Annotated in this window: 41 protein-coding genes, 7 tRNA genes and 1 other annotated feature; of the genes, 35 read left to right on the top strand and 13 right to left on the bottom strand. The window is 48.9% G+C overall.

Going from position 1 to position 49,188, the window contains the following annotated elements; all coding sequences use genetic code 11:
* Positions 1-429: 429 nt before the first annotated feature.
* The 3 genes from QP860_RS08390 to rplL all read left to right on the top strand — a co-directional run bounded on the left by QP860_RS08390 (position 430) and on the right by rplL (position 2,298).
* Positions 430-1,122, top strand: coding sequence for a DUF554 domain-containing protein (locus tag QP860_RS08390; protein WP_284912552.1), 693 nt, complete (start codon positions 430-432; stop codon positions 1,120-1,122).
* Positions 1,123-1,189: 67 nt separating this feature from the next.
* Positions 1,190-1,325, top strand: a sequence feature (ribosomal protein L10 leader region).
* A gap of 38 nt (positions 1,326-1,363) precedes the next feature.
* Positions 1,364-1,873, top strand: a complete 510-nt coding sequence (rplJ, locus tag QP860_RS08385) for a 50S ribosomal protein L10 (RefSeq protein ID WP_284912550.1) — start codon at positions 1,364-1,366, stop codon at positions 1,871-1,873.
* Between the two features lie 53 nt (positions 1,874-1,926).
* Complete coding sequence (gene rplL, locus QP860_RS08380; protein ID WP_284910324.1) at positions 1,927-2,298, top strand: 50S ribosomal protein L7/L12; 372 nt, start codon at positions 1,927-1,929, stop codon at positions 2,296-2,298.
* A 417-nt stretch (positions 2,299-2,715) separates the two neighbouring features.
* Here the strand turns inward: rplL and trpA are convergent, their stop codons facing one another.
* The 7 genes from trpA to QP860_RS08345 all read right to left on the bottom strand — a co-directional run bounded on the left by trpA (position 2,716) and on the right by QP860_RS08345 (position 9,793).
* The gene (gene trpA / locus QP860_RS08375) at positions 2,716-3,504 is read right to left on the bottom strand and encodes a tryptophan synthase subunit alpha (protein WP_284912549.1); all 789 of its coding nucleotides are present in this window, start codon (positions 3,502-3,504) and stop codon (positions 2,716-2,718) included.
* The gene (gene trpB / locus QP860_RS08370) at positions 3,494-4,684 is read right to left on the bottom strand and encodes a tryptophan synthase subunit beta (RefSeq protein ID WP_070620184.1); all 1,191 of its coding nucleotides are present in this window, start codon (positions 4,682-4,684) and stop codon (positions 3,494-3,496) included. Before trpB ends, trpA begins: the two co-directional genes overlap by 11 nt.
* Before the next feature lie 30 nt (positions 4,685-4,714).
* Positions 4,715-5,341, bottom strand: coding sequence for a phosphoribosylanthranilate isomerase (locus tag QP860_RS08365; protein WP_070620181.1), 627 nt, complete (start codon positions 5,339-5,341; stop codon positions 4,715-4,717).
* Positions 5,334-6,131: an indole-3-glycerol phosphate synthase TrpC gene (gene trpC, locus QP860_RS08360; protein ID WP_070620178.1), complete on the bottom strand. Its 798-nt coding sequence runs from the start codon at positions 6,129-6,131 to the stop codon at positions 5,334-5,336. The genes QP860_RS08365 and trpC overlap by 8 nt, the downstream gene beginning before the upstream one ends.
* A 10-nt stretch (positions 6,132-6,141) precedes the next feature.
* Positions 6,142-7,170: an anthranilate phosphoribosyltransferase gene (gene trpD / locus QP860_RS08355; protein WP_070620175.1), complete on the bottom strand. Its 1,029-nt coding sequence runs from the start codon at positions 7,168-7,170 to the stop codon at positions 6,142-6,144.
* Positions 7,171-7,755: 585 nt separating this feature from the next.
* Positions 7,756-8,193 (bottom strand): universal stress protein, encoded by a 438-nt coding sequence (locus QP860_RS08350; RefSeq protein WP_070620172.1) that lies wholly within the window; start codon positions 8,191-8,193, stop codon positions 7,756-7,758.
* Entirely contained in the window at positions 8,186-9,793 is a 1,608-nt protein-coding gene (locus QP860_RS08345) for an Nramp family divalent metal transporter (RefSeq protein ID WP_502869813.1), read from the bottom strand. Before QP860_RS08345 ends, QP860_RS08350 begins: the two co-directional genes overlap by 8 nt.
* A gap of 220 nt (positions 9,794-10,013) precedes the next feature.
* Between QP860_RS08345 and adhP the strand changes: the two genes are divergently transcribed.
* The 4 genes from adhP (at position 10,014) to QP860_RS08325 (ending at position 13,257) form a co-directional block, all read left to right on the top strand.
* On the top strand, positions 10,014-11,024 hold the full coding sequence (gene adhP / locus QP860_RS08340; protein WP_070620166.1) for an alcohol dehydrogenase AdhP: 1,011 nt from the start codon (positions 10,014-10,016) through the stop codon (positions 11,022-11,024).
* 219 nt (positions 11,025-11,243) lie between these two features.
* Complete coding sequence (locus QP860_RS08335; protein WP_070620163.1) at positions 11,244-11,678, top strand: hypothetical protein; 435 nt, start codon at positions 11,244-11,246, stop codon at positions 11,676-11,678.
* Positions 11,679-11,871: 193 nt separating this feature from the next.
* Positions 11,872-12,474, top strand: coding sequence for a class I SAM-dependent methyltransferase (locus QP860_RS08330; protein WP_070620161.1), 603 nt, complete (start codon positions 11,872-11,874; stop codon positions 12,472-12,474).
* 12 nt (positions 12,475-12,486) lie between these two features.
* Positions 12,487-13,257, top strand: a complete 771-nt coding sequence (locus QP860_RS08325; RefSeq protein WP_284912547.1) for a nitroreductase family protein — start codon at positions 12,487-12,489, stop codon at positions 13,255-13,257.
* Positions 13,258-13,345: 88 nt separating this feature from the next.
* Here the strand turns inward: QP860_RS08325 and mnmH are convergent, their stop codons facing one another.
* The gene (gene mnmH, locus QP860_RS08320; RefSeq protein ID WP_070620148.1) at positions 13,346-14,398 is read right to left on the bottom strand and encodes a tRNA 2-selenouridine(34) synthase MnmH; all 1,053 of its coding nucleotides are present in this window, start codon (positions 14,396-14,398) and stop codon (positions 13,346-13,348) included.
* A 312-nt stretch (positions 14,399-14,710) separates the two neighbouring features.
* Between mnmH and rpoB the strand changes: the two genes are divergently transcribed.
* Together rpoB and rpoC are read left to right on the top strand one after the other, a co-directional pair.
* Positions 14,711-18,298 (top strand): DNA-directed RNA polymerase subunit beta, encoded by a 3,588-nt coding sequence (gene rpoB, locus QP860_RS08315; protein WP_284912546.1) that lies wholly within the window; start codon positions 14,711-14,713, stop codon positions 18,296-18,298.
* A 475-nt stretch (positions 18,299-18,773) separates the two neighbouring features.
* On the top strand, positions 18,774-22,442 hold the full coding sequence (gene rpoC, locus QP860_RS08310) for a DNA-directed RNA polymerase subunit beta' (RefSeq protein ID WP_284912544.1): 3,669 nt from the start codon (positions 18,774-18,776) through the stop codon (positions 22,440-22,442).
* Positions 22,443-22,511: 69 nt separating this feature from the next.
* Here rpoC and QP860_RS08305 read toward each other — a convergent pair whose 3' ends face one another.
* Positions 22,512-23,192, bottom strand: a complete 681-nt coding sequence (locus tag QP860_RS08305) for a prepilin peptidase (protein ID WP_070620139.1) — start codon at positions 23,190-23,192, stop codon at positions 22,512-22,514.
* A gap of 121 nt (positions 23,193-23,313) precedes the next feature.
* Here QP860_RS08305 and QP860_RS08300 point away from each other — a divergent pair, with 121 nt between their 5' ends.
* From QP860_RS08300 to QP860_RS08260, 9 genes are all read left to right on the top strand, one after another.
* Entirely contained in the window at positions 23,314-23,967 is a 654-nt protein-coding gene (locus tag QP860_RS08300) for an ABC transporter ATP-binding protein (protein ID WP_168162728.1), read from the top strand.
* Positions 23,964-24,734 carry an ABC transporter permease gene (locus tag QP860_RS08295; RefSeq protein ID WP_070620134.1) on the top strand — a complete coding sequence of 257 codons (771 nt, stop codon included), beginning with the start codon at positions 23,964-23,966 and terminating at the stop codon, positions 24,732-24,734. Before QP860_RS08300 ends, QP860_RS08295 begins: the two co-directional genes overlap by 4 nt.
* A gap of 170 nt (positions 24,735-24,904) precedes the next feature.
* Positions 24,905-24,977, top strand: a tRNA-Val gene (locus tag QP860_RS08290).
* A gap of 7 nt (positions 24,978-24,984) precedes the next feature.
* Positions 24,985-25,057: transfer RNA gene (locus tag QP860_RS08285), tRNA-Lys, on the top strand.
* Between the two features lie 25 nt (positions 25,058-25,082).
* Positions 25,083-25,155 (top strand) — tRNA-Thr (locus tag QP860_RS08280).
* Between the two features lie 10 nt (positions 25,156-25,165).
* Positions 25,166-25,237, top strand: a tRNA-Gly gene (locus tag QP860_RS08275).
* 32 nt (positions 25,238-25,269) lie between these two features.
* Positions 25,270-25,355, top strand: a tRNA-Leu gene (locus QP860_RS08270).
* Positions 25,356-25,369: 14 nt separating this feature from the next.
* Positions 25,370-25,443: transfer RNA gene (locus QP860_RS08265), tRNA-Arg, on the top strand.
* A gap of 3 nt (positions 25,444-25,446) precedes the next feature.
* Positions 25,447-25,520, top strand: a tRNA-Pro gene (locus QP860_RS08260).
* Between the two features lie 366 nt (positions 25,521-25,886).
* Here QP860_RS08260 and QP860_RS08255 read toward each other — a convergent pair.
* Positions 25,887-27,092 (bottom strand): NupC/NupG family nucleoside CNT transporter, encoded by a 1,206-nt coding sequence (locus QP860_RS08255; protein WP_070620131.1) that lies wholly within the window; start codon positions 27,090-27,092, stop codon positions 25,887-25,889.
* 12 nt (positions 27,093-27,104) lie between these two features.
* On the bottom strand, positions 27,105-28,043 hold the full coding sequence (locus tag QP860_RS08250; protein WP_284912543.1) for a carbohydrate kinase family protein: 939 nt from the start codon (positions 28,041-28,043) through the stop codon (positions 27,105-27,107).
* Positions 28,044-28,293: 250 nt separating this feature from the next.
* On the opposite strand from QP860_RS08250, the gene QP860_RS08245 reads away from it, so the two are divergent.
* The 15 genes from QP860_RS08245 to QP860_RS08175 all read left to right on the top strand — a co-directional run bounded on the left by QP860_RS08245 (position 28,294) and on the right by QP860_RS08175 (position 44,401).
* Positions 28,294-28,755: a CtsR family transcriptional regulator gene (locus QP860_RS08245; protein WP_067974128.1), complete on the top strand. Its 462-nt coding sequence runs from the start codon at positions 28,294-28,296 to the stop codon at positions 28,753-28,755.
* A 26-nt stretch (positions 28,756-28,781) separates the two neighbouring features.
* Positions 28,782-31,295 (top strand): ATP-dependent Clp protease ATP-binding subunit, encoded by a 2,514-nt coding sequence (locus tag QP860_RS08240; protein ID WP_284912542.1) that lies wholly within the window; start codon positions 28,782-28,784, stop codon positions 31,293-31,295.
* 511 nt (positions 31,296-31,806) lie between these two features.
* Positions 31,807-32,070 (top strand): hypothetical protein, encoded by a 264-nt coding sequence (locus tag QP860_RS08235; RefSeq protein WP_070620122.1) that lies wholly within the window; start codon positions 31,807-31,809, stop codon positions 32,068-32,070.
* Positions 32,071-32,396: 326 nt separating this feature from the next.
* The gene (locus tag QP860_RS08230) at positions 32,397-33,386 is read left to right on the top strand and encodes a lactate/malate family dehydrogenase (RefSeq protein ID WP_070620119.1); all 990 of its coding nucleotides are present in this window, start codon (positions 32,397-32,399) and stop codon (positions 33,384-33,386) included.
* A gap of 96 nt (positions 33,387-33,482) precedes the next feature.
* Positions 33,483-34,700, top strand: a complete 1,218-nt coding sequence (locus QP860_RS08225) for a CapA family protein (RefSeq protein WP_070817383.1) — start codon at positions 33,483-33,485, stop codon at positions 34,698-34,700.
* Positions 34,701-35,128: 428 nt separating this feature from the next.
* Positions 35,129-35,629: a tRNA adenosine(34) deaminase TadA gene (gene tadA / locus QP860_RS08220; protein ID WP_256374741.1), complete on the top strand. Its 501-nt coding sequence runs from the start codon at positions 35,129-35,131 to the stop codon at positions 35,627-35,629.
* Between the two features lie 89 nt (positions 35,630-35,718).
* Positions 35,719-36,045, top strand: coding sequence for a hypothetical protein (locus tag QP860_RS08215; RefSeq protein WP_067974142.1), 327 nt, complete (start codon positions 35,719-35,721; stop codon positions 36,043-36,045).
* Positions 36,032-37,996 (top strand): V-type ATP synthase subunit I, encoded by a 1,965-nt coding sequence (locus QP860_RS08210; protein WP_070620111.1) that lies wholly within the window; start codon positions 36,032-36,034, stop codon positions 37,994-37,996. Before QP860_RS08215 ends, QP860_RS08210 begins: the two co-directional genes overlap by 14 nt.
* 28 nt (positions 37,997-38,024) lie before the next feature.
* Complete coding sequence (locus QP860_RS08205; RefSeq protein ID WP_070620109.1) at positions 38,025-38,507, top strand: V-type ATP synthase subunit K; 483 nt, start codon at positions 38,025-38,027, stop codon at positions 38,505-38,507.
* A gap of 123 nt (positions 38,508-38,630) precedes the next feature.
* Positions 38,631-39,212, top strand: coding sequence for a V-type ATP synthase subunit E (locus QP860_RS08200; RefSeq protein WP_070620106.1), 582 nt, complete (start codon positions 38,631-38,633; stop codon positions 39,210-39,212).
* Positions 39,213-39,227: 15 nt separating this feature from the next.
* Positions 39,228-40,229 carry a V-type ATPase subunit gene (locus QP860_RS08195; RefSeq protein ID WP_284910346.1) on the top strand — a complete coding sequence of 334 codons (1,002 nt, stop codon included), beginning with the start codon at positions 39,228-39,230 and terminating at the stop codon, positions 40,227-40,229.
* Positions 40,219-40,530 (top strand): V-type ATP synthase subunit F, encoded by a 312-nt coding sequence (locus tag QP860_RS08190; protein ID WP_070620100.1) that lies wholly within the window; start codon positions 40,219-40,221, stop codon positions 40,528-40,530. Before QP860_RS08195 ends, QP860_RS08190 begins: the two co-directional genes overlap by 11 nt.
* Before the next feature lie 44 nt (positions 40,531-40,574).
* A complete protein-coding gene (locus tag QP860_RS08185; RefSeq protein ID WP_070620097.1) occupies positions 40,575-42,353 on the top strand; it encodes a V-type ATP synthase subunit A in 1,779 nt (592 codons plus the stop codon).
* Positions 42,353-43,750 carry a V-type ATP synthase subunit B gene (locus tag QP860_RS08180; RefSeq protein WP_070620094.1) on the top strand — a complete coding sequence of 466 codons (1,398 nt, stop codon included), beginning with the start codon at positions 42,353-42,355 and terminating at the stop codon, positions 43,748-43,750. Before QP860_RS08185 ends, QP860_RS08180 begins: the two co-directional genes overlap by 1 nt.
* Before the next feature lie 6 nt (positions 43,751-43,756).
* Positions 43,757-44,401, top strand: a complete 645-nt coding sequence (locus QP860_RS08175; RefSeq protein ID WP_070620091.1) for a V-type ATP synthase subunit D — start codon at positions 43,757-43,759, stop codon at positions 44,399-44,401.
* Positions 44,402-44,824: 423 nt separating this feature from the next.
* Here QP860_RS08175 and QP860_RS08170 read toward each other — a convergent pair whose 3' ends face one another.
* A complete protein-coding gene (locus tag QP860_RS08170) occupies positions 44,825-45,637 on the bottom strand; it encodes a hypothetical protein (RefSeq protein WP_070620088.1) in 813 nt (270 codons plus the stop codon).
* 75 nt (positions 45,638-45,712) lie between these two features.
* Entirely contained in the window at positions 45,713-46,918 is a 1,206-nt protein-coding gene (locus tag QP860_RS08165) for a CAP domain-containing protein (RefSeq protein ID WP_284912541.1), read from the bottom strand.
* A 358-nt stretch (positions 46,919-47,276) separates the two neighbouring features.
* Between QP860_RS08165 and QP860_RS08160 the strand changes: the two genes are divergently transcribed.
* Together QP860_RS08160 and QP860_RS08155 are read left to right on the top strand one after the other, a co-directional pair.
* Positions 47,277-47,909, top strand: coding sequence for a sigma factor (locus QP860_RS08160; protein ID WP_141744617.1), 633 nt, complete (start codon positions 47,277-47,279; stop codon positions 47,907-47,909).
* Positions 47,910-47,914: 5 nt separating this feature from the next.
* The gene (locus QP860_RS08155; protein ID WP_070620079.1) at positions 47,915-49,006 is read left to right on the top strand and encodes an anti-sigma factor domain-containing protein; all 1,092 of its coding nucleotides are present in this window, start codon (positions 47,915-47,917) and stop codon (positions 49,004-49,006) included.
* Positions 49,007-49,188: the final 182 nt, after the last annotated feature.

Genomic DNA, 49,188 nt, shown 5'->3' with positions numbered 1-49,188 from the left:
GAAGTGACTTCAGCAAATGGGAACGATCGGCTAAAGCCGCTCTTATCCCTTTTGCCTCCAGTCATTCCTTTCTGAACGCCTCTGCTCACACCCTGCCTAGTCGAGTTCACAAGAGCAGACTTGAAGTGATTTCAGCTCATCAAAACGTCTGACTGGCGTCAGCCTTTTTTGATGAGCCTCCAATCATTCAAGTCTACCCGCTCTTGTTCACACCCTGTAGTCGGGTTCGGTCGCACAGAAGTGGCTCCTCTTCACAAAGATCCGCCGAAGACTTGCCGTCTTCTCTGGCTCTTTGCTCCAGAGGTCCACTTCTACCCGCGCTCCCTCACACCCTGATTAAAGTTAAGAATATAATGAGAATAATGGCTTCGGGTTTACCTTCGTCTGGAAACAGCGTAAAATAGATCTATTGAATACTTGGAGGTTATTATGTATAAAGGTGTAATTGTTGAGGCCCTGGTGCTGGTCGTTTTTGCCGTGGTTGGGCACTTTATTGGTGAGTGCCTGCCGGAGCGAGTGCGGAAGGCTTGCATGCAGATGATCGGGGTTGTCGTGCTCTATCTGGGAATTTCCGGGGCCAGTGATTCTAAGAATTTAATTGTACTATTAATGAGTCTCTTATTAGGGACCATTATCGGTGAGTTCATTAATATTGAAGGAGCCCTAGACCGGGGGAGTAAGGCGATCCAAAACAAGGTGGCTAGTGGGGAAGAGGCTTCGCTCTTTGCGGAGGGCTTCGTGACGGCCAGCTTGGTCATCTGTGTGGGGGCGATGACCGTGCTTGGAGCCCTCCAATCTGGTCTGAACGGCGACCACAGCCTGCTCTATACCAAGTCGGTAATTGTTGCGGTGAGTTCGCTTATCTTCGGCTCAACTTACGGGATTGGGGCTGCTTTTGCGGCGCTCTCTGTCTTGGTCTACGAAGGTGGCCTGGTGACCCTAGCTGCCTGGATTGCGCCTTACCTGACGCCAGCTGTGGTGGCAGAGATGTCCGGGGCTGGTTCCATTATCCTGGTTGGCCTGGGTTTGAATATGCTGGAAATTACCGACATCCGGGTAACCAATCAGATCCCAGCAATTTTTATGCCTATCCTCCTGCTGCCTCTTTATAATCTCTTCTAAATTTAGCTGAAAAATCTCAAAATAATCCTTGCTTTTTTAATTTAGGCATGCTATCATGCAATAGTTGAAAATAATTCAATACTTACCGAAGACAGTTAGTGGCCCGAGCCTTAATTTCTAACCGAGGGAGATCGAGATTCACCGCATCAGGTGTTAGATAGTTCTCTATGTCTTCAGTGACATGGAGTTTTTTTATTGCCTGGCAATAGAAACTCTGATTAATCTTATGGAGGTGAAATAATTGAGCGAACAAGCAATTGCTAAGAAACAAGAAGAAGTTAACGTATTGGTTGACCGTATTAAGAATGCAAAATCAATCATCGTTGTTGACTACTTAGGTTTAACTGTTCAAGAAGCAACTGAATTGCGTAGCCAATTACGTGCAGAAAATGTATCATTCAAAGTTATCAAAAATACGATGATGCGTCGTGCCTTAGACACTTTAGGTGTTGAATACCACGAAGAAGTCTTCCAAGGCCCTACTGCCGTAGCATTTGGTGAAGACGACGCAGTTGCACCTGCACGTATCTTGAAGAACTTCTCTAAAGAAGCAGAAGCTTTAGAATTAAAAGGCGGCGTCATCGAAGGCAAAACCTTAACTAAAGAAGAAATCAGCAAGATTGCTTCCCTACCAGGTCGCGAAGGCTTACTTTCAATGCTCTTATCTGTATTGCAAGCACCTGTCCGCAACGTGGCATATGCAGTCAAAGCTGTACAAGACCAAAAAGCAGAAGAAGAAGGCGCAGCTTAATTATTTGGCTGCCTAGATCCAAACAAATTATTTAAAAAATGGAGGAATAAAAAATGGCTTTAAACATTGAACAAATCATTGCTGATTTAAAAGAATCATCAATCTTAGAATTAGCAGACTTAGTATCTGCTATTGAAGAAGAATTCGGCGTTTCTGCTGCTGCTCCTGTAGCTGCTGCAGGTGCTGGTGCTGACGCAGGCGCTGCTGAAGAAAAAACTGACTTCGACGTTGAATTAACAGACGCAGGCGCTGCTAAGATCAAAGTTATCAAAGCAGTTCGTGAAGCAACTGGTCTTGGCTTGAAAGAAGCTAAAGAATTAGTTGACGGCGCTCCAGCTGTTGTTAAAGAAGCTCTTCCTAAAGAAGAAGCAGAAGCCCTTAAAGCAGCTATCGAAGAAGCTGGCGGTTCAGCAGAACTTAAATAATCTACTTCGGATCATGAAGGAGGCTGGGACAAAAGTTCCAGCCTCTTTTTTAATTACGAACATTTTTCAAAAACGGCCTCCAGTGATTCAGGCCTGATCAACTTTTGTCACACTCTCTTTCTTAAAGGATGCGAGCAAGATGTCTAATACACAAATAGAAGCTTCGAGTGTGTGTTGGCAAAGGGGAGCCCACACTTGAGCCCGCCGAGTGTGTGTTGGCAAAGGGGAGCCCACACTTGAGCCCGCCGAGTGTGTGTTGGCAAAAGTTAGCCCACAATTGAAGCCTCCAAGTGTGTATAGCTAGCACTTCATAAATCTTGTACGACAAGTCAAAAGCAAAAAACACTGCTCCTGCTGCTTAGGAACCTTCTAGAGGGTCAGCGGCAGCTTCTGGCAGTGTTTTTGTGTTATTTTGATTTAGCCTTGAATGGCTTGGACGATTTCTTTGGCATAGGCTTCGACGACTGGGGCGCTGTCTGTGCCGTGCTTGGCGATGAGTTTGACAATGGCAGAGCCGATGATGGCGCCGTCTGATGCCTGAGACATTTCCCGAGCCTGGTCAGGACTGGCAATGCCGAAGCCAACTGCCACCGGGATATTTGTAGCCTGGCGGATACTCTGAACAATGCTTGGGATATCGGTTTGGATGTTTTGGCGGACACCAGTTACTCCTAGGCTAGAGACGAGGTAGAGGAAGCCTTCTGCTTCGCCAGCGATGGTTTGGATCCGTTCCTTACTGGAAGGGGCAACCATGGAGATCAGGGTGATGCCGTGCTGATCACAGGCAGCCTGGAAAAGCCCTTTTTCTTCATAGGGGGCGTCGGGGATGATGACGCCATCGATGCCCGCGTCAGCTGCTTTTTCCATGAAGCGGTCGGTGCCGTAAGCGAAGATGGGGTTGGCATAGGTCATGAAGACCAAGGGGGTGTCATGCTTTTGGCGGATGCGGCGGACGAGGTCGAAAATTTGGTCGAGTTTGACTTCCTTAGACAGGGCGCGTTCGTCTGCGGCTTGGATGGTCTCGCCTTCAGCGATGGGGTCGGAGAAAGGGATCCCTAATTCTACGATTTTAGCGCCAGCAGCGATGAGGCTGTCAACTACGGCTTCGGTAGTGGCCAGATCAGGGTCGCCACAGGTGATGAAGGGGATGAAAGCCTTGGTTTCAAAGGCGGCTTGGATGCGTTGGGTACTTGGCTTAGTCGTCATAGATTTCTACTCCTTTATAGCGGGCGATGGCGGCCACGTCTTTGTCACCGCGGCCGGATAGGGTGATCATTACACTCTGGTCTTTGTTGAGTGTGGGGATAACTTTGAGGGCGTAGGCGATCGCATGAGCGCTCTCGATGGCAGGGATAATCCCTTCGAGCCGGGAGAGGTATTCGAAGGCAGCAACTGCTTCGTCATCAGTAGCAGGGACATAGTTCACCCGCCCGGTATCGTGGAAGTGGGCATGTTCAGGGCCAATGCCTGGGTAGTCGAGGCCGGCAGAAATGGAATAGACGGGGGCAATTTGCCCGTCTTCATCCTGGCAGAAGTAGGACTTCATGCCATGGAAGATACCTTCCTTGCCGGTGGCGATCGTCGCTGCAGTTCGTTCGGTGTGGATGCCTTTACCAGCTGCTTCAACGCCGTAGAGTTGGACCTCTTCGTCATTAAGAAATTCATAGAAGGAACCGATGGCATTGGACCCACCGCCGACACAGGCGAAGACCATGTCGGGTAACTTACCGGTTTGGTCGAGGAATTGTTGGCGGGCTTCCCGGCTGATCACGCGTTGGAACTCGCGGACGATGGTTGGGAAGGGGTGGGGGCCCATAGTCGACCCAATACAATAGTGGGAATTTTCGAAGTTGGCGCTCCAGTCCTTGAGCGCCTCGTTAACGGCATCCTTCAGGGTCTGGGTCCCGCTTTCAACGGCAATGACCTTACTGCCCAGAAGTTCCATCCGGTATACGTTGAGGGCCTGGCGCTCGGTATCTTCTTTACCCATATAGACCACGCATTCCATGTCAAGCAGGGCAGCGGCTGTTGCGGTGGCCACCCCGTGCTGGCCGGCCCCTGTTTCAGCGATTAAGCGGGTCTTCCCCATGGCTTTAGCGAGCAGGGCTTGACCGAGGGCGTTGTTGATCTTGTGGGCGCCGGTATGGTTGAGGTCTTCGCGTTTCAAGTAAACCTTGGCCCCGCCTAGGTCTTTAGTCAAGCGGTCGGCATAGTAGAGGAGGGAAGGGCGGCCGGCATATTCTTTGAGCAGGCGCTGGTAGTTGTCGAGGAAGTCCTGGTCGTGGATGAAGTGGTCGAAGGCTTCTTCAAGCTCTAGGCAGGCGTTCATGAGGGTTTCTGGGACAAAATAGCCCCCGTGTTTACCAAAATAACTCTCTTTTGTCATCGTATAATTCCTTTCATTCATGGCTGAGTCTTATGAGATAGAGCGGACAATCTGACAAATCGCTTTGGCCTTGTCGTAGTCCTTGTGACCGTCTGCACCTTCAATGCCTGAGGAGATATCGACGACCTCAGGCTGGGTCGTTCGGATGGCTTCTGCTAGATTGCTAGCATTGAGCCCACCCGCGAGGAAGAAGGCTTTGGCCCGGTGCTTGTCTGGGCGGGCACTGATCAGGTCCCAGTTAAAGGCCTGGCCGCTGCCGCCACGGACATGCTTGTTATAGGCATCATAGAGGTAGGCATCGCAAGCTAGGTCGACTTGGAAGGAATCCTTATTCTTAATGGCCAGAGCTTTGATAATGGGCGCCTGGCATAGCTGGCGCAGCTTGTCAATATAGGCCCGGTCTTCGTCGCCGTGGAGCTGGATAACTTGGACAATGCCGGCGTCGACATAAGCTTGGATGGTCTCTTGGTCTTCATTGACGAAGACGCCGACACAGGGAATATCTGGGTCCAGGGCTTGGCGGAGCTCTTGGGCGGTCGCTTGGTCAATCCGACGCTTGCTTTCGGCTAGGATGAAGCCAACATAGTCCGGCTTGAGCTCATTGCAGATGGCGACATCGTCTAAAGTTTTGAGGCCGCAGAATTTGAGTTTAGTCATGGAAATCACCTCGCAGTTGGGAGAGGACCTGGCCCTTGTTGTCAGCCCGCATCAAGGTTTCGCCAATAAGTAGGGCGTTCACCTTGCCGGCTTCTAGGTGGGCAACTTGGTCACGCTGGGAAACGCCGCTCTCAGCAACAAAAACAATATCTTCAGGGACGTGCTGGCGGAGGCGCTGGGTATTGTCCAGGTCTACGGTGAAGGTTTTTAAGTCGCGGTTATTGACCCCGATGATCCGTGCCCCGATGGCCTTGGCCCGCTCGATTTCTTCTAGGTCGTGGCATTCGACCAGGGCGTCTAGGTTTAAGTCATGGGCCATTTTTTGGAAGTGGGCCAGGTCCTCGTCATTCAGGATAGAGACGATTAGGAGGATGGCATTGGCGCCTAGTAATTTAGCCTCATAGATTTGGTAGGCCGTGAAGATAAAGTCCTTGCGTAAGAGGGGCAAGCTAGTGGCTTGGCGGACAGCTTGGAAATCTTGGTCGGATCCTTGGAAGAAGTCGGGTTCGGTTAAGATGGAGATGGCTGAGGCCCCAGCCGCTTGGTAGGTCTGGGCAATGTCAGCAGGCTGGTAGTCTGCCTGGATCAGGCCTTTTGAAGGGCTAGCCTTCTTGCATTCACAGATAAAGTGAAAGCGGGCCTTTTGGCTGAGGCTATTATAGAAGGGAAAGGGCGCTTCTTGGCTGAGGTCGATAGCTTGGCAGGCGGCTTCTAATTCAGCTAGGGGCTTTTGGGCCATTCGCTCCTGGTAGCGGATTTTGCGCTTTTGGACAATGTCATCGAGTATCATAGGAACCTCCTTAAACGGTTTGGCTGGCTTGGATAACTTCTTCTAATTTCTTAGCAGCAGCTCCAGATTGGATGAGCAGGCGGGCTTCTTCAATACCGTCCCCTAGGCTATAGCCGTCTTTAACGAGGGCGATGGCCAGTCCGGCATTGAGAAGGACGGTATCGGACTTGGCATCTTGGCGCGTGCCTTGGAGGATTTCGCGGGTAATTTGCGCATTCTCGGCGGGTTCGCCACCGACCAAGTCTTCTAGCCGACAATAGTCAAAACCGTAGTCCTTGGGGTCGAAGACGAAGTAGTTGATCTCGCCATCGCGCAGGGTGGCGACGTGACTGGTGGTGGTGAGGGTGATTTCATCCAAGCCGTCGTCACCGGAGAAGACCATGGCCCGTTTAAGGCCGAGTTTCTTCAGGACTTGGATCAAGGGTTCGATCAGAGCGGAGTCGTAGACGCCCAGCATTTGATAGTTGCAGTTGGCCGGATTAGCCAGTGGGCCGAGGATGTTGAAGACGGTGCGGATCCCCATTTGCCGGCGAGGACCTGCCACATAGCGCATGGCAGGGTGGTATTTCTGGCTAAAGAGGAAGGTCATGCCTGTCTTTTCTAGGACCTCCTCAGCTTCGTCAGCGGAAAGGTCCAGCTGGATGCCTAATTGTTCCATACAGTCGGCGCTCCCTGACTTACTGGAGGCGCTGCGGTTGCCGTGCTTGGTCACAGAAATGCCTGCTGCGGCAATGACGAAGGATGAGGTGGTTGAGATATTGAAGGTATTGGCGCCGTCCCCCCCAGTGCCCACAATGTCTAGGGAATCTGTCGGGTGTTCGACTTGGGTTGCGAAAGCCCGCATGACATCAGCGAAGGCAGAAATTTCATCGATCGATTCGCCCTTGAGCCGGAGCGCGGTCAGTAAAGTTGCGATTTCCACATCACTTACCTCACCACCCATGATGGCTTTCATGATATCTTCGGATAATTGATAATCGAGGTTATTGCCGGCGACGACTTCTTTAATGGCTGTTTTCACTTTTGTTGCTGTTGTCATGGTTGTTTCCTCCTATTTTTAAAAAGTATAAATAAATTAAATCAGACTAAATAAAAAGACTCCTGTCCCTTACAAGGGACAAGAGTCTGAAGAATCAGTTTCCTGCGGTACCACCCAAATTGGTATTTGCCTACGCAAAAATACCCACTTTGCTCACGTACTAACATACGTGCTTGGAGCTAACGGTTCAAGCTTCCGTAACTTACTAATAGCCGAGGCGTTGTAAGTTCCTTTAATGAGTCCATTCCTTCTTTTAATGCCGCGTTCTCAATCAATAACGACTCCCTGTCCGTTAAAAAGAAGTACTACTCTCATAGAATTTTAATCTTTATTAGGATTTGTTAATATAATAACGGGTCATTTGACCAAAGTCAAGGGGAAAAGTGAAAAAATCACCCTTGATCGGAAAAGAAGAGAGTGTGACAAAAGTCGTTCAGGCCTGAACCACTGGAGCGAACTATGTCCAATCGTTTGCAAACGATTGGACATAGTTCGTGAAGTGGATGTCAGGGCTGACTTTTGGAACAGGTTTTTGAAAACGTTCGTCGGTTAAAAAGAGATGGACTAGGCTATTCCAGGCCCGGCCTAGCGGTAGACCAGGACAGGGATAGGGGCGTGCTTGACCAAATAAGTCGCATGGCTGCCAAAGTAATCGCTGAGTTGGGCATCGCCATGGCTGCCGATGATGAGCAGGTCGGCTTGGCTGGTTGGGAGGAGGTCTTTGATAATAACCTTAGCGGGGTCGCCGCCCTCAGCAACTAAGCACTGGATCTCTGGGAGGCCTGCTGCTTCTGCCTGGGCCCGGTAGCCAGCAACCTGGTCCAAAAAGGCTTGACGTTTGCCCTGGAGTTCCTTGGGGTCGAGGGCTTCATAAACATTGAGTTGACCGGCTTCGAAGACTGAAGCGATACTGAGGGGACAGCCTTTGTCCCGGGCCAGGTTGATAGCATAGTGGAAGGCTTTTTGGGCTTCCTTGGACCCGTCCACTGCGACGAGGATACGGTCAAAGGTCATCTTATTCATGGTTGGTCATCCTTTCATGACTAGCAGGCAATAAACTTTGGTGTTTGGCTTGGAGGCGTTTTTCTCCTTGGTGGATGCCGATGATAGTCCAGGCAAGCAAGGCGAGAACAAGGACAATGACGAGGTAAGCGACTTGGTGGGACCAGGAGATGGCTGTGGCGCTGGCTTGGTCACCTAAGAAGGCTTCGAATTGTTGGGGCAGGCCGATTAAGTTGAGATAGGTCAAGCTCACAACGGACAGCCAGCCTAGCCCGCTGATAATTAGGGAGTTTTTAAAGCGTCCCTTCATCTCCAGCTTATTGTTAGTCATCATGAGCAAGGGGACGATGGAGAAGGGGAGGGCGAAGGCTAAAAAGACTTGGGAATTATTCATGAGATTATTCAAGGCAGTGTGCTCTTCAACCGTGGACTGGCCCTGGGTCACCCAGACACAGATAATGACCGGAATCACAGAGAGCAAGCGGGTGGTTAAACGACGGGCCCAGATTGGCATCCGCATATGGATAAAGCCTTCCATGATAACTTGGCCAGTGAGAGTCCCAGTGATGGTTGAATTCTGTCCAGAGGCTAAGAGGGCCAGGGCAAAGAGGGTAGAGAGGAGGCCCGTCCGCGCAACAGCCGCCAGGGGTCCCGTTGCCATAGCGTCCGGTTGGGAGAGGGCCTGGTAAAGGCCGAAGAAGGAGGGGTCAGTGACCGTGCCAGTCTTAAAGACTGCAACCCCCATGATGAGGAGTAAGGCATTAACAAAGAAAGCCAGGGTTAATTGGATATTGGAGTCCCAAGTAGTGAAACGGATCGCCGATTGGATGGCTTGGGGCTTTTGGTGGTCAATCTGCCGGGTTTGGGAGACAGCAGAGTGGAGGTAGAGGTTATGGGGCATCACGGTAGCCCCGATGATTCCAAGGGCGCCGGTTAAGGGCGTCTGGCCGCCAATTTCAGGTTCTCTGGCGAAACTTTTACCAGTTGGGATGAAGCCTTCCAAGAGCGCCGCCCAGTCAGGTTTAGAGAGGGCGACTTGGTAGACGAAGATAAATAAGATCACAAAGATTAAGCAGACGACCAAGGCTTCGATCTTACGGAAGCCGACCTTGCTGAGGAGTAAGAGCAGGAGGACGTCGAAGACTGTGATCAGGACAGCTAGGAACATGGGGATATGGAAGAGGAGGTAGAGGGCAATGGCTGCCCCGATGACTTCTGCCACATCGGTTGCCATAATCGCAAGTTCCGTGATGATCCAGAGAATGAAGCCTAAAGGGCGGGAGGTTCGGGCGCGGATGGCTTGGGCCAGGTCCATTTGGGTGACGATGCCGAGCTTGGCTGCCATGTACTGGAGGAGCATGGCGATCAGGCTGGACATGAGGATAACTGACATGAGCAAGTAGCCGAAGTTTTGCCCACCGGTAATGGAAGTGGACCAGTTGCCCGGATCCATATAACCCACAGCGACTAAGGCACCGGGGCCGGAATAGGCGAGTAGGGTGCGCCAGAAGCCCTTGCCTTGGGGGACGCTGATACTGCCGTTGATCTCTTCTAGGGAAGGGCCATTGGCATGCTCGAATAAATGATGGTTGGGACTTTCTTTTGACAAAGCGAACACCACTTTCTATACTAAATGATTTTGCATTCATATATATCATACGCTTATCTTTAAGCGATGCAAGAAGTTATTTTTAGGTATGCCGAATTAAATGCGAAAAAATTAGGGACTATGCAAATGTGGTCATCGGAATAAAGTTTCATTCATCAATTGAATAGAGAGTGTTCACTCATTCACAAGATTTGCTTATAATTGTCTTAAGCAATTAAAGGAGGAAGAAAGTATGAAAGCAATTGTTGCAACCGAAGACCATAAAGCTAAAGTTGTTGATAAAGAGCTCAGACCTCTAGAATATGGGGAAGCCCTGCTCGATATGGAGTGTTGCGGGGTTTGCCATACCGACTTACATGTGAAGAATGCTGATTTCGGCGATGTTTCGGGTGTCGTCCTAGGCCATGAAGGAATTGGCGTCGTGAAGGAAGTTGGCCCAGGAGTCACTTCCTTAAAGGTAGGCGACCGAGCGAGTGTGGCTTGGTTCTTCGAAGGCTGCGGGCACTGTGAATACTGCATCTCCGGTCGAGAAACCCTTTGCCGCCAGGTGAAGAATGCTGGCTATACGGCTGATGGGGGCATGGCCCAAGAATGTATCGTCACAGCTGACTATGCGGTTAAAGTACCAGAAGGCTTAGGTTCAGCGGAGGCCTCTTCGATTACCTGTGCTGGGGTGACAACCTATAAGGCCCTCAAAGAATCCCAAGTTCGTGCGGGGCAATGGCTGGTCCTCTTTGGTTTGGGCGGTCTCGGCAACCTAGCCCTCCAATACGCCAAGAATGTCTTCAATATGAAGGTCGCGGCGGTTGACATTAACCCAGGCCAATTAGATTTTGCCAAGCAATTTGGAGCTGATATCTGCTTGAACCCAGAGACAGATGACGTGGCTAAGATCGTCCAAGAAAAAACCGGTGGCGCTCACGGCGCAGTGGTGACAGCCGTTAACAAAGCAGCCTTCGACTCAGCTGTTAATGCGGTCCGGGCTGGGGGAACGGTTGTGGCAGTTGGTTTACCTGTCGACACCATGGACCTCTCCATTCCTCGTTTGGTCTTGGATGGTATCCGGGTCGTTGGTTCCCTAGTCGGTACTCGAGAAGACCTGGCTGAAGCCTTCCAATTCGGCGCAGAAGGCAAGGTTGTTCCCCAAGTTCACATGCGCCCTATGGAAGACATCAACGACATCTTCGACGAAATGGAAAAAGGCCAAATTCGCGGCCGGATGGTCATTGACCTGAAAGATTAAAAGGGGCGACCCTTTAAGAAAATTCCTTTGACTTCTTTAAGAGTGGCTGGAGCTTTGTTTCTAGCCACTTTTTGTGTAAAGAAACTTTCCGAACAATTATTGAAAGCGCTCCTAAAATCTTTTTTCATAAAATATGACTTTATACTCGATTTTTGATCGTTTTTCCTATATACTAATTGTAGTGAAAAAATTCACAAAAATTGAAAAGGTGGTATAGATATGAGAAAGGCAGAAGTATTTAAGTTTCATTTCCGTAACGGTGGCGAGTGGGAAGTTTCAGCTGAACACATCGGAGACTTATGGATCAAACGTGTTTCGAATAGTTTAGGCCGGATCAACGGTGGCGAAATCCTTGAAATTAATCCAGCAGAAAGTCTTAAAGTGGAAATTTTACCAGATGCTGATACTTTCCAATCCGATTCCATTGACCAAGGTGGCCTTGAAACTGGGATGTTTGAAACCATTACTCGTAACCGAGGAATTGAATGGGTAACCTTATCTTGGTCAGACGGTCAAGAGAGCGAAATTTATTTCCCCTTTGAACCTGTTGATGAAGACGGTTTGGAAAATAAATATATGTCTTCTAAAGTTGGAGAAAATGGCCACCTTTACATTGTGATTGACCAAGAGAGAAAAGTTTCAGACATCTATTAATAGAAAATAAAAGTTTGCGATCTGTTAGTCGTCTAAGCTTTTACAAAAGTTTTTACCATAAAGAGCCCGGCTTACTGGGCTCTTTTCTTATGGACAAGTTTTGCTGACGGAGAAGTCAGCCAGAACAGTTTTTTCTTGCTATTTAAACTTATAATTAGTAAGATAAAATTGAAAAAAGTGAAGGAGTTGGCTTATGGCACACCAATATTTTGACGACAATCGTGACTTGGCTCATGATCTCAAGACCTATGAGACGGAGCTTTTTGGGGAGAGCTTTCGTTTTACCACGGATAGTGGAGTCTTTTCGCGAGACCGCTTAGATTTTGGTTCACGCTTGCTATTAGAGACTACCGCTCATTTAGACTTTCCAGAGGGTCCCTTCCTCGACCTAGGTTGTGGCTATGGCCCAGTAGGAACGGTGCTCGGGCGTCTATACCCTGAACGCACCATTCGTATGGTGGATGTGAGTGAACGGGCCCTGGACTTAGCTCAGGAGAATACGGCCCTGAATGGGGTCTCCAATGTTGCCATCAGCCGGTCGTCAGCTTATGACCAGATTACAGACGAGCGCTTTGCGGCGATCTTCACGAATCCCCCTATCCGAGCCGGCAAGCAAGTGGTCCATCAGTTCCTAGAAGGGGCCTATGACCAGCTCTTGCCTGGCGGGCTCTTGCTGGTAGTGATCCAGAAGAAGCAAGGAGCTCTTAGCGCCCGGAAGAAGATGGAAGAAGTCTTTGGTCAAGTGGAAGAAATTGAACGCAAGAAAGGATATTGGATTCTTTCGAGTCAGAAGTAAGGAGTGACGGTAATGTGTGCAGCAAATGAATGGCTAGATAAGCAGTTGGACCACCGGACGATTCGCGAGTTCAAGGATCAAGCGGTGCCTGAAGAGATTGTTGACCAATTGGCGGAAGTGGCTATGCGGACAGCAACGAGTGAGGGGATGCAGATGGCTTCAATTATTCGGGTGAAGGATCCGGACAAGCGCCATGCCATCGCTGAAGTGGGCAAGCAAGAATATATTGCCCGGGCTCCTGAACTCTGGATCTTTCTCGTGGACACCTACCGCAACCAACAGATTGCGGAGCGGGAAGGCCGTGAGAACCTAGCTGCCCATCAGTTGGAACGTTTCCTCCAAGGCTATAGTGATGCGGTATTGATGGCCCAAAATGTGAATAATGCGGTGGAATCCTTGGGCATGGGAGCTGTTTTCCTCGGTAGCATCCAGAATAATATGGGACAAATGATTGATATTTTAGATCTGCCACCGCTAACCGCTCCAGTCCTAGGCCTGGCCTTCGGGGAACCTAACCAGAGCCCTCAATTGAAGCCTAGGATGCCTAAGACTCTGCGTTTCTTTGAGGATACTTACCACTTGCCTGAGGACGCGGAAAGCCTCTTGGAAGATTACGACCAAGAGATGACGACTTATTATGACCTGCGCGATGCCAATCGACGGGTCGACAGTTTCTTTAAACAAGTGGGCGACAAGATGGAAAATCGCCGGCCCCGGCGTGAAGCCTTGATCGATGACCTGCGCAAGCAAGGTTTTAACCTGATCCGCGACCGGGAAGAATAAGCTTCCGGTATCATACGAATAAAAAACGTCCAGCTTATCTCATGGAGGCCGTGCCAAGAAGGGGCCTCCGTGAGGGCTGGACGTTTTTTTATTGGGGACGTGACTTAGGGAAGAAGTCCTGGGCGATGGTTCGGGCACATCGGTCGGTATCGCGATTGCAATAGTGCTTGGACATATTCTTGGCCTTGTAACGGTAACGGGGATCGTAGTAGGACTGACAGAGGGCTTCGATTAGCTGGTCGATCTTCCCTTGCTTGAAGGCCGCGATATAGGCGTCGACTCGTTGGTCAGACAAGCGTCCGCGTAGACGGTTGAGCCGGTCTAGGATCGCTTGAGGGGGGACTTGATCTTTGAGATAGTCAGCTTTTAAGATCTCAACCCGACGTGTCATGGGGGCTTCGATGAGGATTTTTTTGCCTGCTTTCATTCCTTCTTGGAGCTTTTTGGGCAGGACACAGTGTCCAATATGGGCCGATTCCCCCTCGATAAAGACGGGAAATTCACCGGGCGCTTCTTGGCAAGCTTGGGCGGCTTGTAGTTGTAGGAGAAGCTGGCTTTCGAAGGCCTTTTGACTGTGCGACCGGTTCTTTAGGTCGCCAAAGAGAGAGCCCTTGTGCTGGGCGCAAGCTTCCAGGTCGACTACAGGATAGCCCATCTGATGGAGGATGTTAAGGAGGGCTGTTTTCCCGGTTCCGGTGTAGCCGTAGAGGGTAATGGGCTGGACGAGATTGAGAATTTGATCGAGTTGGTCAATCACTGCATGGCGGTAAGATTTATAGCCACCGTCTAATTTATAAATATGAAGGCCAAGACTATAGCACAAGGCCGCTAAGGAAGAGCTCCGGAAGCCGCCGCGTGAACAATAGAGAATAGTTTTGGCGAAATCCTGGTGGCAGGACTGCAAAAAGGCAAAGTATTGGGGCAATTTTTGGCTCATGGCCTCAATACCGACTTGCTTGGCTTGGGGGATTTCGCCTGATTTATATAGGGTGCCGACCTGGGCCCGGGTTTCATTGTCGAGAACAGGCAAGGAGATAGCGCCAGGAATGTGATCCTTGTCATACTCAGCTTCTGAGCGAACGTCGATAAAGACTCGATCAGGGGTATTAAGGCTTTCTTGATAAGTAATGCTTTCGTACATGACCATCCCGCTTTCTATATATTGGGCTAGTGTAGGCCTGATTCGCAAACTTGTCAATCTTTTTTGGAAAAAGATTTGACCTGGGACGATAAATCTGCTATCATATGTATGATATAGTTATTGGAATCTGCAGGAGTCGAAATATTGTCCGATTTCCCGCATATTTGGTCTAAAACAAAAGATAAGGCAAAAAAAGTGTCGATTCTTTTGTTATTTTTTTGTCTAAAAAACGGGTAAACCGGGCCAATTTTTATGATTCTTAATAAAATCTTAAAACTTTTACTGGCTTATTTTATAGAGAGGTGGCAATACATGTCGGGACATGATGTCAAGTTTGGGAAGCACAGCGTTCGCCGGAGTTATTCGCGCATCAACGAAGTGCTCGAACTACCAGATTTAATTGAAATTCAAACAGATTCTTATAAATGGTTCTTAGAAGATGGGATTGTATCCATGTTCAAGGATATCTCACCGATAGAAGACCATGCAGGGAAGCTGGCCCTAGAATTCGTGGACTACAAATTCCAAGAGCCTAAGTATGATGTCTCAGAATCACGCGCTCAAGATGCCAACTATGCGGCGCCAATGTATGCAAAACTACGTCTGATCAACAAGGAATCAGGTGAAATCAAGGACCAAGAAGTCTTCTTTGGGGACTTCCCATTGATGACCGAAGCCGGAACCTTCATTGTTAACGGGTCTGAGCGGGTGATTGTTTCGCAGTTGGTTCGTTCACCAGGGGTTTACTTCAATGAGAAGGTAGACAAGAACGGCCGCCACTCTTTCGGGACAACGGTTATTCCTAACCGTGGGGCCTGGTTAGAAACGGAAACAGACGCTAAAGGCATTTCTTACGTACGGATTGACCGGACGCGGAAGATTCAACTATCTGTCCTCGTTCGCGCGTTAGGTTTCTCCCAAGATGATCAGATCCGTGAAATCTTCGGCTCTAGCAAGACCCTCGAAGATACCATTGAAAAAGACCTCCACAAGAATGAATCCGATACCCGGACAGAAGAGGCCTTAAAGGATATTTACGAACGCCTGCGTCCAGGTGAACCAAAGACGGCAGAATCCTCAAGAAACTTGCTGGTTTCACGCTTCTTTGACCCACACCGCTATGACTTGGCACCAGTTGGTCGCTACAAGATCAATAAGAAGCTGGACTTGAAACACCGCTTAGCTGGCCAAGTGCTTGCTGAAAATATCGTGGACCCTGAAACCGGGGAAATTCTACTCGCTAAGGATACAGAACTCAGCCGCGACCTGATGGAAGGCCTAGGCAAGGCCCTAGACCAAGGGGCGAATACGGTTGAGATCTATCCGAATGACCAAGCTGTTGTGCCAGAGCCTGTCCGCCTACAAGTGGTGAAGGTTTATGCGCCAAATGATCCAGACCGCGTGATCAATGTGATTGGCAATGCTAATCCAGCTGACGATGTGAAGGCCTTAACCGTTGCTGATATCATGGCTTCAATCAGCTACTTCTTGAACCTTTATGAAGGTTTGGGCAAGACCGATGATATCGACCACTTGGGTAACCGCCGGATCCGCTCAGTGGGTGAACTCTTACAGAACCAATTCCGGATTGGTCTTTCACGGATGGAGAGAGTGGTTCGGGAACGGATGTCTACCCAGGATGTCGATACGGTGACCCCACAACAATTAGTTAATATCCGTCCCGTGGTCGCTGCAATTAAGGAATTCTTCGGGTCCTCCCAGCTGTCACAGTTCATGGACCAAAACAACCCCCTATCTGAGTTGACCCACAAGCGTCGTCTCTCTGCTTTGGGGCCAGGTGGTTTGACTCGTGACCGGGCAGGCTATGAAGTTCGGGACGTGCACTATTCCCACTATGGTCGGATGTGTCCAATCGAAACGCCTGAAGGTCCGAATATCGGGCTGATCAACTCGCTGGCAACTTATGCCAAGATCAATGAGTACGGCTTTATCGAAACCCCTTACCGTCGGGTGAGCTGGGATACCCACAAAGTAACCGACAAGATCGATTACCTAACCGCCGATGAAGAAGATAATTACATTATTGCCCAAGGGAACTCGGAATTAAACGAAGATGGGTCCTTTGCCTCAGACAAGGTAATGGCTCGTTATGTGGAAGAGAATATCGAAGTAAGCCCTGAACAAGTGGACTACATGGACGTATCACCTAAGCAGGTAGTCGCTGTCGCAACCGCATGTATCCCCTTCTTGGAAAACGACGACTCCAACCGTGCCTTAATGGGGGCTAACATGCAGCGTCAAGCGGTGCCGCTTCTCCAACCAAATTCCCCACTTATCGGGACGGGTATGGAATACAAGGCGGCCCACGACTCAGGGACAGCTGTTATTGCTAAAGAGTCTGGGACAGTTGAATTTGTTGACGCCCGCGAAGTTCGTGTCCGTCGTGAAAATGGCGCCCTCGATAAGTACGGCTTAATCAAGTACCATCGGTCAAATGGGTCCACCTGCTACAACCAAAAACCACTGGTTCGGACTGGTGAAGAAGTTGAAGCTGGGGACATCCTAGCTGATGGGCCATCCATGCAGAATGGGGAATTGGCATTGGGCCAAAACCCACTAATCGCCTTCATGACTTGGGATGGTTACAACTACGAAGATGCGGTTATCCTTTCTGAACGTTTGGTTAAGGATGATGTGTATACTTCTATCCATATCGATGAATTAGAATCTGAAGCCCGCGATACCAAACTCGGACCAGAAGAAATCACGCGTGAAATCCCTAATGTTGGGGAAGATGCCCTGAAGAATCTTGATGACCGCGGCATTGTTTATGTCGGTGCAGAAGTTAAGGATGGAGATATCCTAGTAGGTAAGGTAACGCCTAAGGGAGTAACCGAACTTTCTCCAGAAGAGCACCTACTCCACGCCATCTTCGGTGAAAAAGCGCGTGAAGTACGTGACACCTCACTCCGTGTCCCTCACGGTGGTGGTGGTATCGTTAATGACGTGAAGATCTTCCTGCGTGAAAACGGGGATGAACTCAAACCAGGCGTCAGCATGCTCGTTCGTGTGTATATCGTCCAAAAACGTAAAATCCAAGTCGGCGATAAGATGGCTGGGCGTCACGGGAACAAAGGGGTTGTTTCCCTCGTTCTCCCAATGGAAGACATGCCATATATGCCAGATGGGACCCCTGTTGACATCATGCTGAACCCACTTGGGGTACCTTCACGGATGAATATCGGACAGGTATTGGAACTCCACCTCGGAATGGCTGCCCGCAACATGGGCATTAAGATCGCTACCCCAGTATTTGATGGGTCAGTGGACGAAGACATTTGGTCAGCAGTTGAAGAAGCCGGCATGGCCTCAGACGCTAAGACTGTCCTTTACGATGGGCGGACCGGTGAACCATTCGATAACCGGGTTTCTGTCGGTGTGATGTACTACCTGAAACTTTCCCACATGGTCGACGACAAACTCCACGCTCGGTCAATTGGGCCATACTCCTTAGTTACCCAACAACCACTGGGCGGTAAGGCACAATTCGGGGGACAACGTTTCGGTGAAATGGAAGTTTGGGCACTGGAAGCCTACGGGGCAGCCTACACCCTCCAAGAAATCTTGACCTACAAGTCAGATGACGTCACTGGCCGGGTACAAACCTACGAAGCCATCGTCAAGGGTGAACCTATCCCACGTCCAGGGGTTCCCGAATCCTTCCGCGTACTGGTCAAAGAATTACAGTCACTCGGCCTAGACATCCAAGTCCTCGACGCCGACGACAAAGAAATCGACCTACGCGACATGGACGAAGACACCAACAATTTCAACCATAAAGAAGACAAAAAAGAAAACACAGAAACAAACGAAGACAAGACTGACGACAAAGAAGATAAATCAGACAACAAAGAAATCACAGCCAAAGAAGCAGAGTAAAGAAGGGTGTGAGCAGAGGCGTTTAGAAGCTTAACACTGGAGCACGAACGAAAAAGAGCAAGCCATGCTTGCACGTTTCGATCGTGTGAAGTGGAGGAGCTTCTGCCTCTGCGAACCCGACTAAAGGGTGTGAGGGCTGGCGGTTAGCTTTCGTTCACTGGAGCAAGTCACCAGAGCAGTCTGCAAGACTGCGGCGGAGACTTGTGAAGTGACACGAAAGCTGCCAGACCGAACCCAACTAGGAAGGGTGAGAAGGCTAGCGGTAGAAATAGACCTCTGGAGCCAAAAGCCAGAGAAGGCTGAAGGCCTTCGATGGATTTTGGTGAAGAGGAGCTATTTCTGCTAGCCTGAACCCAACTAGGAAGGGTATGAGCAGTTCCTACACCCAACTGTGATTCTCGTTTTTAATGACAAGGTAGGCTTGCTGGCGAGCAACCCAGCAGGCGAGAGGCAATTATAAAGGGAGGTTGGCCCCTTGGTCGATGTTAATAAATTTGAAAGTATGAAGATCGGTTTAGCATCCCCTGATAAAATTCGTTCCTGGTCTTACGGTGAAGTGAAGAAACCAGAAACAATCAACTATCGGACGCTAAAACCTGAAAAAGACGGTCTTTTCTGTGAACGTATCTTTGGTCCCTCCAAGGACTGGGAATGTTCATGTGGGAAGTACAAACGGATCCGCTATGCGGGTGTCGTTTGTGACCGTTGTGGGGTAGAAGTTACCCGTTCTAAAGTTCGTCGGGAACGGATGGGCCATATTGAATTGGCAACACCCGTTACTCACATTTGGTATTTCAAAGGCATCCCTAGCCGGATGGGTCTCTTATTAGACATGAGCCCACGTGCTCTCGAAGAAGTGATTTACTTTGCTTCTTATGTGGTGACAGATGCCGGGGATACTCCTCTTGAATACAAGCAACTCTTATCAGAGAAAGAATTCCGTGAATACAAGATGGAATACGGCAACCGTTTCCAAGCTGGCATGGGAGCAGAGTCTATTAAGACCCTCTTAGGTCAAGTTAACTTGGAGAAGGAATGCGCGGAATTGAAGGAAGTCCTAACCAGTGCACGCGGTCAAAAACGAACCCGGGCAATCCGTCGTTTGGATATCCTAGAAGCCTTCCGTAAGTCCGGTAATAATCCAGAGTGGATGGTTATGGATGTTATTCCAGTTATTCCACCAGAACTCCGCCCAATGGTTCAACTCGATGGGGGTCGTTTTGCGACATCTGACTTGAACGATCTTTACCGTCGGGTGATCAACCGGAATAATCGTTTGAAACGCTTGTTAGACTTAAATGCGCCAAACATCATTGTTCAAAATGAAAAGCGGATGCTCCAAGAAGCTGTGGATGCCTTGGTTGATAATGGCCGCCGTGGCCGCCCTGTTACTGGGGCTGGGAACCGTCCATTGAAGTCCCTATCTCATATGTTAAAAGGGAAGCAAGGCCGCTTCCGTCAAAACTTGCTCGGTAAGCGTGTCGACTATTCTGGCCGTTCTGTTATCGCCATCGGTCCATCGCTCAAGATGTACCAATGTGGCCTGCCTAAGGAAATGGCCTTGGAACTCTTCAAGCCTTTCTTAATGCGTGAATTAGTGGGCCGTGAAATTGCCGCCAACGTGAAGCATGCCAAGCGGATGATTGAGCACCAAGACGATAAGGTTTGGGATGTTCTTGAAGAAATTATCAAGGAACACCCTGTTCTCCTTAACCGGGCACCTACCCTTCACCGTTTGGGGATCCAGGCCTTTGAACCTGTTCTCGTTGAAGGGAAAGCCATCCGTCTCCACCCGCTAGCTTGTGAAGCTTATAATGCCGACTTTGATGGGGACCAAATGGCGGTCCACCTACCACTCGGCGAAGAAGCCCAAGCGGAAGCACGGATCTTGATGTTAGCTGCTACCCACATCTTGAACCCTAAAGATGGCCAGCCAGTGGTTACCCCATCTCAGGATATGGTTCTAGGGAACTATTACCTGACTATGGAAAGTGCTGGGGCTATCGGTGAAGGGATAGCTGTTTCTTCAGTTGATGAAGCGATGACAGCTTATAAGAGCGGCAATGTGGAATTGCACACCCGGGTGGTCATTGATACCGATTCCTTACCAGGCAAGAACTGGACGGAAGACCAAAAGGGTAAGCTTATCCGGACAACGATCGGGAAACTTTTCTTCAACCAAATTATTCCAGATGGCTTCAACTACTTGAACGAACCAACCCAAGAAAACTTGAATGACAGCTTGCCAGACAAGTACTTCTTGGAAGCTGGTGCGGATGTTGAGGAAGAAATCAAACGTGCAGAATTAGTCCCTCCATTCAAGAAGGGTTACTTAGAAAGCATCATCGCTCGCGTTTTCAAGCAATTCAAGGTAACGGAAACCCAAATGATGCTTGACCGCTTGAAGGATCTCGGTTTCGAATTCTCAACCAAGTCAGGGATCACGGTAGGTATCTCAGACATTACCGTCTTGGATACGAAGAATGAACTGGTAGATGAAGGCCACAAACGTGTGGATAACATCACCAAGCAATACCGTCGCGGTTTAATTACTGATGATGAACGCTATGAACAAGTCATTAGCACTTGGAACAAGGTCAAAGATGAAATTGAAAACCGCCTGAAGAACTCTCTATCGGCAGAAAACCCATTCTTCATCATGATGGACTCTGGGGCCCGGGGTAACATCTCCAACTTTACTCAGTTGGCCGGGATGCGGGGTCTGATGGCTGGTCCTAACGGTAAGATTATCGAATTGCCTGTAACCTCCAACTTCCGGGAAGGTTTATCGGTTCAAGAGATGTTTATCTCCACGCACGGTGCTCGTAAAGGGATGACCGATACAGCGCTGAAGACAGCCGACTCTGGTTACTTGACCCGTCGTCTGGTTGACGTGGCCCAAGATGTGATCATCAAGGAAAGCAATTGCCACACTGACCGTGGTTTGCGGGTTTCAGCTATCCGTGAAGGTAATGAAATGATTGAAAGCTTGGAAGAACGTCTGACAGGCCGCTACCTTCAAAAAGAAGTTCGCCATCCTGAAACAGGCGAAGTCCTTGCCCAACATGACCAATTGATTTCAGAAGAAGTAGCTAAGAAGATTGTAGAAGCTGGCGTTGAAGAAGTGACCATCCGCTCCGTCTTTACCTGCAACACTCCATACGGTGTCTGCAAGCACTGCTACGGCTCTGATTTGGCAACGAATGGTGAAGTTGAAGTCGGTGAAGCGGTCGGAACCATCGCTGCCCAATCTATCGGGGAGCCTGGTACCCAGTTGACCATGCGGACCTTCCACACGGGCGGGGTTGCCGGTGACGATATCACCCAAGGTCTCCCTCGTGTACAAGAAATTGTGGAAGCACGCCATCCGAAAGGGCGCGCTGTGATTACAGAAGTCACAGGTGTGGTTACCGACATTAACCAAAACGAAGCAACCCGTGAAAAGACCGTTAACGTCAAAGGGCTTACGGATGAACGAGAATATGTTGTTCCTTATACAGCCCGTATGCTCGTTGAAGTAGGCGACACCATCAAACGTGGGGACCGCTTGACTGAAGGGTCAATCGATCCGAAAGAGCTGCTCCACATCACGGACGCACTCACTGTTCAAACTTACATGTTAAGTGAAATTCAGCGAGTTTACCGGATGCAAGGGGTAGACATCAACGACAAGCACGTGGAAGTGATGCTCCGTCAAATGCTCCGTAAAGTACGTGTCCTCGATCCAGGGGCAACTGACCTCTTACCAGGTAAGTTGATGGATCTCGAAGACTTCAGCAAGGAAAATGCGGAAGCTATTAAGACGGGATCTATTCCAGCGACTGCCCAACCTGTCCTTCTTGGGATTACCAAGGCGGCTCTGGAAACCAACAGCTTCTTATCAGCTGCTTCCTTCCAGGAAACCACCAAGGTCCTTACCGATGCGTCGATTCGCGGCAAGCGGGATAACCTGCTCGGCCTGAAAGAGAATGTTATTATCGGTAAGATCATCCCAGCAGGTACAGGGATGGCCCACTACCGTTACATGGAACCTAAGAAATTAGGCGAAGTGCCAACAACGGAAGAATATGTGACCAATGAAGATGGGGAACAAGTGATTGTTGAGCACCCTGTTGAACCTGAAAACTATGTGGGACACCCATAGAACATTTCGTTTAAAAAATTGAAAATTAATCAAATTTTAGAGGCTGGAACTTTTCTTCCAGCCTTTTTTCTATGGGAAAAGTAAAAGAATAATCACAGCCAGGCTAATGAAGGGAACGAAGGGGAGGGGATGGTGTTTGGCTTGGCGGCTGAGGAAGAAATAGGCCAGGGCTAGGCCTGAGCTGAGAAAGATGATTTCCAGACTGGCGGCTAGGCCATATGCTAGGCAGAGGCTGGTGAAGAGCTTGATATCCGCTCCGCCAAGGCCTTCTTTGATGACTTGGTTGAGGGCGTAGAGGGCCAGGCAAAGGGCCAGGGCCTGGAGCCAGCGCTCTAATTGCCAGGTCTCTTCGCGTGCTAGGCAGGCGAAGAAGAGAAGGACCTGGAAGCGGTCAGGGACGACCAGGGCAGTGAGGTCTGTGGCTGTCATAAGGGTTAAGATAGCGAGAATGACCAGGTCGCTGTAAGCCTCTTGAGAGATCAGGTAGAAGGCTGTACAAGCGAATAGGGCCTCAATTAGAGGGTAGTAGAGGGGGACAGGGGTTTGGCAAACTTGGCACCTGCCCCGGCAGAGCAGATAGCCTAGGATGGGGCAGAGGGCCCAATAAGGGAGTCTGACCTGGCAATGGTCGCACTGGGACCGTCCCCAAATAATGGCACCGGAGTGGATGGTGCGGTAGGCCCAGAGCATGAGAAAGGATGCTAGGCAGGCTAGAGCAAAGAATAAATAGATTTGACTGAGCATTAACATGATGTATAACCTCCTTACTCATATATAAACGAAAAAAGGCAAAATTCACGTCGGATTTATTATTTTTATTTGGCCGAATCTTTCGTTATAATGGAGAAAATACCCAGAAAGGTTGATGGCTATGCTAACATTGACGGATATCTCTTATGCTAGGGATGGCCGGCAGATCCTAGACAAGATTAATCTCCAAGTCCAAGCGGGAGAGTCTCTGTCTATTAACGGCCCCTCAGGCAGTGGCAAATCGACCATCCTGAAGATTATCGCCCAATTGCTTAGACAAGATAGCGGCCAAGTCACTTACCAGGGTAAAGCAGCCCAAAGCTATGACTACCAAAGCTACCGCCAAGACGTTTCTTATTGTGTCCAAAATCCCGTTCTCTTTGGTAAAAACGTCCAGGATAACTTTGATTTCGTCGCCGAGGCCCATCATCAGAAGGCCCTGGACCAGGACCGTTTAGCGATGCTTAAAGCGGCTCTGGGCTTAGCTGACCTGACCGATGACCAAGGGGTGGAGACCCTGTCAGGGGGCGAGCGTCAGCGTCTGGCCTTGATCCGCCACCTGGTTTTCCCGCCCAAGATCCTCTTATTGGATGAGGTTGTCTCTTCTTTGGATGAAGCTTCTGCCCAGGCGGTCTGGCAGCTTATTTTGGCTGAGGCAGATCGCTGGGGCATGGCCCTGGTCTGGATTTCCCACCGGCCAGAAGACCAAGACATGGCCGACCGGTCTCTTTACTTAGTGGATGGTCACTTGCAGGAAGGAGGAAGTAAGTCATGACCCATGAACTCGTCATTAGTCCCACTTCTCTAGGCCTATCCTTCGTTCTCGTCTTGGTAGCGCTGGCGATTTCTTATAAGGAGAAGCTGGGCCTCAATAAAGATATGTTGGTTGCAGTTGTGCGTATGATTGTCCAATTAGTTGTGGTTGGTTACATCCTGACCTATGTCTTCCAGATCGATAGCTTCTGGGTGACCCTGGTCGCAATGGGGATCATGATCTTTAATTCAGCCTGGAACGCCAAGAAGCGTGCCCAGGGTCTAAGCAATGCCTTTAAGATTTCCCTAATTGCGATCTTTTCGGGGATTGGACTATCGGTGCTAATTTTGGTCTTATCTGGCACCCTGCAATTTGTGCCCCAGCAGATGATTCCAATTACCGGCATGCTGGCTGGTAACGGCATGAAGATTGTTGGGCTATGCTTTAACAATATGCACACTCTCTTCGATGCCCGGCGTCAGGAAGTCTTTGAGAAGCTGGCTCTCGGCGCCTCGACCAAGCAGGCCTCCTGGTCGATCATCCATGATACCATCAAAGGGGCCCTCCAACCGACCATCGATGGGATGCGGACCCTGGGCCTGGTGACCTTACCTGGCATGATGACCGGGATGATGATGGCTGGCTCCATGCCTCTCCAGGCAATTATGTATCAGATTATGGTTTACTTCATGATCTTGTCCTGCGGGGCAGTGGCTAGTATCCTCTGTACCTATTTGGCCTATCCCCACTACTTCACTGAATTCGGGCAATTGAAGGAAAAATTTTAGAAAAATCAAAAAAGCTCTTGCCTAAAACCAAAGAACTGTGCTATACTTATCAAGTCGTCACGAGAGAACAGTTCTTTGGGATGAGAGCTTAAAAATGTCAAAAAAACTATTGACTAAAGTCAAATCTCGTGATATTATATAATAGTTGTTAGAAAACAACTTACCGACATGGAGGATTAGCTCAGCTGGGAGAGCGTCTGCCTTACAAGCAGGATGTCGGGGGTTCGAACCCCTCATCCTCCATAACTTTGATTCGTTAGCTCAGTCGGTAGAGCATCTGACTTTTAATCAGAGGGTCGGGAGTTCGAGCCTCCCACGGATCATCACAAATTCGAATATGAATTTGATGCCGGCTTAGCTCAGTTGGTAGAGCATCTGATTTGTAATCAGAGGGTCGAGGGTTCAAGTCCTTTAGCCGGCATGTATATCACGCGGAATTAGTTCAGTGGTAGAACATCACCTTGCCAAGGTGGGGGTCGCGAGTTCGAATCTCGTATTCCGCTTATTTGTTTTTTATGGATCTGCTTGTTAATAGGCCGGGGTGGCGGAACTGGCAGACGCACAGGACTTAAAATCCTGCGGTGGTTACACACCGTACCGGTTCGATTCCGGTCCTCGGCATTATAATTTTATACGCACCCATGGCTCAACTGGATAGAGTACCTGACTACGAATCAGGCGGTTGCAGGTTCGAATCCTGCTGGGTGCATACCGGGAAATAGCTCAGCTTGGTAGAGCACTTGGTTTGGGACCAAGGGGTCGCAGGTTCGAATCCTGTTTTCCCGACTCGATTAAGACCTTACCTTCTGTAAGGTCTTTTTTGTATGTGGAATGGGATAAAAATGAGAGTGTGACAAAAGTCGTTCAGCCCTGAGCCAGCTAACGCATACTATATCTGTAACTCGCTGCGCTTCGAACAGCTATAGCAACTGTCCGCAAAGGCTGGTAGAGCCTTGTGAGTGGCTCTACCAGCCTTTGTGAAGTGGAGTCAGAGCTGACTTTTGGAGCAGGTTTGGGCTTGTACGGCTGACGCCTACTAGCCGTAATTCACATCGCCTGCATGTTCATGGTTAACAATTAAAATAGCGATCGCTCCAACTGCCCAATCTATGGGCAGTGGAGCGATCGCTTTTACTGTGCTTTATTTTACTTTTAGAAGAAGAGACCGACTACGCTGGCTACGAGTAGGGAAGAGAGAATTGAACCCAAGAGGACCTTAACTAAAGATTGGGAAAGGACCTTGGATTGCTTCTCACTAATGCCCTTGATGGCGCCGAGGGTAATCCCCATGGTTCCGAAGTTGGAGAAGGATACCAGGTAGGTGGCAACCATAGCTTGGGTCTTAGCGCTAGCCCCACCTAGGAGACTTTGGAATTCACCCATAGCAACGAATTCGTTGGTCAATAGCTTGGTCGCCATGAGACTCCCCGCTTTAACAATGTCTTCGCTTGGAATCCCAATAATGAAAGCCAAGGGTGAGAAGACATAGCCCATGGTTTCGGTGAAGGTGATGCCGAAGATTCCTTCAACAATGGAGTTCAGGAAGGTGATCAAGGATACGAAACCAATCACCATGGCAGCGATAATAATAGCAAGGTTGAAGCCATCAGTGATGTATGAACCGAGCATGTCAAAGAAGTTGCCTTTGTCTTCTGCACTTTCTTCTAGTAGTTCAAATTCTTCGCCAGTTTCGACTTCTTCCGCTTCGTAAGGGTTCATGATGCTGGTGATAACTAGAGCAGCGAAGATGTTTAAGAAGACTGCTACAACGACATATTCGCCAGGAATCATTTGCATATAAGCAGCTAGGGTTGAAGCTCCGACTGCAGACATCCCAGACAAGCAGATGGTGAAGAGGGAGCGAGGGTCCATGCCTTGGATAATTTCTTTAATCGAAATAAAAGCTGAGGTGTTCCCGAGTACAGCTGTTGAAATAGCGAATTGGCTTTCGACTTCTCCCATACCGGTAATGAAGTTGATCCCTTTTCCAACCCATTTCATGATGAAGGGGAGAACTTTGATATAGTTCAAGATCCCAATCAGTGCTGAAATGAAGACCAGGGGCAAGAGAACGTTGAAGAAGAAGACTGAAGCGCCTTCTTCGATGACGATGCCGCCGAAGACGAAGCTAATCCCACCTTGGGCTTGGGCAATCAGCCAGCTGAAGAAGTTGGAAATGCCTTCCAGAGCAGTGATCCCTGCTGAGGTCCTGAGGCAGATGAAGGTGAGGACCAACATAGCGACAAACATCATGGCGATATTTTTAATTTTACTTGTGATCTTTGAACGATCATAGGATAAGAGGGCAGCCAGTGCTAAAATGACCAGGATCCCAATTAAATTCCGAATAATTCCCACAGTATATTCCTCCTATTGTTTATAATCTTGGGCACGTTTAACAACAGCTGATATTGACAGGTCTTCGTAGACCGAGTGCATGGTGCTGGTTGCTAAATTCGCTGCAGCTTGGGCGAGTTGGGTCACTTCCTTAATGTCCAGTTCATGGCCGTAGTGGTAGTTGGCCCAGACAATGGTTGCCATAGCACAGTCACCTGCGCCGTTCGCGCTAATCACGTCGGATTCTAGCACTGGGACATAGTGGGTTTCTTCTGAGTTGGCACAGACCATTCCCTTGGCACCTAGGGAGATGAAGGCATTGTTGACGCCAAGCTCTATCAGTTTTTCGGCAGCTTGACGGGCTGTTTTCTCGTCAAGGATCTTGATACCCGTATAGAGTTCTGCTTCATATTGGTTAGGCTTAATGGTGTCGATCCGATCTAAGACCGCTTCGAAACGTGCCGCCTTGGCTACTGATACAGGCTCTACATAGAGGGGCGCCTCGACATGGTCAACAATCCACTCAATCGTCTCCCGGGAGATATTGGCGTCGATGACACAAATCTTGGCTTGGTTTAAGAAGTCCAGGCGGTTGGCCAAGAAGTCTGGTGTGATACGTTTAACGATATCCATATCGTTGACACCGGTAATCATATCCCCGTCGCTATCTGTAACATAGAGATAGGTTGAGGTGTGTTCGTCCTCTAATTTCTCTGCATAATCGAGGGAAATATTTAATTCTCGACATGATTTTTCAACTAGTAAACCAAAATCATCATCACCATATGCGGTCACGAGATAGGTCGGTACCTCTAATTGCACTAAATTGTGCGCGATATTACGGCCGACCCCCCCTGGACTCAGGTAAATGTGACCAATGTTGGAATCCCGCTCCCGGTACATGGGACCAGAAATCCCTGCAATATCCATGTTTAAGCCGCCGATAATTGCGACATATGACTCATTCGTCATCCCACTGCCTCCTTTAAAATTTGCATAAGATTGCACGCTTTCTATTATACACAATTCTTCTTAAGAATGGCACGATTTCATGAAATTGTAAAGAGAAAGCGCTTTAAAAATTAGCTGGTCTAAAGCCTATCAGACCGGGGCAAAAGCTTGGTTTGGTCAAGTTTTGAAAGACAAAGATATTGACGCTTGGCTGAAAATTCGGTATGATAAAGTTGAATGTCAAACTTAGTCAGACTAGAGGTGATTAAAAATGCGTAATAAAAACATGTCTGATATAATAGAAGCCTACCTGAAACAAGTCTTACAGGAGTCGTCGAATGTTGAAATTCGGCGGAGTGAAATCGCTGAGCGCTTCGAGTGTGTTCCCTCACAAATTAACTATGTCATTAATACCCGCTTTACTCCTCAGAATGGTTATCATGTGGAGAGTAAACGTGGGGGCGGTGGTTATATTCGTATCGTTAAGATGACGGTAGTTGATGAGGCGGACTATATTGATTCGATGATTCAGCTGATTGGCGACGAATTATCAGATAAGGACGCCCAAGCAATTATTAGTAATTTACACAAGAATGACTTGCTTACGAAGTTGGAAGCGCGCTTGATCTATGCGAGCTTAGACAAGGACGTCATGGCCCATGTGAACCAAGCCGATTCCTTACGCGCCTTGATCTTAACGAATGTGCTTCGTAAGTTGAAATACGATCATTAAACTGCGCGAAGATTGGAGTTTAGACCATGAAAGAAATCTATACGGAAAAAGCCCAGAAAGCCTTAGCCTATGCCTTAGATGCGGCGAAGGATTTCCGCCACCATGCCATTGGGACAGAGCACCTCTTGATGGGTCTTCTAGCCGAACCTGATGGCATCGCCCATGCGGTCCTGAGCCCTCATATTGATGACTATGAAACCCTTAAGGAAGAGGTCGAGTTCGTAGTGGGCTATGGTTCAGGCCAAGATCCTTATAATGAATTAGGCGAGCCTGTCTATTCCCCCCGTGCCAACAAAGTGCTCTACCTCAGTACGGAAGAAGCTAAGAAGAATCGGGCTTCCTTAGTAGGGACCGAACATATCCTCTTGGCTCTCATGCAAGAAGAAGTCCTAGCTACCCGTATTTTACGGAATTTAGGGGCGGATCCAGATATTATCCGCCGCGACATCTACCAGATGCTCGGCCTGCCTTTAGATAGGGGGGGACGCAAGAAACAAGGGAAAGTTGATCCTCACAAGAGTAAGACCCCAACCTTGGATGCAGTCAGCAAGGATTTAACCAAACGGGCCCACAATGGCCAACTTGACCCCATCATCGGTCGGGAAAAAGAAGCTCGACGCATCCTCCAGATCCTCAGCCGCCGGACTAAGAATAACCCTGTCCTCGTGGGCGAACCTGGTGTAGGTAAGACCGCTATTGCGGAAGGCCTAGCCCAGGCCATTGTCAGTGGACAAGTCCCCGAAAGCTTAGAGAACAAGCGCTTGATGATGCTCGACATGGGCTCTTTGATTGCGGGAACTAAGTACCGGGGTGAATTCGAAGACCGGATGAAACATCTGATTGAGGAAGTCATCCAAGATGGACAGGTCATTCTTTTCATCGACGAATTGCATACCCTTATCGGAGCTGGCGGGGCAGAAGGAACAATGGATGCTTCCAATATCCTTAAACCCGCTCTAGCCCGCGGTGAAGTTCAAGTGATTGGGGCAACCACCCTTAATGAATATCAGAAGTATATTGAAAAAGATGCTGCTCTAGAACGACGCTTTGCCAAAGTCCAAGTTGATGAACCGACAATTGAAGAAACCCGGTCCATCCTGGCCGGCATCCGCCAAGCCTATGCGGACTTCCACCAAGTGACAATTACCGATGAAGCCATTGATGCGGCAGCCAATTTGAGTGCGCGTTATATTTCCGACCGCTTCCTGCCAGACAAAGCTATCGACGTGATGGATGAAGCCGCAGCAACCAAACGCCTGGATGCCCAAGGGAAAACGGACCAAGCTGGCAAGAGTCAGGACTTGGTTCGCGACTACCGGCAACTCGAAGAAGCCAAGCTAAGGTGTGTGGCTGAGCAGAACTTCCAAGAGGCTGCCAAGCTCCATGCCAAGCAAAAAGAGCTGGAAGAAGCCCTCAATAAGTTAGAGACCAAGCGTAAGAAGAAAAAGCAAAACTATAACTTATCGATCGGCGAAGAGGAGATTGCCGCAATCATTGCCCAATGGACCGGCATCCCTATTAGCCAGCTCACCGAAACGGAAAATCAGAAGCTCTTAGCCTTGGAGGAACGCCTCCACCGCCGGGTCAAAGGCCAGGATGAGGCGACCAATGCGGTGGCTCGTGCTGTACGCCGGGCCCATTCCGGGATTAAAGACCCCAACCGGCCTATCGGTTCCTTTATGTTCCTAGGCCCAACCGGGGTCGGGAAGACCGAATTAGCCAAGAGCCTAAGCGAAGAGCTCTTCGGTTCCGAACGCCACTTGATCCGGGTCGATATGTCCGAATTTATGGAAAAATACTCAACCAGCCGGATGATTGGTTCTGCCCCAGGCTATGTGGGCTATGACGAAGGGGGTCAATTGACCGAAAAAGTACGCCAACACCCTTATTCAGTCGTGCTCTTTGATGAAGTGGAGAAGGCCCATCCCGATATTTTCGACCTACTCTTGCAAATCCTCGATGATGGCTACATCACCGATAGCAAAGGCCGGATGGTGGATTTCCGCAATACCATCATTATCATGACCTCAAACCTCGGAGCAACCGCCCTGCGTGATGAGAAGACAGTCGGTTTTGGTCAGGAGTCCGTCAGCCATGACTATGACCGGATGAGCCAACGTATCCGGGAAGAATTGAAGCAACAATTCCGTCCCGAATTCCTCAACCGGGTGGATGAAATTATCGTCTTCCACTCCCTGAACCAAGAACAAGTGGGCGAAATCGTCAGCAAATTTACAGATGCCATGGCCGAACAATTGGCCCAACAAGGTATTGACCTCCGTCTCACCCACGGCGCCATCAAAGTCCTCGCTGAAAAAGGCTTTAGTCCAGAATACGGAGCCCGTCCCGTGCGTCGGGAACTCCAAAGCCAAATCGAAGACCCACTCAGCGACCTCATCCTATCCCAAGCCGTCGGAGAAGGCGACCGCCTAACCATCGGCTCACGCCAAGGCAAACTCTACATTCGCATCCAACACGAAGACGGCAGCGAAGAAAAAGAAAGCCTAGTGAAAACACAGGGTGTGAGGGAGCGCGGGTAGAAGTGGACCTCTGGAGCAAAGCAACAGAGAAGACTGAAAGTCTTCGACGGCGCTTTGTGAAGAGGAGCCACTTCTGCGCGACCGAACCCGACTACCAGGGTGTGAGTAAAGGCGTTTAGAAAAGTATGACTGGAGGCAAAAGGGATAAGAACGGCTTTAGCCGGTCGTTCCCTTTTGCTGAAGTCACTCCTTTTCTGCGCGACCGAACCCGACTACACAGGGTGTGAGGGAGCGCGGTTAGCTGAACACTCAAACAAGCTCGTTGACTGTGGATTGATAGAAATGAACCCACAATCAGGCTAACGGAGTGTGTGTTAGCAGCTTTCAATCCCCACACGAGACTATAAAGTGTGGGTTGACCAGCCAGGAGGCACTACCCCATAAGCTAAATGATATGTGAAGAGAGTTGGTCCGGCGCCAGCTCTTTTTATTCGTCTTTCCAGGGGCAAACTTTTCAGCTGCCAAGCCTGTATGGTATAATGCTAGAAACAGAAGAAGTGAGGTGGATGGTATGGATAAGAAAACAAAGGCGGGACTTTTTGTATTAGGTTCTCTCGCTGCAGTGACAGCGGTAGCTGCTGTTGCATTTTTTGAAGAAGATAATGAATCGACCTTTAGTAACTTGCTAGATACGGTGGGCAAGAAGGGCAAGGCCCATGGACAAGACTTGGTCGATAAGTTGCCCTTCTTTTCGGATGATTCTTCAGCCGGTAAGTGGAAAGATCGGGCATCAGACCTTTACCAATTGGTTGACGCTTTCCGGTCAGATGATTAGATCCAACCGTCTTGGTGAGTGTCTGAACGATGACTCAATGGTCAAGACTGGAAAAAGAACTGTTGATTATAAAGGATTGCTTGTGGGCAATCCTTTTTTATTTAGGGTAAGAGCAAAGACGTTTAGAAGCTTACCATTGGGACACGAACGAAAAAGAGCAAGCTGTGCTTGCGCCTTTCGATCGTGTGAAGTGGAGAAGCTTCTGTCTTTGCGAAATCATTCCGACTTTGCCAAGTCGAACCTATGCTTAAAAATTAAAACTTTCTCATCATCCCCTTAATCTGTGCTATAATTGACCTATTAATAACATAAAGGAGTGACTGCAAATGGCAATTTATGGCCAGAAATTAGGCATTGTCGGGGTAGGTTTTGTCGGGTCCAAAATTTTATCCAATGTGTTGGCCGCCAATCTCTTCTCTGAAATTGTTTTGATTGATGAGAAAAAAGGGAAGGCGGCAGGGGAAGCCCTCGATGAGCGCCATGCTATGGGACTCGGTTCGACCCAGCATGTGAAGGTCTATGCCGGTGAATACAGTGATTTAGCAGATGCGGATGTGATTGTAGTTGCTGCAACCCATATCTACGAAGATGAAATTCCGGCTGAACGTCAGGATCTTTTATTAGATAATATTCCGGTCCTGGATGATGTGATGTCAGGAATCAGCCAACACACCCGGGAAGCTATCCTGGTTTTTATCTCCAATCCTGTTGATACCCTGGCCCATCTAGCAGTGACAGAATATCATTACCCCAAGGAACGGGTCCTATCGACGGGGACTATGCTGGATTCAGCCCGCTTGCGCTATGCGGTGGCTGAGCACTACGGTATCGATCCCAAGTCAGTGACAGGCTATATGCTAGGGGAGCACGGCATGTCTTCTTTTGCAGCCTGCAGTCATCTCAATGTTCAGGGGATCCCTTTTGACCAGCTGAGCGATTATTTTGAAGGGATTAGCCCCCTCGATGTTGACCAATTGACAGAGGAAGTTGTCCAATCGGCTTATGATGTCTTTATGGATAAGGCGGGTGTGACGGATGCCGCCATTGCCCGGGTAGCGGTGGAACTCTTGACGACTATTGTCCTGGACCAAGGGACGATCCTGCCTGTCGGGACCTTCTGTGGCCAAGGCATTTATGAACTCGACCAAGCGGTAACCTTCAGCCTGCCTGCTCAGATTGGCCGCCAAGGGGTTGTTCGGACCTTCCAGATTCCACTCAACGAATGGGAAAAAGAAAAATTAGTCCAAAGCGTGGCAGTTATTGACCAGTCCATCCGCTTTGGTCGGGAGAAGCTGCAAGACTACCGCAAGCAGTAAGCCCCTTATCAGTCAAGACAGAGCCGCAGCAGAGTTTGTGGGAGCGGAAGCTAGCGGCTTTTTTCTTTGCTTAAACAAGCTTTAAAGGAGAAAGTGATGAAAACTATCCAGCATCAATTTATTCGCAGCGCCTTAACGCTTGCCCTATTGGCTTTAGCGGGTTGCCAGGGTGCTTCAAGTCCTCTGACTAAGCCGCAAGCAGAGACCGTCCATGAAGCGCGCATCATGGCCCATGGCGACTTGCTCTACCATGACCCGATCTTTGCTAGCGCTGCCCAGGTCGACGGCTCTTTCGACTTCCATCCCAATTTTACTTATGTTAAACCCTGGATTCAGCAGGCTGATCTCAGTCTGGCGGACTTTGAAGGGACGATCGATCCCAGCAAGCCCCTGGTCGGCTACCCGCTCTTCAATGCCCCTAAAGAGGTGGCTGATGCCATGGCGGATACGGGCTATGATGTGGTGGACCTGGCCCATAACCATATCTTAGATTCGGGACTCGAAGGACTCCGCTCAACGGCAGCTAGCTTCAGCCAGCGGGGCATGACGCCTCTGGGGGTCTATCCGGAGACGTCCCGCCAGGATGCCGATATCTTGGTCAAGGAAGTCAATGGGATCAAGATTGCTCTTCTTGCCTATGCTTACGGCTTCAATGGGCTGGAGGCGGGCCTGAGCCCTAGCGACTATGCCTCTTGCCTCTCTGACCTCGACGAAGAGAAGATGCGTCAAGAAATCGAGCGTGCTGAGAAAGTAGCAGATGTGACCGTCGTCATGCCTCAGATGGGAGTGGAGTATGCCTTGGAACCAACCCAGGAACAAATTGATTGCTACCATAAGATGGTGGCCTGGGGAGCGGATGTGGTCTTGGGTGGCCATCCCCATGTCATTGAACCTGCTGAAGTGATCGACCGTGGAGGGGATAAGAAGCTGATTATTTATTCCATGGGTAACTTCCTCTCCAACCAGCGCGCGGAAACCATGGAGGGTAATATTTGGACCGAGCGCGGGGTCTTGATGGATCTGACTTTTGAGAAGAAGGGGGACAAGACCCGGATCAAGGAGGTCCAAGCTCGGCCGAGTTGGGTCGCTCGGGAAGACCTGGGGACCTATTCCCAGACCTTTAATCGCAAGCAATACCTCTATCAAACTTATATCCTCGATGATTTCGTAGCTGGCGGGCCTTACCGCGACCAAGTTGATCCAGCTGTCCGAGACCGGATCGACCAGGCCTATGCTGCAGTTAAGGACCATGTGGGATTGAACTGGCCCCAAGCCAAGCACAGCTACCAAGCCAGTCCCGGGATTGATGATTGAAGTGGTTAATCAATGGGTGAGACAAAAGTCCAGGCCTAAGCGATGTTTGTCACAGTCTCGGTTAATAAATACAAAAATTAGTTTTTTAGAAATGAAAAGTAAAGAATCTTTAAGTTCTTTGCAAGACTTGTCGGCTCAAATAAATCATCTGAGGAAGCAGAAGAAGTCGAAACTTTCCTATTATATGACGGCCTCTGAACTTTGGGTCAGGGGCTGCTTTTATTTTCTGGAAGGGCTTTAAAGACGATAAAATATCGTTTTTTGAGAAAGAAATAATTTGACCAATGGCTTAGATTATCGTAAAGTAATAATTGTGGGAACATATCTTTTGAAATCTATGGAAGGCGAATAGCCCCTTCCAAATTGAGAGCCAAGCAGAAACTTTTCATGCTGGCTCTGCTTGATTATTCCGAATTTGAGGTGGTTGTTTGCAGCATGAAGACTTTATGCGTTTGGCCATAGCGGAAGCCAAGAAGGCGGAAGCTTTAGGCGAGGTGCCGATTGGTGCGATTGTTGTTAAAGATGGCCAAGTGATTGGACGCGGCTATAACTTGCGCGAGCAGTCCAATGATGCTACGAGCCATGCGGAGATGCAGGCCATTCGTGAAGCCAACGCTTATTTGGATAATTGGCGACTGATGGATTGTGATATGTATGTCACTTTAGAACCTTGTCCAATGTGTAGCGGGGCAATTATTCTATCGCGGATTCGACATCTTTATTTCGGGGCATATGATCCCAAGGGCGGCACAGTAGGTTCTTTGATGAACCTTGTCACTGATGAGCGCTTTAACCACCAAGTTGAAGTGACCAGCGGCCTCTTAGGAAGAGCCTGCAGCGAGATGTTGACGTCTTTTTTTAGAGAATTGCGTAAGCAGCGTAAGCGGGCGTCACGGAAGCCTCGAAAGGAAGAAAACAACTTGCACTAATTATTCTTAAAAGAGCGGCTAGTTGTTGTCAGGCTATGCTTAGTAGTAGAAGATAAGGTATAATGATTCTTATAAGGGGGGTGGAGCGATTGGCGAACCAAACGATTCAACAGGTTGTTGATGCAGAAGCAAAAGCTAAGGGCATTAAGGCAGATTTTGAAGCCAAGTTAGAGCAATTACGTCACGAATATCGAGCAAAATTAAAAGCGCTAACAGAAGAAAAAGATGCTGAAGTGGCTGATTTCAAGGCCAACAAGAAGGCCGAACTTGATCAAGCCTATGCCGAATACCAAGCACAAGCAGATGAAGAAAATCAGGGCCAAATTCAAGGCCTCGGTCAAAAATTTGACGAGAACAAAGAGGATTTGGTCGCATATGTTGTTGAGGAGGTGAGAAAATCATATGGCAATAGCTAAAATGAAGAAGTTGTCGATTGTATCGAAACCTGCACTAAAGGAAGACCTGGTGAGAAACTTACAGGCCTTGCAGAGTGTCGAAGTGTCGGCCCTGCCTAGGGAAGATGCTGAAGATGCGGTTGATGCGGCACAAGTGAAATCTGAAGACTATGTCCAATATGATGATCTCTACCAAAGAGCAGAGCGGGCTTTAGTGATCCTATCCCGTTATGCTAAAGATCGGTCCATGATGGAGAAGCTCACCCATAAGCGTCCTGTCTTTAGTCTAGAAGGTCTCCACCAAGAAGTGGACCTGGACCAAGGCCAGGCTTTAATTGAAGAGGTCGAAAAACTCTACAATCAACGGGAAAACATTATCTCCACCCGGGAAACAGTGGAAGATGAACAGACTGCTGTTTCTAACTGGCGGAGCTTGGATGTGAACCCAGCCGAGCTTTATCAACTGGACCACTTTGCCGTTTCCTTGGGGACTGTCCCTAACGATAGCTCAAGCAGCCAGTGGCATGCCCTTAAGGAAGATACAAAAGATGAGGATATTTCCTTATTAGAAGCCTTCTCCAATGAGGACGAAATTGGGGTGGTAGCTGTGACCCGCAAGTCTCAAGCTGAAGACTTCCAGGGGAGACTGGCTCAATACCACTTCCAGCCTTTCGATTATCCTTATGAAGAAGGTCCAGAAACAGCCTTCCAGAACTTGGAAGACAAGCGTAAGTCACTTATCAAGGAAGAGGAAGAAGTGGTGCAGGCGCTCCAGACTCTAGAAGCTAAGATTCCTTTAGTGGAACAAGTCGCTGAAGAGACCTATAACCGCTCACAACATGCCTTGGCTGTCCAATTGACTTATGATAATGATTATTTAATCTTACTGAGTGGTTGGACTGACGAAGAGGACTATGACGCGCTCATCCAGAAACTGGAAGCCAGTATTGGGGCAGATAACTTTGTTGTCGTGGAAGAAGAGATTACAGAAGAAGCGATCGACAATAACGAAGTCCCCACAAAACTTAAGAATAATGCCCTGAACGCGCCCTTTGAAATGATTACCGAAATGTACGGGGTACCCAACTACCGGGAGATTGACCCGACACCATTTATTACCCCCTTCTACTTACTCTTCTTCGGGATGATGATGGGGGACCTCGGTTACGGCTTGGTACTTTGGTTAGGTACCCTAGTCGCCATGAAGATGATGGACCTGCATGGGAGTGCAGGAAACATGGTCAAATTCGGCCATTACCTATCCTACCCCACCATGCTCGTGGGTCTGCTCTACGGTTCCTTCTTTGGGGAGTCGATTCCAACAGGGATTGTCGATCCAACAGGCGATGCGATCTTGATCATGGCAGCCTCTGTTGTGATCGGTTTGATTCATATCTTAGTTGCCCTCTGCATTAAGATCTATCTTGAAGTGCGCCGGGGCAATATGGAATCAGCCTACAGCGATGGCTTAGGTTGGATCCTGATCCTACTTGGCCTAGGTGCCTGGGGGATCGGTGCTATGGCTGGGATGCCAGAAGTTGGAACCATTGGGAAATGGGTTTCCATTATCGGCTTTGCCGGAATGATTATTGTCCCTGTTATCTTCCAAGATAAGAAGCTCCTGGCAGCTGGGCTAGGTCTCTACAATATCTATGGGATTTCAGGCTATGTTGGGGACCTAGTTTCCTATACTCGTCTGATGGCGCTGGGGATCTCTGGGGGATCCATCGCCATGGCCTTCAACATGCTTGTTGGCTTCTTCCCAGCCCCAATTCGTTTCACGATTGGGATCGTATTGATTATCGCCTTGCAATCCTTTAACTTGTTCCTCTCAGTTCTGAGTGGTTACGTTCACGGTTTGCGTTTGATCTTCGTAGAATTCTTCGGTAAGTTCTATGAAGGGGACGGCCGGGCCTTCAGCCCAATCAATACCCTAGAGAAATATGTACGTTTAAATAACTCTGACAAATAGACACAATATATAATACGGAGGTATAGTAATGGAAAACTGGATAAGCTTTTTTGTTGAAAATGGTGGCGCAATCTTCGCTATGCTAGGCGTAGCAGTTGCCGTAATGTTCTCAGGTATGGGGTCTGCCCGCGGTGTTGGTGAAGCCGGTCAATCCGCTGCCGCCCTAGTGAAAGACCAACCTGAAAAATTCGCCCAATCACTGATCTTACAGCTCCTACCTGGTACCCAAGGTTTATACGGCTTCGTGGTTGGTTTCATGATTTACTTACAATTAGGGAATGAATTAAGCTTACAACAAGGCTTTCTCTATTTAATGGCCGCTCTTCCTATCGGGATTGTTGGTTGGATCTCAGCTAAATACCAAGGTCAAACTGCTGCTGCAGGTATGCAAATCTTAGCGAAACGCCCAGAAAACGTCTCTAACGCAATTGTTTACGCCGTTATGGTGGAAACCTACGCAATCTTAGCTTTCGTTATGTCTCTACTCCTAGTTCTACAAATCCAAGGCTAATCAGAGAGTGTGACCAAAGTCAGAGCTGGCCTAGGCCAGCTCTCGCAGCCTAGTGCCTAGCTGGAGCATACTCCAGCGGCATGATCAACCAATAGATAATATATAGAGGAAAGGAGGCACTGTATGGCAACCATTCAAAATTTAACTCAGGATGTCCTCGCTAAGATTAGCCAGGAGGAAGATGCCAAGTTCAAATCGGGCAAAGAAAAGCTTGAGCAAGACACAGCCGCTCGTGAGAAGCGCATCCAAAAAGATGCTGAAGATAAGAAGGCGTCCCTAAAAGACCAGGCGGCGCGCGAACTGGACCGCAAGAAGCAAGGTTACAACAACCAAATGCGCAACCAAGTCTTAGCCAAGAAGCAAGACTTGATCCAAACGGTTTATACCGAAGCTGTGACAAGATTGACGGAACTTCCAGAAAATGAGTTTATCGAATTTGTCAAAGGTGCTCTATCACAATTAAATACAGACCAAGCGACTGTCTTACAGCTTGGCTCGAAATCAGAAAAACAATTGACCGACCAAGGTTTAGCCCAACTTCAAGGAGACTATCCGAACTTGAAGCGCGCTGACCAAAACTTACGCGGTCAAGGCGGCTTCATTCTCTCCCAAGAGGGGATGGACTATAACTTTACTTTTGACCAACTGATCGAGGAACAAGAGGAAGCTCTTTCTGCCGAAATTTCCAAACGCGCATTTAATTAGAAAGGAGTTGTCGAAATGGAAAATACAGCATATGCTGGGTTGAATGTTTCCGTCCGCGTCCAAGAGACCAGTCTTTTGCAAGCGTCGGATTACAACGCCATGTTACAGGCAACTTCTTTAAGCGAGGCGCTCAATGTCTTGCGTAAGACGGACTACAACTTACCAGAGGACATTGAAGAAACAAGAGACTTCGACGCTTTCTTAATGGCGGACTTGCGTCGGGCCTATAATGACCTCTACGCAAGCACACCAGATCCACGTGTGGTTGACTTCTACGCCTTGCGCTACGAATACCATAATTTGAAGGTTCTCTTCAAGGAGTGGTATGCAGAGCGTGACTTCTCGGATATCTACCTCCCCATTGGCCGGCACAGCATTGAAAGCTTGCGCCGGGCAGTGCGTACCGGAGATGGCGAGGGTTTCGACCAATCCATGATCCAAGGCATCCGCGATGTGCGCGAGAATTTTGAGAATTACCATTCTTACGATGCCATCTCGATCATCTTAGATTCTGCCTATCTCGATAATATGCGGGAATTAGCGGATGAAATCGATGATCCAGGTGTGGACCGACTGGCCGATATGACGATTGACTTTGCCAACCTGTCTATGCTCGTTCGGGCCATCCAGCAAGGGCGGTCTAAGGGCTTTATGCGGGCAGTCTTAAGTGACAAGGGGACCCTAGATAGCGATGAAATTATCAACTATGCGGTCTCCCACAATCACGCGGCCATTGCCCAGGCCTACAAGTCCCTCATCTACGGGGGGAACTTAGCTAATGCCTTGCATGAAGATGGCAGCACCAGTGTCGTGGAATTAGAAGGTCGGATTGAAGAAACTGAAGCAGAAGAAATGAAGCTGGCCCAATTGGAGGCATTCGGCCCCCTACCAGCCCTAGCTTACTTGTATTTCAAAGAGAATGAAATTACTAATATCCGTTTGATCTTAGTCGGCAAGGCCAATGACTTAGACGAACAAGCAATTAAGGAAAGGATGCGACCTATCTATGGCTCATAAAATTGCAGTCGTCGGTGAAAAAGATGTCGTGATTCCTTTTCAATTGATCGGCTTCGATGCTTTCCCCGTTAACGACGGCCAGGAAGCCCGTAAGCAAGTCGATGAATTAGCAAAGAGCGAATACGGTATCATCTATCTTACCGAAACGATCGCTGAACAGATACCAGACACCATTTCCCATTACGACACCCAAGTCGTACCTGCTGTGATTTTAATTCCTTCACACAAGGGAAGTCTCGGCATTGGGAAGAAACGTGTCCAAGATAATGTTGAGAAGGCTGTCGGACAGAATATCCTCTAAGTCCAGCCATCTCAGTGAAACAACCATTAGAGGGAGGAAAAGATTTGAAATCAGGGAAAATAGTAGAAGTTTCTGGTCCACTGATTAAAGCCTCCGGCATGGAAGACGCTGCCGTTCAGGAAATCTGCTACGTTGGCGACTTGAACCTCATGGGCGAAATCATCGAAATGCACGGTGATGTTGCGTCTATCCAGGTTTATGAAGAAACTTCTGGTTTAACCCCAGGAGAAGAAGTGCGCCCAACCGGGGAGCTCTTATCAGTAGAACTCGGTCCAGGACTTTTAACACGTATGTTCGATGGGATCCAACGCCCACTCGAAGACTTTATGGAAGAAACAGGCTCCAATTACTTGGTACGTGGGGCCCATGTTGACCCACTTGACCGTGAGAACAAATGGCATTTCGAAGCCACTGTCCAAGAAGGTGACAGCGTTGAAGCTGGTGACATCGTCGGGACCGTCCAAGAAGGTGAAGTGATTGAACACCGGATCATGGTTCAAAATGGGGTCAAAGGAACAATTGCTAAGATTGCTTCTGGCGAATACGATTTAGATGATACGGTCTATGTCATCCGTGATGAGCACGGTGAAGAGAAGAGCTATGGCCTCTCTCAAAGATGGCCAGTTCGTATCGGCCGTCCATTCAAGAAGAAATTATTACCAGATAGCATTATGACCACCGGCCAGCGGGTAGTCGATACCTTCTTCCCTATTACTAAGGGGGGCGCCGCTGCCATCCCAGGGCCTTTCGGTGCTGGTAAGACAGTTCTCCAACACCAAATCGCAAAATTCGCAGATGCGGATGTCGTAGTGTATGTTGGTTGTGGGGAACGTGGGAATGAGATGACGGACGTTGTTAACGAATTCCCAGAATTGATCGACCCCAATACCGGCAAGTCTATCATGGAACGAACCGTATTGATTGCCAATACCTCCAATATGCCGGTTGCGGCGCGTGAAGCCTCAATCTATACCGGGATTACCATTGCGGAATACTTCCGTGACATGGGCTATTCTGTCGCTATCATGGCCGACTCAACCTCACGTTGGGCCGAAGCGCTCCGTGAAATGTCTGGTCGTCTGGAAGAAATGCCAGGGGACGAAGGTTATCCAGCTTACCTAGGTTCACGGATTGCTGAATACTATGAACGTGCCGGGATTGTTGAAGTTCAAGGGAGCGAAGGCCGGACAGGTGCTGTTACAGCTATCGGTGCGGTGTCACCTCCAGGCGGGGATACTTCTGAACCAGTTACTCAGAATACCCTCCGTGTGGTGAAGGTATACTGGGGTCTGGATTCCAGCCTATCCCAACAACGTCACTTCCCAGCCATTAACTGGTTAGACTCCTACTCACTCTATCTTGATGATGTGACTCAAGGAATTTCCGAAGCCACAGACACGAATTGGCAAGAAATGGTCGGTAGCGCGATGTCGACCCTTCAGGAAGAAGATGGCTTACAAGAAATTGTTCGTTTAGTCGGGATTGACTCCTTGTCTGAGCGTGACCGTTTGACCTTGGCTGTAGCGGCTATGGTTCGTGAAGCCTACCTGCAACAAAACTCCTTCGATGATGTTGATGCGACCACATCTTTCGATAAGCAATTCAAGATGCTAGACATTATCTTAACCTTCGAGCACGAAGCGCGTGAAGCGATGGAAGTCGGCGCTTACTATGACGAAATCATGAAGGGGACGCAAAACATTCGCGAGCGCATCTCACGGATGAAATACACCCATGAAGATGACCTCGACCAATTAGACCAATTGAAGGACGAGATTAATCCTGCCATGCGTGATCTTGTACAAAAGGGAGGGGCTGAATAATGTTAAAAGAATATAAATCCGTAACAGATGTCTACGGCCCTCTGATGATTGTCGATGACGTTGAGGGAGTCGGCTATGATGAATTGGTTGAAATCCAAATGCAAACCGGTGAAAGCCGGGTGGGCCAGGTCCTAGAAATTCAGGAAGACCGTGCCGTTGTCCAAATTTATGGGGGCGGGGCAGGTGTCAACCTACGTGATACCAAGGTTCGCTTCAAAGGGCGCCCGCTTGAATTCGGTGTATCCGAAGACATGATTGGTCGGGCCTTTGACGGACTGGGCAACATCAATGATGATGGCCCTGCGATTATCCCAGATGAAATGCGTGATATCAACGGGACAGCGATTAACCCTATGGCTCGTGACTACCCCGATGAATTTATCCAAACGGGTATCTCTACCATTGACCATATGAATACCTTGGTCCGTGGGCAAAAGTTACCAATCTTCTCGGGTTCTGGTCTTCCCCACCAAGAGTTAGCTGCTCAGATTGCCCGTCAGGCGAGCGTGCTCAATGACGATGAACAGTTTGCGGTAGTTTTCGCCGCTATGGGGGTAACTTTCGAGGAAGCTCAATTCTTCGAAAATTCCTTCCGTGAAACAGGGGCGATTGATCGTTCTGTCATGTTCATCAACCTAGCCAATGACCCAGCCATTGAACGTTTGGCAACCCCTAAGATTGCCTTAACAGCTGCGGAATACCTGGCTTATGAGAAAGATATGCACGTCCTCGTTATCATGACCGACATGACCAACTACTGCGAGGCCTTGCGTGAAGTATCCGCTGCCCGCCGTGAAGTGCCTGGTCGTCGGGGTTATCCAGGTTACCTCTATACCAACCTGTCAACCCTTTATGAACGTGCTGGACGGATCCGCGGGGCTAATGGTTCGGTAACTCAGATTCCGATCTTAACCATGCCGGAAGACGATATTACCCACCCAATCCCTGACTTGACCGGTTATATTACAGAAGGTCAGATTATCTTAGACCATGAGCTCTACAACAATGGGGTTCGGCCACCAATCAACGTATTGCCATCCCTCTCCCGTCTGAAAGACAAGGGGACTGGGGAAGGTAAGACACGTGAAGACCACGCCAACACCATGAACCAGTTGTTCTCAGCTTATGCCAAGGGTAAGGAAGCTAAGGAATTGGCGGTCGTACTCGGGGACTCTGCCCTTTCTGATACCGACAAGCTCTACCTCAAGTTCACTGAGCGCTTTGAAGAAGAATATGTCAACCAAGGCTTCAACACCAACCGTGACATCTTTGAAACCTTAGATTTAGCTTGGGAACTCCTCGCCATCTTGCCTAAGTCCGAATTAACCCGGATTAATGACAAACTGATCGAGAAATACTATCCAGAAGACGCTGAAACTGAATCTGAAGGAGCGTGATGCTAAATGGCCAACGCGTTAAATGTCAAACCGACGCGGATGGAATTGCGCAACCTGAAGAAAAGTTTAGACGTAGCGACACGCGGACATAAATTACTCAAAGATAAGCAGGATGAACTGATGCGTCAGTTTATCGATTTGATCCGCCAAAATAACGAATTGCGCGAGGAAGTTGAAGCCCAACTCTCCGGCGCCCTTCAAAATTTTGTCCTTGCGTCGTCATTGATGAACCAGTCCTTCATTGATGAACTCGTCGCAATTCCAACCAAAGAAGTCTCTTTGGAAATGCACAAGGAAAACATCATGAGCGTTGACGTCCCTAAGATGCAGTTCCATTACTCCGAAGAGCAAGAAAGTGAAAATGAAAAATTTGCCTATGGTTACTTGAACACCTCAAGCGAATTGGACGAAGCGATTGAAACCATGACTCAAGTGATGCCGCGCCTACTCGAACTCAGTGAAATCGAAAAAACCTGCCAGCTCATGGCAGACGAAATCGAAAGTACCCGTCGTCGGGTAAACGCCCTCGAGTATCGAATGATTCCTGACACCCAGGAAACCATCGACTACATCGAAGCCAAGCTCGAAGAAGACGAACGGTCAACCAAGACCCGGATGATCAAAGTGAAAGATATGGGCGAAAAGGCTTAGACTTGATAGAGAGAGTGCGCCAAAAGTCGTTCAGCTCTGAACCACTGGAACAAAGGGTGGAAGAGCCTTGTTAGAGGCTCGACCAGCCTTTGCGAAGTGGAGTCAGAGCTGACTTTTGGAGCAGGTTTTGAAAAAATTTTGTAAAGAGGTTGGAACTTTTATCCCAGCCTCTTTTTTAATTTGGGGATGATGCTGGTGAGCAGGCGTTTCGCTATTGAATTTAAGCGGTGATTAGTGAACTTGCAGAGGAAGCCTTCGTTAGCAAGTAGCTTCGAGTTAACTTGCGAATGGAGGCCTTCTTTGCGATTTGGTCATGCCTAACTTGCGAATTCCCGGTTCCTTTGCGAGTTGGCGTTGAGCTACTTGCGAATCCCCAGTCTGTTTGCAAGTTGATGTCCTGCAACTTGCAAAGCACCCTCTCCGTTATTCAGAAGTTTTTAAACCATAAATGAGCGTGTATCCATCACGATTGGGCTGGAGGCTGGCGTAATGGCTGCGGTAGAGGGCCTGGGTAACTTGCTGATAGAGCAGGGGCTGGCCTTTTAAGAGCCCCCAGCCTGCCGCTAACGCTTCTTCCTCAGTCGTTACGTCCTCCGTCTCCACGTGAACCTTGATTTCCGTCACCAAGTCTTGGTTAGCGTCTTGGTAGCTATAGAGAACAGCTTGGTCGTTCAAGGCGCGGATAAAGCCGCCTTGGTCGCTGGCCTCTTTCAAGGCATGGAGGCCTAGGTGTTGACGCTCCTGGTTAATTGCATCAAATAAGTTATATGTCATACTTGTCTTCTCCTCATCTTTGCCAGGTGCAATTCCCCGGGCCGGCTCGGGACTCAAGCGGAAGCTGGGTTGTTCACTCGCTAAGCTTAGTTCGGGACCGAGGAGGGGATCTTTTTCAGTAATGTCCTCATCAGTTCCCTGACTTTCTTCCTCCGCCACTTTGTCGTTTAAGTCATCCAGGACGCCCTCGATCAGGCTCCCCGTATCTATCCGGTCTTGATAGTCGAGCTGGTTATCGTGGACAAGGTCGACAACATCCCGACCTGAAGCCAGGGCGAGCTGGGAGAGGGTATCCCCCCATTGGCTGACATAAACCTTCAAACCATAATGGGCCTGGCGCCGCATCTCAACTTGAATCTCTTCGGCTGACTTCTGGCGAAAAGGCTGGCGCATTCCTTCAAGAGCACGCTTCTTAACCTTTTCGATCTTGGCAGCTTGGCTTTTTTTCTTCTTCTGGGTCACTGTGACTGGCCTCCCTTAACTGCTTTTCTTAACCCTATTATAAAAGAAAGTACAGAAGAAAGTAGGGACTAAGGGTTATTGGCCAAGAATTTGTGCCGAATAGATGAGGGTATGGTCACCATTATCGATGAATTCTAGACCGAGCGACTGGCTCTTATAATTGGCATCGATCATATTGGCATAGTGGCCGGGGCTATTCTTCCAATTGTTAAAGAGCTCTTGGGCGATAGCTTCGGCTGAAGTGCCTGGGCTTGCATAAGTCTGCTGGATATTCTCACCCACATAAGAACCGGTTGTTTCAAAACCATTAGCCGTATTGAAAGCTTGACCATTAGGACGGGTATGGGAGAAGCTATCGATAATTTCCTGGGTCCGGTTGTCGGCTGCGGCTTGATAGCTATCTTGATAGGCTAAAGGCGCTAAGCCTTGTTGGGTCCGCTCCTGGTTAACCAAGTCGTGGAAATGTTTACTGATAGCCTGGCTGAGCGAAGTCGTGGTCTGGTTAGCCAGGGTCACTGCATCAGCATTTGGCGTAGTTACTGCAGCTGGATCTTGGTTCGCGTCAGTGCTTGCTGACTCTTGGGTGCTGGCTTCAGCCGTTGGAATGAAATTAAATTCCGGCTTAGCCTTGCTTAAATCAACGGTTTCTTCACTAGCAAGGGGCGTAACTTCTGCAACAGGGATAGGGCGGCTTTCCTTAGCCTTATCCTGCTTGTTGTCAAAATCGTCATGAATATCGTCATAACTGTCATTGTCTAGGTCATCATCGTGGTCATCTTTGTCATAACTGTCATGAATATCGTCGTAATCGTCATCGTCTAAGTAGTCATCCTGATCATCATCGTCATAACCGTCGTAGATATCGCCGTAATCGTCATCGTCTAAGTCGTCATCCTGATCATCATTGTCATAATCGTCGTAAATATCGTCGTAATCGTCATCGTCTAAGTCGTCATCCTGATCATCATCGTCAAAATCGTCGTAAATATCGTCGTAATCGTCGTCTAAGTAGTCATCCTGATCATCATCATCAAAATCGTTGTAGATATCGTCGTAATCGTCATCGCCTAAGTCGTCATCCTGATCATTATCGTCATAACCGTCGTAATCGTCATAACCGTCATCATAAGTGTCGTAATCGTCCCAGTCGTCATCAACTTCGTAATCTTCATAGTCTTCGTAATCGTCATCAAAGTCATCGGCTTGGACAGTTTCGCCAACTCCTAGGCTGCCTGCACCAATTAGTCCTAGGGCGATGAGTAATTTTTTATCTAATTTCATGTGATCATTTCCTTTCTTTTCTGTCATAATGAGTGATTCGAGGACTATTTTGCCCTCCTGTTATACAATACAAGGGTCGCCCAAAATTTAGGGCCCTTTTTAAAAAAGATTTTTGGGTCGAGTAGACCCGAGAACGCTCTGGCCCTCTTGCTATACAATACAAGGCTGCTTAAAAATTTAGGGCCCTTTTTCAAAAAAAGATTTTATTTTGGTCGCCTTTATAGATAAAATACTCTTTTCAGTCGCTTCGACAGATCTTTTTTGCTATAGTAGGGCAAAATAGGCCCTAAAATTTGTCGGGGTCTTGTATCTTGTCTTAAGGGCTGGAGGCTCTGACTATGGAGGAATGAGGGGATAAGTGATGGAGACGCGAGAGGAGCGAAACGCGCTCATTCAAGAACATTTTGGTTTTATTATTAAGACCGTATCTGAAATAACGGGACGCTATGTTGAAGTCGGTAATGATGATGCCTTGAGTGTGGCTTTGATGGCTTTCGATGAGGCAATTTCACGTTATGATGAAGAACGGGGGCACTTCCTGGCTTTCTGCAAGTTGGTGATAAAGAGCCGGGTCCTGACTCATCTTAAGGGAGAGGGCAGGGGACAAGAGGAAGTTTCCTTGGACGACTTGCAGGAACTAGGATTTGACCCAGTAGACGAGCGGCCGGTGTCGCAGACGGATATGAAGGTTGAGATTGAAGCCTGGAAGGGAGACTTGGAGGATTTTGCGATTACGCTCGAACAATTAGCGGATGAGTCGCCCAAGCACCGGGATACCCGGGAACGAGCTATTGATATTTCTGAAGCTTCCAGTAAGAAGCGAGCCATTACCGACCACCTCTTTACTAAGAAGCGCCTGCCCATCCGCAAGATGAGCCGGACCTTTGACGTGACAGAGAAGGTGATCAAGGGGTCCAAGACCTTTATTATTTCGGTAATTGTGATCTTCGTGAAGGAATATCGGGCCTTATTAGATTGGATTAGGGGGTGAGCCGGATGTATGATAAAGTTGTAATTTTAGAGCTAACGAGCGACTATGCCTTGGCTATGTCGCGGTCGGGGGAAGTCCTCCGCATTCGTTTAAAGGATGGCCTAGAAGTGGGCCAGCGGGTATATATTACAGAAGAAGACCGCTACCAGAAGCTAAGTGCTAAGGCCCCAATCCCTCTGAAGGCCCGTTCTAAGCCTAAGAAGATGCCTTGGCTGACGGGCGTCCTAGTGGCAGCCATGGCCCTCTTAGTGGTGGGTGTGGCGACAGTAGCCAGCAATTGGTCCCAGGAAGATGAGATCCTAGGTTTGGGACGGAATCCAAGTATCCAGCTAGAAGTGGACAGTAAGGGGACCATCCAATCCCTAGCTGACGCCAGTGGCAAGGAACAAGCAGCCGCCAAGTATATCGGTGAGCAGCTCAAGGATGAGATCGACCAGTTGCTCGGCCAAGTGAAAGTGGCGGATGACCAGAATATGGTGGTTGCGAGCACAGGCCTTCCTAAAGACCAGGCCGACCAAGTCCGCCAGCAGATCCGTGATTACTATGAAGCGAACGGCTACGATGGCGACCTGATCTTCCTCCAGGCTGAAAATAGCGAATACCAAGCAGCCAAAAATAAAGGCCAGTCCCTGGCTGACTACCTGATTGACCACTATGATTTAGATATTTGGACGCGGGCGGAGAGCCGTGACTTGTCCGACCAAGAGAAGAAAGACCGGCTGAAGGGCCATGGCGACTACATCCATGTGGTCAACGAAGACCAGCGCAAGAAAGAGGAAGAAGAAGCCAAGCGTAAAGAAGAAGAGAAGAAGGAGGAAGAGGAGAAGGAAAAAGAAGAAGCTAAGAAAGAGGAAAATTCTAGAGACAAGGATGACCAAGGCGCAAATCCAAGGCCATCTTCCCAGCCCGAAGCGAGACCAAACCAACCCGCTCAGCGGCCCCAGCAACCAGCCAGGCCTAATCAGCCGGCTCCCGCACCCCAACCAGCTCCAGCCCCTTATCGAGCTCCCGCACCAGCTCCCCAGCCCTCCTACGATGACGATGACTGGGACGATGACGATTGGGATGACGACGACTGGGACGACGATGACGATTAAGGGTGTGAGGGCTAGCGGGAGAAATAGACCTCTGGAGCCAAAATCCAGAGAAGTCTGAAAGACTTCGACGGATTTTGGTGAAGAGGAGCTATTTCTGCTAGCCCGAACCCGACTAAACATACTAAGATTAGCTCGAAGGTAAATCGACGGATTTATCTTCGAGCTATTTCTGTTTTCAGATA

The sequence above is a fragment of the Aerococcus sp. UMB1112A genome (assembly GCF_030230715.1).
GTDB lineage: Bacteria > Bacillota > Bacilli > Lactobacillales > Aerococcaceae > Aerococcus.
This window is presented reverse-complemented; position numbering and strand designations above follow the sequence as displayed.

What these genes read in the sequence shown, in the direction of transcription:
- QP860_RS08390 (WP_284912552.1), top strand. Translation starts at nt 430, where the DNA reads ATGTATAAAGGTGTAATTGTTGAGGCCCTGGTGCTGGTCGTTTTTGCC.
- rplL (WP_284910324.1), top strand. Translation starts at nt 1,927, where the DNA reads ATGGCTTTAAACATTGAACAAATCATTGCTGATTTAAAAGAATCATCA.
- trpA (WP_284912549.1), bottom strand. Translation starts at nt 3,504, where the DNA reads ATGACGACTAAGCCAAGTACCCAACGCATCCAAGCCGCCTTTGAAACC.
- trpB (WP_070620184.1), bottom strand. Translation starts at nt 4,684, where the DNA reads ATGACAAAAGAGAGTTATTTTGGTAAACACGGGGGCTATTTTGTCCCA.
- QP860_RS08365 (WP_070620181.1), bottom strand. Translation starts at nt 5,341, where the DNA reads ATGACTAAACTCAAATTCTGCGGCCTCAAAACTTTAGACGATGTCGCC.
- trpC (WP_070620178.1), bottom strand. Translation starts at nt 6,131, where the DNA reads ATGATACTCGATGACATTGTCCAAAAGCGCAAAATCCGCTACCAGGAG.
- trpD (WP_070620175.1), bottom strand. Translation starts at nt 7,170, where the DNA reads ATGACAACAGCAACAAAAGTGAAAACAGCCATTAAAGAAGTCGTCGCC.
- QP860_RS08350 (WP_070620172.1), bottom strand. Translation starts at nt 8,193, where the DNA reads ATGAATAAGATGACCTTTGACCGTATCCTCGTCGCAGTGGACGGGTCC.
- adhP (WP_070620166.1), top strand. Translation starts at nt 10,014, where the DNA reads ATGAAAGCAATTGTTGCAACCGAAGACCATAAAGCTAAAGTTGTTGAT.
- QP860_RS08335 (WP_070620163.1), top strand. Translation starts at nt 11,244, where the DNA reads ATGAGAAAGGCAGAAGTATTTAAGTTTCATTTCCGTAACGGTGGCGAG.
- QP860_RS08330 (WP_070620161.1), top strand. Translation starts at nt 11,872, where the DNA reads ATGGCACACCAATATTTTGACGACAATCGTGACTTGGCTCATGATCTC.
- QP860_RS08325 (WP_284912547.1), top strand. Translation starts at nt 12,487, where the DNA reads ATGTGTGCAGCAAATGAATGGCTAGATAAGCAGTTGGACCACCGGACG.
- mnmH (WP_070620148.1), bottom strand. Translation starts at nt 14,398, where the DNA reads ATGTACGAAAGCATTACTTATCAAGAAAGCCTTAATACCCCTGATCGA.
- rpoB (WP_284912546.1), top strand. Translation starts at nt 14,711, where the DNA reads ATGTCGGGACATGATGTCAAGTTTGGGAAGCACAGCGTTCGCCGGAGT.
- QP860_RS08305 (WP_070620139.1), bottom strand. Translation starts at nt 23,192, where the DNA reads ATGTTAATGCTCAGTCAAATCTATTTATTCTTTGCTCTAGCCTGCCTA.
- QP860_RS08300 (WP_168162728.1), top strand. Translation starts at nt 23,314, where the DNA reads ATGCTAACATTGACGGATATCTCTTATGCTAGGGATGGCCGGCAGATC.
- QP860_RS08295 (WP_070620134.1), top strand. Translation starts at nt 23,964, where the DNA reads ATGACCCATGAACTCGTCATTAGTCCCACTTCTCTAGGCCTATCCTTC.
- QP860_RS08250 (WP_284912543.1), bottom strand. Translation starts at nt 28,043, where the DNA reads ATGACGAATGAGTCATATGTCGCAATTATCGGCGGCTTAAACATGGAT.
- QP860_RS08245 (WP_067974128.1), top strand. Translation starts at nt 28,294, where the DNA reads ATGCGTAATAAAAACATGTCTGATATAATAGAAGCCTACCTGAAACAA.
- QP860_RS08240 (WP_284912542.1), top strand. Translation starts at nt 28,782, where the DNA reads ATGAAAGAAATCTATACGGAAAAAGCCCAGAAAGCCTTAGCCTATGCC.
- QP860_RS08235 (WP_070620122.1), top strand. Translation starts at nt 31,807, where the DNA reads ATGGATAAGAAAACAAAGGCGGGACTTTTTGTATTAGGTTCTCTCGCT.
- QP860_RS08230 (WP_070620119.1), top strand. Translation starts at nt 32,397, where the DNA reads ATGGCAATTTATGGCCAGAAATTAGGCATTGTCGGGGTAGGTTTTGTC.
- QP860_RS08225 (WP_070817383.1), top strand. Translation starts at nt 33,483, where the DNA reads ATGAAAACTATCCAGCATCAATTTATTCGCAGCGCCTTAACGCTTGCC.
- QP860_RS08210 (WP_070620111.1), top strand. Translation starts at nt 36,032, where the DNA reads ATGGCAATAGCTAAAATGAAGAAGTTGTCGATTGTATCGAAACCTGCA.
- QP860_RS08205 (WP_070620109.1), top strand. Translation starts at nt 38,025, where the DNA reads ATGGAAAACTGGATAAGCTTTTTTGTTGAAAATGGTGGCGCAATCTTC.
- QP860_RS08200 (WP_070620106.1), top strand. Translation starts at nt 38,631, where the DNA reads ATGGCAACCATTCAAAATTTAACTCAGGATGTCCTCGCTAAGATTAGC.
- QP860_RS08195 (WP_284910346.1), top strand. Translation starts at nt 39,228, where the DNA reads ATGGAAAATACAGCATATGCTGGGTTGAATGTTTCCGTCCGCGTCCAA.
- QP860_RS08190 (WP_070620100.1), top strand. Translation starts at nt 40,219, where the DNA reads ATGGCTCATAAAATTGCAGTCGTCGGTGAAAAAGATGTCGTGATTCCT.
- QP860_RS08180 (WP_070620094.1), top strand. Translation starts at nt 42,353, where the DNA reads ATGTTAAAAGAATATAAATCCGTAACAGATGTCTACGGCCCTCTGATG.
- QP860_RS08175 (WP_070620091.1), top strand. Translation starts at nt 43,757, where the DNA reads ATGGCCAACGCGTTAAATGTCAAACCGACGCGGATGGAATTGCGCAAC.
- QP860_RS08165 (WP_284912541.1), bottom strand. Translation starts at nt 46,918, where the DNA reads ATGAAATTAGATAAAAAATTACTCATCGCCCTAGGACTAATTGGTGCA.
- QP860_RS08155 (WP_070620079.1), top strand. Translation starts at nt 47,915, where the DNA reads ATGTATGATAAAGTTGTAATTTTAGAGCTAACGAGCGACTATGCCTTG.